This is a genomic window from Devosia sp. LjRoot3 (genome assembly GCF_964252865.1).
Classification (GTDB): Bacteria; Pseudomonadota; Alphaproteobacteria; order Rhizobiales; family Devosiaceae; genus Devosia.
The window spans coordinates 1,239,115-1,294,754 of the sequence record NZ_CAXUPK020000001.1 but is presented as its reverse complement, the minus strand read 5'-3'; the positions used below and the strand labels follow the sequence as shown (position 1 = coordinate 1,294,754).

The window sequence follows — 55,640 nt, the reverse complement described above, 5'->3', positions numbered from 1 at the left end:
ACTGAGCTACTCCCGCATCGGCGAACCGTGTGGCCCGCTGAACGTGACGCTGATGTACCCAGCGCCCCTGACTAAGTCAAGCGCCCCTTTCCGCATCCGGCATAAAAACTTCACAGAGGCGTCTGAGCCTGTGGAAAACTATTATGCTTCAAGCCACAAGGCGCGTTTTCTCAACAGGAACGCGAGCTGATGCGCTCTCGAAGGGCATCGGCCGGGGTGTCTGTAGCTGAGATGAAGAAGGATTGGGGCTTTGCCGACGCGCGTGGCAGGCCACGGCATCTGATTTTCCGTTTCGCACCCTCCGGCTGAGCGGGAGTGGTCGGGAAACGAAAAATGGTGGGCGATGACGGACTCGAACCGCCGACATTCTCGGTGTAAACGAGACGCTCTACCAACTGAGCTAATCGCCCGTCCGACACAATGGTCTGGAACGGCGCTCTGATTAGGGCCCCTGCCCTTGCCCGTCAACAGGCAATTTGCCGATGGGTGGTTCGAGCTGTGGGGATGGCGGGCGGAGACCGGGTCGCGGCGTAGTGTATATCGCGCAAATCGCGTCTCCGTCTCGGTTGCAGTGCCTCCCATTGGCGGAGGGCCTGTTCCCCTTGGACGCACGCGGATGCTTTCACTTTCTATGTTTCATCCCCGCGAAAGCGGGGACCTCCGTTTCAAACAGGGGTTCCCGCTTTCGCGAGAATGACACCGTGGATGGAAATCAGAGGGCAGAGCGGTCCGGAGCAATCACTCCCCTCGACGGAGGGGATTGGGATGGGAGCACGCGCGCGAAGGCCCGGCCCGCTGCCCCCAAAAAACAAAACGGCCCCGGCGAGTGAACGCGGGACCGTTTGTTTGAAGCGCTAAAAGCGGTGCTTTTAGTTGATCGCGTCCTTCAGGCCCTTGCCGGGCTTGAACTTGGCCTGATTGGAGGCCGGAATCTGGATCTCTGCGCCGGTGGCCGGGTTGCGGCCAGTCGATGCCTTGCGCTGCGACACGGCGAAGGTGCCGAAGCCAACGAGACGAACTTCGTCACCCGACTTAAGGGCGGCGGTGATTGCTTCGAACACTGCGTCAACCGCTTCAGCGGCCTGAGCCTTGGTGATCGTAGCCTTGTCGGCAACGACGCCAACCAGATCGTTCTTGTTCATTGCGTATCCTCACAGTGAATGCCCGCCCTCGCTGGCGAAGCTTGGTGGCGGCAACCCTTGGTCGATTCTAGCTGAAGCGCAAGTGTTTCCGCCGTTTTGGCGAGGCCGAACGGTACGGGAATGTTAATGCCGCGGAAATTCGGGACCGACAAGGCCGAACTATCAGGTTTTCCGGCCTTTCCACCATCATTCCGCCGGGTTTTTTGCCGCAGCCGGCGCCCTCCGGATGCCGACCATGAGCGGCAGGGCAAGACAGTAGATGCAGATGGCGACGATCCAGATCATTCCGGGCCAATCGTGGCGCACCGATGCGTAAATGGCGCTGAAGAGCAGCGGCCCAAAGACCGAGGCAAGGCTGACGATGCTGGCAAGCACGCCCTGAAGCTGACCCTGACGATCAGAATCGACCTGCTGTGTCGTCAATGATTGCAACGCAGGCATGCCGATGCCGCCCAGGGCGAAGATCGGGGCCATGGCGAAAAGCAGCCAGCCCTGGCCGGCAAAGGCCAGGGTGAGCATGGCGCCAGTTTCGAAGGCCATGCCGACGACCAGAGCCCAGCGTTCACCGAGCCAGGCAACGGCGGGGCCGGTAAGAAAAGCCTGCGCCAGGGCATGGAACACGCCGAAGGCGCCAAGCGACAGACCGATGGTCAGGCCGGAAAAGGCAAACTGATCTTCGCTGAACTGTGCCCAGGCCGTGCCGTAGACGGTGCCAACGAAATTCATGATCAGGAAGATGGCCATCAGCGGCACCAAAGCCTTGAAATTAAAGGCCCAGGCCAGCGGCTTGAAGGGATTGAGGGTCTCCCAGGTGAAACGCGCATCGGCCTTGCCGGGCCGCGATTCGGGCAGGACGAAGAGTGCCAGGGCGAAGTTCACGCCGTTGAGCACGGCCGCCGCCAGAAACGGGGCATGGAGCCACCACCATTCGCCCAGAATGCCGCCGATGACCGGGCCGATGATGAAGCCGATGCCGAACATGGCGTGGAAGAGACCGAAGCGTTGGGCGCGCTCTTCTTCCGTGGTGATGTCGGTGATGTAAGCGGTCGCCACGGCCATGTTGGCGCTGGTGACGCCGGCAATGGCGCGGCCGATAACCAGCATCCAGAGATGCGGGGCGAAGGCCATGATGAGATAGTCGATGGCGGCGCCCGCCAGCGAGACCAGAAGCACTGGACGCCGCCCGAAGCGATCGCTGAGCACGCCTAGAATCGGCGAGAACAGGAACTGGCACGCCGAATAGAGCGCCAGCATGACGCCGAGCAGGATCGAAATGTCGGATGTGTGCCCGACTTCGCGCAGCAGTGCCGGGAGAATCGGGAAGATAAGGCCGATGCCGATGGCATCGAGCATCACGGCGGCGAGAATAACGACGAGGGCCTTGTTCAAGGGAGTGCTCCTGTTGGCTCACCGGCCGGTAAGGGGACGTAGGATGTTGACGAGATTGTTACAAGCCCGCCCCTATGACGGATGGTGCTGACAGAATTCGACAGGAAGAGTTTTGGCCCCCTAACATCCATGGCGCAGCCTTGAGCCCAAAGAAAAACGGCGGCCCGAGGGGCCGCCGTTTTCATGTCTATCGGGTCGATCAGTGCGTCAGGCTGGCTGCGGAGTCGTCGGCAGCCGGGTCGGTCTTGGCGACGGCCGGAGCTTCATCGAAGTTCCATTCGATGGCTTCGGGCTTGCGCACCAGAGCGCGTTCGATGACCTGGTCCATGCGGGAGACCGGGACGATCTCCATGCCTTCCTTGACGATGTCCGGAATCTCCTGGAGATCGCGAACGTTCTCTTCGGGGATCAGCACCGTCTTGATGCCGCCGCGGAGGGCTGCAAGGAGCTTTTCCTTGAGGCCACCGATGGGAAGCACCCTGCCCCGCAGCGTGATTTCGCCAGTCATGGCGACATCATTGCGGACCGGAATGCCGGTCATCACCGAGACGATGGCGGTCGCAAGACCGATACCGGCAGACGGACCATCCTTGGGCGTTGCGCCTTCCGGCAGGTGGACGTGGATGTCGCGGGTATCGAACATCGGTGGCTTGATGCCGAAGTCGATCGAGCGGGAGCGGACATAGGCCGTGGCCGCAGTCAGCGATTCCTTCATCACTTCCTTGATGTTGCCGGTGACCGTCATGCGGCCCTTGCCCGGCGTCATCACGCCTTCAATGGTCAGCAGCTCGCCGCCAACCGAAGTCCAGGCGAGGCCCGTAACCAGGCCAACCTGCGATTCGGCTTCGATTTCGCCATGCGTGAAGATCGAGGGGCCGAGATATTTGGCCAGACGTTCCTCATCGATGGTGATCGACTTGGTCTTGGTGCGGACGATGTCCGTAACCGCCTTGCGCATCAGCTTGGAGATTTCGCGCTTCAGATTGCGGACGCCGGCTTCGCGGGTATAGCCGCGAATGACCTTCATCAGCATATCGTCGTCGAGCACGAACTCGCCATGGGCGACGCCGTTTTCCTTGGCGGCTTCCGGGATCAGGTGCTGCTTGGCGATCGCGTGCTTCTCCTGCTCGGTGTAACCCGAGAGGCGAATGATCTCCATGCGGTCCATCAGCGGGCCGGGGATGTTCAGCGTGTTCGAAGTCGTCACGAACATCACGTCCGAAAGGTCATAGTCGACCTCGAGGTAGTGATCGGCGAACGTATTGTTCTGTTCGGGATCGAGCACTTCGAGCAGAGCCGAAGACGGATCGCCGCGGAAGTCCTGGCCCATCTTGTCGATTTCGTCGAGCAGGAAGAGCGGGTTGGACTTGCCGACCTTCTTGAGCGACTGGATGATCTTGCCGGGCATGGAGCCGATATAGGTGCGGCGGTGACCGCGGATTTCGGCTTCGTCACGGACGCCACCGAGCGCCATGCGCACGAATTCGCGGCCGGTCGCCTTGGCGATCGACTTGCCGAGCGAGGTCTTGCCGACACCCGGAGGGCCGACGAGGCACAGGATCGGGCCCTTGAGCGTGCCGGTGCGAGCCTGCACGGCCAGGTATTCAAGGATACGTTCCTTGACCTTTTCGAGGCCGTAGTGGTCTTCGTCCAGCACCTTTTCAGCCAGGGCCAGGTCGCGCTTGACCTTGGTCTTCTTGCCCCATGGGAGGCCCAAAAGCGTATCAAGGTAGTTACGCACGACGGTGGCTTCGGCCGACATCGGGCTCATAGCCTTGAGCTTCTTGACTTCGCCATCGGCCTTCGCCCGAGCTTCCTTGGAAAGCTTGGTCTTGGCGATGCGCTCTTCCAGTTCGGTGATCTCGTTGGCGCCGTCTTCGCCGTCGCCGAGTTCCTTCTGGATCGCCTTCATCTGCTCGTTGAGATAATACTCGCGCTGCGTCTTCTCCATCTGGCGCTTGACGCGCGAGCGGATGCGCTTTTCGACCTGCAGCACGCCGATCTCGCCTTCCATGAGGCCGATGACCTTCTGGAAGCGCTCGACGACGGAAATGGTCGACAGCAGGTCTTCCTTTTCCGGGATCTTGATGACGAGGTGGCTGGCAATGGTATCGGCGAGCTTGGACGGGCTCTCGATCTGTCCGACCGCAGCCACGACCTCTGCCGAGATCTTCTTGTTCAGCTTGACGTAGTTTTCGAATTCGCTCTGAGCGGAGCGCGCCAGAGCTTCAAGCTCGGTCGCGTCTTCCTCGGGCTCGGGAAGCGGGCTGGCTTCAGCTTCGAAATACTCTTCCGTCTGCAGATAATTGTCGATGGTCGCGCGGCTGAGGCCTTCCACGAGGACCTTCACGGTACCATCTGGAAGTTTCAGAAGCTGGAGCACAGTTGCGATGGTGCCGGTGCCATAAATCTGGTCCGGAGCTGGATCATCGTCCTGCGCGTTCTTCTGGGTCACGACAAGAATATGCTTGTCGTCGCGCATGACCTCTTCAAGAGCCTTGACCGACTTTTCGCGACCGACAAACAGCGGCACGATCATTCCGGGGAAGACCACGATGTCGCGCAGGGGAAGAACCGGGTAAACCCGGTCCCGGCTCACTTCGCCGGTGGGATTGACGTCCGACATCATATTTCCTTTCCGGGGCGCGCCGGGAGGAATTGGAGTAGCGCGCCCGTATTGCGACTGCCCAATCCTGGAAGGCTGGGCGATTCAGGTTAATAAATAGGGTGGACTACCCTCGCCGCAAGTCAATCATTGCGGTTTTGTGACCTATTGCACCGCTTCGCACAGGAGGCATGCATATCAAGGCAGGAACAGGCGTGTGCCTTGGATGCAAAGGAGAATCTGTCTTTTGCGCATTCGGAAGACTGTGTCGCACCCTATAGATTGGGTGTGACAGGAAGCTGTGCCATGCTTTGCCAACAACCATGCCCCAAAATGAGGACCAAACAATGGTAACCAAACCCAAACGGATTGACATTCTGGGCGTAGCAACGGCCTCGGGCGCTTCGGTTCGCGGCTGCGGCATGGGACCGGAGGCGCTGCGGGTGGCGGGGTTGCTTGAGGCGTTGGTTGAGCTTGGGCATCCGATTGCCGACCACGGCGACTTTCGGCGCATATATCCTGAGATCAGCACCAACCCGTCGAGCTGGCGACTGCCGGATGAGCGCAAGGCCGATGTGCTGGAGCTTGCCGAGCGCACCAGCCAGGCGGGCTATGACATTCTCGCCAATGGCAACTTCCCGATCTTTGTTGGCGGCGACCACTCGATCGCCATGGGGTCGCTGTCAGCTGTGTCGCGGTACAGTGAAACCAAGGGCAAGCCGATACATGTGCTCTGGGTCGATGCGCATGCCGACTACAACACGCCAGATACCTCGCCGTCGGGCAATCTGCATGGGATGCCGTTGGCGCTGCTTTGTGGCGAGCCGGGATTCGACGACAGTTTTAGGGGTGATTGGCTCGGGAAGATCGAGCCGCGCAATGTGACGATCTTTGGGGCGCGTTCGATCGATCGCGAGGAGCGCCGGCTGTTGCAGGCGCGGGGCGTCGAGGTGATCGACATGCGCAAGATTGATCAGACCGGCGTGGTCGGGTTGATGCAGCCGATACTTGACCGCGTGAAGGCGGCGAATGGGCATCTGCATGTGAGTTTTGACGTGGACGTGGTCGACCCGGCTTTGGCGCCGGGCGGTGGTACGCTGGTGCCGGGCGGGCTAACCTATCGCGAGGCGCACCTGATCATGGAGATGCTGCACGATAGCGGCGTGGTGGGGTCGCTGGATATTGTCGAGCTCAATCCGTTCGTCGACCACGGCGGCAAGAGCGCGACGCTGCTGGTGGATTTGGTGGCGAGCCTTTTCGGGCGGTCGATCATGGGCGAGGAGCCTGGGCCGGTGGAGTTTGTGACGGGCGAGGACTAGGCACGGGCCTTCCTTCAATCCCCATTGGCAACCGAAGCGCGACGGGCCAGGAATTGTCCGCGCTCGCGGACCGAGCGGCTCTTGTCCTTGAGGAGCCGAGCGATTGCCTGCTCTTCCCTTACGACTTGGACAGAACTCTCAACCAGTGCCCCTGCCGCGAGCCAGCGTACAGATGCAAAGCGGTCCCGCAGGCCCGCTTCGACTAGTACGTTACGATCGACATGGACGGTCAGCGGGCGATGCTCGAAGGTCAAGCCGCTTTTATAGATGGCATAGCGAAGTTCTTCGGCCCTCTTAACGTGAGGAGACCGCCATCTGGCTTCGCCAGCAAGCAGCGTCTTAAACGCAACCTTTCGAACCTGAGGTTGAACAGCACCTCGAGCCAGCTCGACAAGAAATCCGTCTATCCATTCATGCCGCAGCAGATGTTGGAGCTGGCGACCCACCCCGCCATTGCGGGCACTCATCAAACCCGAAGCCAATTGCTTTGCAACGTCAGGCCGGCTCAACAGTGCGTCAACCTCGGCAATTGCCGGTGGCTCCCAACGCTGCCAGAGCGACCAACGAGATAGCAGATATGGCGCCGCCGCCACGACGATATCCGTACTTGCGGTCGCGAACAGTCTCCTCGCTGCGGCAAGAGCTGCAGTCCTTACTTCCGGCACCCAGTCGTTGAGCCTGTCAGCAAGCTCGCGCAACTCTTCGGCAGAAACAATTGGAACCTCGAGGGCGTTGAGGGCGGCCTCGCGCACATATCCATTTCTGTGCCGCATCAGGGGCCATGCCGACGGCATTCCTGACCGCAAGTGCAAGCTTACCGCCAGACGAGCGGAAGCTGACGGACTTAGGCGCCTCGCCCAGACCGCCGCCAGACGCCAGCGGGTCAACCAGAAAAGCCGCCGTAGCCAGAAAAACCGCCGTGACACGCGCCCTGCCCCCAATACCCCGCGACCTCATCACTCTTCGCAAGTACATGCAGACAGGCAATCGCGGAACAAAAAAAACGCCGGGCACTGCCCGGCGTTTCAATCACTTGCGCAGCTGGCGATCAGGCAGATGCCGGCTCTTCGTCTTTCTTGCGTTCGGAGTAGATGTAGAGCGGACGGACGTCCTTGCCCTTCACCACTTCTTCCGAGATCACCACTTCTTCGACGCCTTCGAGCGAGGGCAGATCGTACATGGTGTCGAGGAGGATCGCTTCCATGATCGAGCGGAGGCCGCGGGCGCCGGTCTTGCGCTCGATGGCCTTCTCGGCGATCGCCTTGAGGGCGTCTTCGTGGAAGGTCAGTTCGACTTCTTCCATCTGGAAGAGGCGCTGGTACTGGCGGACGAGAGCGTTCTTCGGGGCCGTGAGGATTTCGATCAGGGCCGGAATGTCGAGGTCTTCCAGGGTCGCGAGGACCGGGAGACGACCGATGAATTCCGGGATCAGGCCGAAACGGACGAGATCTTCCGGAGCGACGTCCTTGAGCAGTTCGCCGACGCGACGATCCTGCGGATCCTTCACGGTGGCCGCAAAGCCGATGCCCGAACCTTCGCCGCGAGCGGAGATGATCTTTTCAAGACCAGCGAAAGCGCCGCCGCAGATGAAGAGGATGTTCGTCGTATCGACCTGCAGGAATTCCTGCTGCGGATGCTTGCGGCCGCCCTGCGGAGGCACGGAGGCAACGGTGCCTTCCATGATCTTGAGGAGAGCCTGCTGCACGCCTTCGCCCGACACGTCGCGAGTTATCGACGGATTGTCCGACTTGCGGGAAATCTTGTCGACTTCGTCGATATAGACGATGCCGCGCTGGGCTTTTTCGACGTTGTAGTCGGCGGCCTGCAGGAGCTTGAGAATGATGTTTTCGACGTCTTCACCGACATAACCGGCTTCGGTCAGGGTCGTGGCGTCAGCCATGGTGAAGGGCACGTCGAGAATGCGTGCGAGCGTCTGCGCGAGCAGGGTCTTGCCGGAACCGGTGGGACCGATGAGCAGAATGTTGGACTTCGAGAGCTCGACGTCCTGATTCTTGGTCGCGTGGTGGAGGCGCTTGTAGTGGTTGTGGACGGCCACGGAAAGGACGCGCTTGGCGCGACCCTGGCCGATGACGTAGTCGTCGAGCACCTTGCAGATATCGGCAGGGGTCGGCACGCCATCGGAGGACTTGACCATGGAGGTCTTGTTCTCTTCGCGGATGATGTCCATGCACAGTTCGACGCATTCATCACAGATGAATACGGTCGGCCCGGCGATCAGCTTGCGAACCTCATGCTGCGACTTGCCGCAGAACGAGCAGTACAGCGTGTTCTTGGAGGTTTCGCCGTTCGTTGTCTCTTTGGACATCTAGTCACTCCCGGGGACTTTTGGCCCCCAAAATCAGCGTTATCGGAAACCGTAACGCTGAAGACATAAAGAAAGTCTAAGCCGAAACGACCTTAAAGGCCGTTCCGGCTGTGTGCAATTGCCTGGGGATCACAGTCCACGGCGCATCAGCAATGTGCTTAACGCGCGTCAAATCAGGCAGATGCCTCGGGGACGGCGCGCTTTTCGAACACGGAATCGATGAGGCCGAAGGTCTGCGCTTCCTCGGGGCTCAGGAAGCGATCGCGCTCGAGAGCGTTCTCGATTTCCTCGTAAGTACGGCCCGTGTGCTTTTCATAAATCTGATTAAGACGGCGCTTCAAACCCTCGACTTCCTTGGCATGAATCAGGATGTCGGTGACCTGACCCTGGAAGCCGCCGGAAGGCTGGTGAACCATGACGCGCGAGTTCGGCAGCGAGGTGCGCATGCCCTTTTCGCCAGCGGCGAGGAGCAGCGACCCCATGGATGCGGCCTGGCCCATGACCATGGTGGCAACGGCCGGACGGATGAACTGCATGGTGTCGTAAATGGAAAGGCCAGCCGTCACCACGCCACCAGGCGAGTTGATGTACATGGCGATTTCCTTCTTCGGATTCTCTGATTCGAGGAACAGAAGCTGGGCGACGATGAGCGAGGCCATATTGTCCTCGACCACACCGGTCACGAAAATGATGCGCTCGCGCAGCAGGCGCGAGTAGATGTCGAAAGCGCGTTCGCCACGGTTCGACTGCTCGACCACCATGGGAACGAGCGTGTTCATGTAAAGATCGTGCGGATCCCGCATATTTTGCCCCTTGGCCCCCGTCGGCGTCGCAAGCGGACGGCAGGCTTAGTTGGTTGGCCCACGCCCCTGCCCCGAACGCGCACATGGCAAGGCAGAAACGCAGGTGAAATTCGAATCGGCGCGACTGGCCGATTGCAGCTATGCCGCCTTAACGGGCGGTAAAGGGACAAATAGGCGGCAATGGGGCCGGCTTCAATAGACCGTCTCCGTCACAGTGACACTAAGGTGAATGCGGCGTTTGGGATGTTTGCCGAAGTTGGGTCAGCTGCGCGCAAACCGGTTTGAGACCTTGGTTGATTTTGTTCCTCGTTTGTTCTAGTCAATCTGCGATCTGTGAGGGAGGACTATATGGATCATCCGGTTCTGGAACTGGAGCGCGCTGCCATGGCCCGTTGGTGCAGGGGCGAAACGCAAGGCTTCGTCGACCTGCTCGATGAGGATGTCGTTTATTTCGACCCAACGACAGCGAGTCGGCTCAACAAGGCGGCCCTTGTGGCCATGTATGCCGAGATCGAAGGAACGATCTTTGCCGACCGTTACGAATTCATCGAGCCGCTGGTGCAGGAAATCGGCGACGCGGCGGTGCTGACGTTCAGGTTTGTCTCATGGGACAATGACGGCAATGCGCTGCGCTGGAATTGCACCGAGGTGTTCCGCCGCCGTGGCGGCGTGTGGCGGATCATCCAGACCCATTGGTCTATCACCGAGGCCGGCATACCGGACCCGGCACCCTATACGCTCTAGGAAAGATGCGGCGGGAAGTGTTTCCCGCCGCAGAAATTTATTCGGCGCCGCCGGAGAACGAGACGGCAATGCCCTTTTTCTTGAAATAGGCCTGCATGAGCTTGCGGCCCTGGCGATTGGGCTGGGCGAGCTTGGAGGTTTCGAACACGGCTTCCTTGGCGCCTTCGCGTGCCATGGCGGCCTTGAGCGCTGCAATGTGAAGATCGATGTCTTCGTTGTTGTTCTTGATCGAGGCGTAGATGGCATCGATCGCTGCGGAAACGGTGATGTCGCTCACGTGCGTATTTCCTTCGTCGCGTTTTGGCGCTCTCAAGACATCATTGCGGGCCTTTTGCCAAGGGTTTTCACCCTAATCTCGGTGTCATCCCCGCGAAAGCGGGAACCCCCGTTTGAGGAAACAGACATCCCCGCTTTCGCGCGGATGACGCCGAGTGGATGAAGGCGCCAGAGCGAGAAGCTAGCTCCCAAACCCGCAGATGCCCTTCATACCAGCTTGAATTCGGGGCGCCCCTCGCCGGTCTCGCTGTGGCGGTCGTCGTCGCGCAGTGGACGAATCTGGATGCGGCAATGGGCGGCGATGGGGTCATCGGCGAAGAGGGATTTTGCCTCGTCCATGTCCCTGGCTTCGACCAGCACCACGCCGCCGACCACTTCCTTGGTTTCAGCATAGGGGCCGTCGGTCTCGTTCATACGCACGGGGCGGCGGCGGTCGATCACTTGTTCGGTTGAAACGTCAGCCAGGGGCGAGGCGAGGAGCAGGTGGCCGCTGGCGCGCAGTTTTTGGTCATGCTCGATGGTCGCGTCGTCGAGACGGCGCATTTCTTCGGGCGTGACGCCGGCGAAGGCATCGGGGGCGAAATGGAACAGACAGAGGAATTTCATGTTCGGTCTCCGTGGTTGGACAGCGACGCGACGAATGCCCGTTCACGGGCTCGACTAATTTTCTGAGCTTTTTTTCGTTGAGCCACCAGAGGCATTTGCACGGCGATGGGGTCAGCTTAAGGTGAGGGGGTACAAGCCCTACGGACGACCATGGCCGCCATTATTCAAGTCAAGCCGATCACCAATGTTCCGGACACCAGCCGCGCCAGTGCCGCCCCGCGCGACCCAGAATTCTTCCAGAACCCTTATGCTTTCTATGCCGAGCGGCATGCGAGCAATCCGGCCTTCTTCTGGGAAGAGTATGGGCACTGGTGTTTCGCCGACTTCAAATCGGTCAGCGCCTTGTTACGCGATAAGCGGTTTGGCCGCGAAATCCTGCATGTGGCGACGCGGGAGGAGATTGGCCTGCCGGAGCCAAAGCCGCATGTGGCGGATTTTGACCTGACCGAGAAATACTCGCTGCTGAACCTGGAGCCACCGGGGCACACGCGGCTGCGCATGCTGGTCAATCGCGCCTTCGTGTCGCGGCAGGTGGAGCAGTTGCGGCCGCGTATCCGGCAGCTGGCCAATGAGATCATCGATGGGTTCGAGGGCGAGGACAGCGTTGACCTGATCAAGGCTTTTGCTGCGCCCCTGCCCGCGATCATCATTGCAGAAATGATCGGGCTGCCGGCAGAGGCGGCGCCGCGATTGCTCAATTGGTCCAATCGCATGGTCACCATGTACATGTATGGCGTGACCTATGAGACCGAGCTCGATGCCAATAAGGCGTCGGCCGATTTCATGACTTATCTGCGCGATGTGATTGCCGAGCGGCGTCGGGTGCCTCGCGAGGACCTTCTTACTCACATGCTCACCGCCGAGCAGGGCGGCGAAAAGCTGAGCGACGATGAGGTGATGTCGACCGCCATTCTGCTGCTCAATGCCGGGCATGAGGCGACGGTGCACACGACCGGCAATGGGGTGAAATCGATTCTTGAAAGCGGGCTCGATCCCCAGGCGTTGTTTGCGACGCCGGAGCAGACCGAGGCGACGGTGGAAGAGTGCCTGCGCTTCGATGCACCGCTGCATCTCTTCACCCGCTATGCGCTGACGGACATGGACGTAGAAGGGATTCCGTTACGTAAGGGTGACGTGATTGGGCTAATGCTGGGTGCCGCCAATCGCGATCCCTCGCGCTTTGCCGATGCCGGTCGGTTCGATCCGTTCCGGACGGATGGCGCGAATGTCAGTTTTGGCGCGGGTATTCACTTCTGCATCGGCGCGCCGCTGGCTCGGATCGAGTTGCAGGAGGCGATGTCGGTGCTGTTCCAGCGGCTGCCGAAGCTGCGGCCGGCGGAAAAACCGAGTTACAACGACGTGTTCCACTTCCATGGGCTGGAAAAGCTCATGGTGCGCTGGGACTGAGGCGGAAGGACGGGTCGTCACCGCCCGGCTTGTCCGGGCGGTCCATGCTTGCGGCGAGATGGATTGCCCGGACAAGCCGGGCAATGACGACGGTGGGTAGCTGGGCGGTGGACGGGCGGACCTAAAGGGCTGCCAGCACACCAGGCAGCAGTGGCGGAATGTCTTCGCTGATCATGCCGGGGCCGCCGAAGCGATTGGCGGCTTCGGCGTGGAGCCAGGCGCCGGCGCAGGCGGCGTCGAAGCCGCTCATGCCCTGGGCAAGAAGGCCGCCGATAATGCCGGCGAGGACGTCGCCGGAGCCGGCTGTGCCGAGCCAGCTGGGGGCGTTGGCATTGATGGCGGCGCGGCCATCGGGCGCGGCGATGACGGTGTCGCTGCCCTTGAGCAGGATGACCGCGCCGGAGTGCTGCGCGGCGGCGCGGGCGCGCTCGAGCTTGCCGCCGGGCACATTGCCGAAGAGGCGCTGGAATTCGCCTTCGTGGGGCGTGAGCACGACGGAGCGATCGGTATTGGCCTTGATGGCGGCAAAGAGGGTTTCGCTCTCGCTGGCGAAACTGGTGATGGCATCGGCGTCGAGGACGGTTGCGGCGCCAGAGGACAGCGTAGCCAGCACTTTTTCGCGGGTAGCCTGGCCAATGCCGGCGGCGGGCCCGAGAATCACGGCATTCATGCGTTTGTCGCTCAGAAGCTCGGACAGCTCGGCAGCATTTTCGGCCGGCTTGAGCATGATGGCCGTCACGTGGGCGGCGTGAACGCGTAACGCGGAGGTTTCGCCTGCAAGGGAAACGACCCCTGCCCCCACGCGAAAAGCGCCATGGGCGGCAAGGCGCGCGCCGCCGGTTTCGAACTCGCTGCCGGATACGACGATGACGTGACCACGATCGTATTTGTGACCGTCGGCCATGGACTGCGGCATAGCCCAGAGTTCGCGTGTGTTCTGCCAGGCTTTCGGGCTGACACGGTCCAGGACCGCGTCGGGAATGCCGATATCGGCGAGGACGACCTCGCCGCAATGTTGGCGGCCAGGCAGCAGGACATGGCCGGGCTTGAGGCGGAAGAAGGTGACGGTCATGTCGGCGATCATGGCGATGCCGCGGACGGCGCCGGTGGCGCCATCAATGCCGCTTGGCACGTCGACGCTGACGACGGGGAGAGTGGAACCGTTGACCGTGGTGATGATGCTGGCGATCTCGCCTTCGACATCGCGATCGAGCCCGGCGCCGAGGATGGCGTCGACGACGAGGTCGGCGTCCTCGATGTCCTTTTCGCTCGGCGCGTCAATCCGGCCGGTCCACTGTTCTGCAGCAACCAGCGCGTCGCCCCGGAGGGAATCGCGCTCGCCGAGGAGGCGCACCTGCACGGGCCAGCCACGCTGTTGCAGGAGGCGCGCGACAATGAAGCCGTCTCCGCCATTGTTGCCGGTGCCGCAGAGTACGAGGACGGAGCGCTGGTAGTAGCGCTCGATTATGGCTTCGGCCACCGCCTTGCCGGCTGCCTCCATCAGGCGAAAGGACCGGACGCCTCCTTCGATGGCCAGACGATCGGCCTGGGCCATTTCCTGAGGCGTGAGAAGGGCATCGGTGTGGGCCATTTGTGCCTCGCTGCGAGTCGGTGCTCTCTATCTCATAGCGGGTTGGACCGAAAATGAGACAAAGAAACGGCGCGGCGGAGTGATTAGAGGCTGGAAGGCGCTCTCAGCCGACGTGGCGGCGCTGATCGGCGTCGCGCCAGACGGTGCGATCGCGGCCGGAGCGCTTGGCCGCGTAGAGACGCATGTCGGCGGTGATCATGATATCGGTGTGGTGGCTGGTCTCTGCCGTCGAGCAGAGGCCAACGCTGGCGGTGGTCAAAAGGCCGGGCGCGACGTCGCCCCAGTCGATGTCGCGGAGCGCCAGGCGCACATTCTCGACCACCGCGACGGCTGCTTCGGTGTCGTGGTGAGGCAGGAGCAGGACGAATTCCTCGCCGCCGAGGCGAGCGGCAAAACCCAGCTCCGCCATGTGCACTTCCAGAGTTCGCGACACGCGCCGCAGGACGTCGTCACCGACGAGGTGCGAATACTGATCGTTCACGGCCTTGAAGTGGTCGAGATCGACAATGGCCAGCGCATAAGCGCTGCCGGCAAGGTCTTCCACCTTGCGCTCAAAACTGCGCCGATTTGGCATGCCGGTCAGGGCATCCATCAAGGCCTCGGCCGCCAGAGCACTGGCGCGGGCGCGCAGTTCGCGTGTTTCGGCGCGCAACTCTGCAGCCTTGGCGAGGCGGTGGGTCGTTTCGCCGGATTGGCGCACGTAGAGCGCGTGATAGCGCTTCTGCAAAGCCAGCGCTTCTTCGAACCGGCCCTGCGCCTCGAAGACGCGGCCTAGTTGGGAAGCAGCATTGAGCTGGTGGTCGATCTGGCCGGTTTTGTCAGCGAGATCGAGCGATTGCCGGGCTGCTTCCTGGGCGCCCGCGAGATCGCCGCTGCGCAGGCGGGCCGTGGCAAGTGTGTAGAGGTAGTGGATGCGGAGGCTCGTGCCGCCCTCGCCGGGCACGGCGGCCGAGCGATCGAGATGCGCCATGGCCGACGGAACATCGCCGCGAAGGGCGTACATTTCGGCACAATTGCCGAGCGCGACGCGTAGAATCCAGAGGTCGCCAAAGTCTTCCGCCGCTTCTATGGCCTCGGTGGTGGCGGCGATGGCTCGATCGAGCCAGAGGTCCATGGAGGCCGCATCTTCATTGGCCTCGGCCTCCTCCGCCAGCTTCACTTGGCAAAAACCAAGATTGAGCAGGGCGAAAGCGTGGTGCCCCCGGGCCCCTGCCTCGGCAGCGACCGATATGGCGCGCTGGAGCAGCGGAACGGCCATGGAAACCTGCCGGCAAACCGCGAGGGTCACGCCACGGGCATTGAGTGCAAAAGCCAGGACAGAGGGGTCAACGCCGCTTTCGGCGGTAGCAACGGCAAGCGTTGCCATCTCGAAGGCGTCGTCGCTGAGGCCATTATCGAGGAGGAGGAAAGCTTCCACCGCCTCGATACGCGCCAATTCCACTGCGTCGCCAAGCTGGCTCCAGAGCCGTCTCGCCGCAACGGCGCATTCAAGACCCGCCTCCGGATCGCCCAGCCGCATGCAGCACCAGGCCATCTGGCTCATGCTACGGGCAAGCGCCTCGGAGTCGCCTTTTTGCTCCGCCGACACGAAGGCCAACTTGGCGTGGCGCATCGCACCGGCACAATCACCTCTATCCATGAGGCGAAGGCTCTGGGCAAGGTCGTCACCGAAAAAGCGCTGGTCCGTCACAGATACTCGCAACTTGGAGGCAGGGACGACTATAGCCGATGTTCGCCCCTGATTATACTCAACTTTTCGGAGTGCATGGTATTTGGCCGGCGACGTGGACAAGCAAAGGGGCCCGAACAGGCCCCTCTTCGTCTCCGACATGCCGAAGCGCGCGACCGCATCTAGTGGGCCACCGTCCCCTTGATGGCGTGGGCACGAGCTTTGATGGTGATCGGGCCCTGCCCTGTTATCTCCTGCGCCCTGATGCGGATGCCTGCCACATCTTGCGCGCTCAACTGGTTGAGCACCTGGCTTATGCCCGGCGCAGAGGTACCGACGGCCCAATATTCATCGAAGGTTGGGTAGATGCGCGATACGTGGATAGTTTTGGTGGCGACGTCAGCAAGGCCCGCAGCAGTCCAAAGCTTTTCCAGGACAGCGAGATCGCCTGCCTCCGGATGGGGTGGCAGAATGGGCGTTATGCTTGCCGCTGACATGGCCCTGTGGATCGCTTCATAGGGAAAGCCACCGCCCAAAATATCCCACGCATAGGCTGTGACCTTGCCCCCTCGCCGCACGACGCGAACCATTTCGTCCACGGCCGCATTGGCATCGGGCACGAAGAAGATCACGAGGGCCATCAGGGCCATATCGAAGTCATCGTCTGGAAAAGGCAGATCGTCTGCCGTACCGATGCTGAAATTGGCGACGCCCGACTGGTGGCGCTGCCGGGCGAAGTCGAGCTGCTGGGCGGATGGGTCCAGTGCCTCGATATGTGCCGGCGCTACGCGCCTGACCAGCAATTCCGTGGACGCGCCATTGCCGCAGCCAACATCGATCCAGCGTTTGCCGGAAGGTGCGTCGAGCCAGTCAAGAAAGGCGTTTCCGACCTCCGCGCTCCAGAGGCCCATCATCGTTTCGTAGCTTTTGCCGTCGACGAATTGCATCGTTTGGACAGACATCAGGCGTCTCCATCGCAGGAAAGGCCACCCTCGAAACGAACGATACTCCTTAACTTCGGCTCTCGCATCCACGATGTAGGTGCCGACGTAAAAAAGGGCCCCGGAGGGCCCTTTTCTCTTCGCTACTGCAGCTCTTAGGCCGAGTAGTACATTTCGTATTCGACCGGATGCGGGGTCATTTCGACGCGGAGGACTTCCTGCATCTTCAGTTCGATATAGGCATCGATGAAATCGTCGTCCATGACGCCGCCGACCTTGAGGAAGTCGCGGTTCTTGTCGAGGTTTTCCAGAGCTTCACGGAGCGAGCCGGAAACGGTCGGGATTTCCTTAAGTTCGTCCTTGGGCAGTTCGTAGAGATCCTTGTCCATCGGCTCGCCGGGGTGGATCTTGTTCTTGATGCCGTCGAGGCCGGCCATCAGCAGCGCGGTGTAGGCCAGGTACGGATTTGCCAGCGGATCGGGGAAGCGGACTTCAACGCGCTTTGCCTTCGGCGACTGGCCGAAGGGGATACGGCAGGAAGCCGAACGGTTACGGGCCGAGTAGGCCAGCAGAACCGGAGCTTCGAAGCCGGGCACCAGACGCTTGTAGGAGTTGGTGGTCGGGTTGGTGAAGGCGTTGATCGCCTTGGCGTGCTTGATGACGCCGCCGATGTAATAGAGGCATTCCATCGAAAGGCCGGCATACTGGTCGCCAGCGAAGAGCGGCTTGCCGTCCTTCCAGATCGACATGTGGCAGTGCATGCCCGAACCGTTGTCGCCATAAACCGGCTTCGGCAGGAAGGTTGCGGTCTTGCCATAGGCATTGGCAACCTGCTGAACGGCATACTTGTAGATCAGCACGTCGTCAGCCGACGCGATCATCTGCTTGTACTTCAGGCCGAGTTCGTGCTGGGCGGAAGCCACTTCGTGGTGGTGCTTCTCGATGATGATGCCCATCTGGCCCATGGCTTCGAGCATCTCGCCGCGCATGTCCTGCGCGCTATCAAGCGGGGGAACCGGGAAGTAGCCCTTCTTGATGCCGATGTGGTGACCGTTATTGCCGGACTCGTAGTCGGCATCGTTGTTGGTCGGCAGTTCGGAGTGATCGACCGAGAAACCAACCTTGTAGGTGGTGGTCGAGTACTTCACGTCGTCGAAGATGAAGAATTCGGGCTCGGGGCCGAACACGACGGTGTCGCCGATACCGGAGGACTTCACGAGGCCCTCAGCCTTCTTGGCGATCGAGCGCGGATCGCGGTTGTAGGGCTGGTAGGTTGCCGGCTCGAGAATGTCGCAGTTGATCGCGAGGGTCGAGGCCGCGAAGAAGGGGTCGATGTAAGCCGAGTTCGGATCGGGCATCAGCACCATGTCGGACTCGTTGATGGCCTTCCAGCCAGCAATCGAGGAACCGTCGAACATCACGCCATCTTCGAACATGTCGGCGTCAACGACGGACGCATCCATGGTGACGTGCTGCAGCTTGCCGCGCAGGTCGGTGAAACGCACGTCGAGATACTTGATGTTCTCGTCTTTCATGCGCTGGATAATGTCTGCTCCGGTAGTCATCAGGTCTTCCCCTGTAATCGCACTGCTTGTTGCTGGTGTTGTGACGCGACGCTTAGAGTGCGTCGTCGCCGAATTCGCCGGTACGGATGCGGATGGCTTGTTCGATCGAATAAACGAAAATCTTGCCATCGCCGATGCGGCCGGTTTGCGCGGCATTGCGGATCGCCTCGATCGCCTTTTCGGCGAGCTCGTCGGGGCAAACCACCTCGACCTTCACCTTGGGAAGGAAATCGACGACATATTCCGCGCCACGATAGAGCTCCGTGTGCCCCTTCTGGCGGCCAAAGCCTTTGGCCTCGGTCACGGTGATGCCCTGCAGGCCAACTTCCTGCAGTGCCTCTTTGACTTCGTCGAGCTTGAAGGGCTTTACGATAGCCTCGATTTTTTTCAACTGTGCCTCCACTGAGCGTCTTAGGCCGTTACCGCCAACCTGTATGCACGGGCCATGCCAGCGTGCCAAAGCATGGAAAACATTAACCGTTGCATGGACTTGGCCAGGGCGGGCGAGATGCGGCCGGGTGGTCACGATAGCATGATTGATCGTTTTTCGAGCTATCTGCATATTTTTTATGCACGCAATTGCCGCTTTCGGACATTCCTTGCGCCGCGGCTGACCAAAATCTCACCACATGCTGCATTCAGGCGAGATCGGAGACGGCAAAGCGGCCGCGCTCGTCGCGCCAGATGGTGAGACCAGCCTCTCGGAAGGCCAGCAGGACCAGACGCAGGCTGTCGCCCTGCCCGGGGACTTCGGCACTCTCGATGCGGCGAACCGTCGAAACCGAGATGCCGGCATTTTGGGCGAGCGTTTCGGCGGTCCAATCGAGAAGCGCGCGGCAGGCCCGGACCTGAGCCGGCGTCAGGGAGGCAAGATCATCCCTTGTCGAGCGCGGAGCCGTAATGCGGGCGTTACTGCTCGAAATGCCGCCATAGAGCAGGCTGGAGGACATTTCGGAGGAGAAAGGCAGCCCTTCGATGTGGAACTGCTGGTACTCGCCATTGGTGAGACGCAGGCGCGGCGAGAAGCTGTAGGGCTTCCGATTTCCCACCGCTTCGCGCCAGTGGTCGGGCAGGCGTTCGAGATCGTCGGGATGGAGGCTCGCGCGCCAATTGCTGACATCGCCATCCGGCACAGCACCGGTGTCGATGAGATCGCTGCTGAAATGCTCGATCAGGCGCCCCTCCTCGTCGGCGATCCACAGGATCGCACCGATGAGGCGGGAAATGTTTTGCAGGAGGGCGCGCGTGTTAGCGAGGCGTTCGCCGACATCCTGCCGCTCGGTAATGTCGGAGACCACGGCGACGACGCGGGTCGCATTGCCGTCGCGATCAAAGAGGCGCCGGGCTTCGCTCCGCAGATGCCGCAACTGGCCGTCCGGGCGGATGATCCTGAACTGCCGGTCGGTCTGACGAGAATCGGTGACGAAGCCGTGCAGATCGTCGACGGGCAAGCGATCCTTGGGATGCACAAGGGTTTCGAGGAAGGCCAGGTCGAGGTGGAGGCCGGCCGGATTGATGCCGGCCAGAGCGTAGAGCCCGGCCGAACAATGAAGCCGCGCATTGGCGATATCCCAGGACCAGAAGCCAACGCCAAGCCTGGCTTCGACCGCGCGCACCCACTCGTCGGATTGCCGGATACCCGGACTACGTTCTGCCATGTCCCTCTCTCCATCGGATGCTTTTCGCATCCGCTAACCGCACAGCAGGAGCTGGCCAGACGAAGTCAGGGACTCTGCGGCATCATCAAGTGCCGCGTGTTGTCTTTCTTCGAAAACCTGGGCCATGGCAAGTGCCCGTGGCGATCGTTTTTTTGAGACTAGCGACAAGATTCGTGGGGATGACTTGATCTGGATCAATGAAACTATTTCTCTCAGCCCTTGAGCAGAAAAGTAGCGAAGTCGGCGCATTGGGAGAAATACGTACTCCGACAGGGGCCCAAAAGGGTCGAACGCCGAAAGATAGTGCTCATCTGAAGTTGTTAACGTCGGTCCACTTTCAACCCTGGGGGATACTGTGGACGTCCGCCTCTTCAGCAATAAGCGCCGGGTTCTGGCGCAAGAGAACCAAGCTACACTCGACGCAATTTCGCGGGCGCTGGCAGTCATCGAATTCGAACTCGACGGTACGATCCGGACAGCCAACAAGAACTTCCTCGACGTGATGGGATACACGCTCGAAGAAGTTCGCGGGCAGCATCACCGCATTTTCGTCGACCCGGCGGAGAGCGCCCTGCCCGACTACAAGCTGTTCTGGGAGCAATTGGCCAAGGGCGAATTCCAGGCGGCAGAATATCGCCGCATCGGCAAGGGCCGACGGGATGTCTGGATTCAGGCGACCTACAATCCGGTCTTCGGGCGCGATGGGAAGCCCACGAAGATCGTGAAGTTTGCGACCGATGTTACGGCAGCAAAACTGGTTGCCGCGGACAGCGCCGGCCAGCTTGCCGCGATCTCGCGCTCACAGGCCGTCATCGAATTCACACCGAAGGGCGAGGTGATTACCGCCAACGACAATTTCTGTCAGGCGTTGGGCTATTCGCTCGATGAAATCCGCGGGCGGCATCACAAGATTTTTGTGCCGGCGACGGAAGCATCGACCAGTGCCTATCAGGAGTTCTGGAGCCGGTTGGGGCGGGGCGAGTTTCAGGCGGCGGAATATCTGCGCGTCGGCAAAGGTGGGCAGGAAGTCTGGATCCAGGCGACCTACAATCCGATCTTCGACCACCATGGGAAGGTGTTCAAGATCGTCAAATATGCCACCGATGTTACTGATCGGAAGCGCGCAGTGAACCTGCTGGGCAGCGAGCTGGCCAAACTAGCCCAGGGCGACCTGCGGGCCCGCATCCAGACGCCGTTCAAGGGCGAACTCGATGCCGTGCGGCTCGCCTACAACAATACTGTTGACCGCTTTGCCGAGATCGTGGCTCGGCTCCGGCGCTCGTCGAGCACGCTGCGCGCGGCAACGGCCGAGATCCTGACCGGCGCCAATGATCTTGCCGAGCGCACCTCGCGGCAGGCTTCGGCGATCCAGGAAACGAGTGCCGCAATGAGGAACCTGGCGAGCACGGTGGAGGAGAATGCAGCGCTGGCTGAAGAGGCCAGCGGCAAGACGCGGGCCGTCTCGACGACCGCCGAGCAGAGCGGCGAGGTCATGAGCCAGGCTCAGGAGGCCATGGGACGAATCCTGGCGTCTTCGTCGCAGATCTCAAACATTGTCGGCCTGATCGACGATATTGCCTTCCAGACCAACCTGCTCGCCCTCAACGCTTCCGTCGAGGCGGCGCGGGCGGGCGACGCTGGCAAGGGCTTTGCCGTGGTTGCGGTGGAAGTGCGCCGGCTTGCGCAATCGGCGGCGCAGGCGTCCTCGGACGTCAAGGCGCTGATCGAGCGATCATCCTCGGAAATTTCGACGGGGTCCAAGCTGCTTTCCGACGCGGCGGAGCGCATTGCCAGCATGCTGGGTGATGTGCGGGACAATAGCGGCCTCATGGACAGCATTGCCAGCGGCAGCCGCCAGCAATCGGGCGCGATTTCCGAAGTTGCCACGGCGGTGCGGCAGATGGACGAGATGACGCAACACAATGCGGCGCTCGTCGAAGAGACCAATGCAGCGATCGAGCAGACCGAGGGACAGGCGAGCGAACTCGACAGAATCGTCGAGGTCTTCGTGGTCGACGACGGGCCGCGCGGCCGCGAGCCGGCGAAACCGGCGCAGGAGAAGTCGCGCTCAGCGCCGCGGGCGGCCAGGCCGGCATGGGATTGGATGGGGCAAGGTAACGCAGCCCTCGATATCGGCTGGAGCGAGCGCTAAGCGAACCCAGGCAGGTCGCCATCCGGCGTCCTGCCTGTCATTTCCGACCCGGAATTGCTATCGACTTCCTTCGGAGGAGCAAATTGACCAAAATGACACCACTCGAATGCGTGGAACTTCAGCTCGCGGCCTATAACGAGCGAAATCTCGAGCTTTTCCTGACCGCTTTTGCCGAAAACGTCCGCTGCTATCGCCTGCCCGACATGGTTCTTACCATCGATGGAAAAGCGGCCCTCGGCGAGTTCTATGCGGCGAACCGCTTCGTGCATGAGGGATTGCACGCCAAGCTGCTGAATCGAATGGTGGTTGGGAACAAGGTCATCGATCATGAACTGATCCATGGACTCGGCCCGGAGCCTATCGAGACATCCGTGGTCTTCGTCATCGAGGATGGGCTGATCGCTCAAGTGTTCTTCATTCCGGCCAAATCGCCAAGCTAGGCTTTGACTGGCTTCAACACTTCATATAGATGCATCGCCAACCCGGCCGACGGGGACCCTTGCGGGTGTGGCGGAATTGGTAGACGCACTGGATTTAGGTTCCAGCGCCGCAAGGCGTGGAGGTTCGAGTCCTCTCACCCGCACCATAGCGGCCTCGGCCGAACGAGATGAACCAATACGGGATAAACCCCAATGCAGGTAACTGAGACCCTTAACGAAGGCCTGAAGCGCAAGCTCAGCGTCACCATTCCGGCCGCTGACCTCGTGTCGCGCCTCGATGCCAAGCTCGAAGAACTCAAGGGCCAGGCCAGCATCAAGGGCTTCCGTCCGGGCAAGGTTCCGACCGCTCACCTCAAGAAGGTCTATGGCCGCTCGGCCATGTCCGAAGTGATGACCGACGCCATCAACTCGACCGTGTCCGACACGCTCGACGGTCGCAAGGAACGCGCCGCAGCCCAGCCCAAGGTTGACCTGCCGCAGGACCAGACGCTGATCAACGACGTGCTCGACGGCAAGGCCGACCTCGCATTCGAAGTCGAATACGAAGTTCTCCCGCCGGTCTCGCTGATGGACCTCAAGGGCCTGAAGCTCAACAAGCCGGTCGTTGAAGTCACCGAAGAAGAAATCGACGCCGAAGTGAATCGCGTGTTCGCCCAGAACCGTGGCTTCACCGACAAGGGCGATGGCGCCGTTGTCGAACAGGGCGACCGTCTCGGTCTCTCGTTCGTTGGCAAGATCGACGGCGTTGCCTTCCCGGGCGGCACCTCCGACCATGCTCACCTGACCGTCGGCTCCGGCGAATTCATCCCTGGCTTCGAAGAACAGCTCGTTGGCCAGAAGAAGGACGAAACCCGCACCATCAAGGTCACCTTCCCCGCTGACTACGGCAATGCCGAACTCGCCGGCAAGGAAGCTACCTTCGACGTCACCATCCTCCATGTCGATGGCCCGAACCAGGGTGAACTCGACGACGAATTCGCCAAGCGCCTCGGCGTCGAAGACGTTGCCGGCCTGCGCAAGGCCGTGAAGGAGCAGATGGAAGCCGCACTCGTTTCCATGAGCAAGCAGCACGTCAAGCGTCAGATTCTCGACGCCCTCGACGAAGGCCACAAGTTCGACGTTCCGGCCCAGCTGGTCGAAGCCGAATTCGCCACCATCTGGCAGCGCGTTCAGCATGAAGTTGAAGGCCACGGCCGCTCCTTCGAAGACGAAGGCACGACCGAAGCCGAAGCCAAGGAACAGTATCAGCGTATCGCCGAGCGCCGCGTGCGTCTGGGTCTCGTCGTTGCCGAAATCGGCAACCAGAACGAAGTCCAGGTGACCGACGACGAGCACCAGCAAGCCCTGCTTGCTGAAATCCGCCGCTTCCCCGGCCAGGAACAGCAGGTCTACGACTACTACCGCAAGAACGCTCAGGCTCTCGCCAGCCTCCGCGCTCCGGTGTTCGAGAACAAGGTCGTCGACTATGTCGCCAGCCTTGCCGAACAGACCGAGAAGAAGATGTCGCGCGACGAGCTGGCCAAGCTCATCCAGGCCGACGAAAACGAAGTGCCGGAAGAGCATCACCACTAATTGGTGCGACTCATGGTTTAGTAGGGCCGCCTTCGGGCGGCCCTTTCTTTTTGGCCAGCCGGCGGCGACAAACGGTTAACCTGTTATTGCATCGCGACGAATAGACTTCGCGACGGGATGCAGGACACATTTGGAACCTCGACGATGGTGCATGGCCAGCTTTTCTTTGCACTCGTCAATCCGATTATCGCACTGCTGTTTTCGCTCGGCTTCGCGCTCATCTGGCTGCGGTGGCGGGACTACAAGCATCTGCCGGTCCTCTCCGCGGCCTTCCTCTGCCTCGGCCTCGGGTTCATCTTCTACGACTTTCGCATTCTGGTGTGGCCGGGCGACATCAATGTCGGCGCCAACATTCTCTACGTCGCCACCATAACCCTGGCGTGCAGCAGCACGTTTCTGCGCAAGAACCAACCGCCTCCCACCTTGCTCTTCCTGGCGGTCATAGCCTCGGGCGCCCTGCCCTTCGCGTGGTATCTGCTGGTCGAACCTTCCATATTGGCGCGCATCGTGATCACGTCGGCGATTTTTGCCGGCGTGACCAGCATCACCTTTGTCGGGCTCGTTCGCCAGCGGGACAGGACGGTCGCCGACAACCTGTTTGCATCCGCCGTCGGTCTCGCCTTCTTCGTCGCCATTTTCCGGCCCGGCCTAGTTTTGACGGGGGCCCTGGACATAGAGAGCTCCGCCGGCTTCACCGCCTCGGACTACTGGACATCGATCAGGGCCTTTACCCCGATCATGTCGATCATCGTCGCGACGCTCTTTACCGTGGCCATTGGCCTCGATGTGATTGGACACCTCAAGGGTCAGGCAGATCGAGATTATCTGACGGGCCTTCTCAATCGGCGTGGCTTCGAGACGACCGGGGACGAAGCCGTGACCCGGGATTTTGCCAATTCACGCCAACCCGCAATGCTCGTGGCCGATATCGACGACTTCAAGAAGGTCAATGACACGTTTGGGCACAAGGTTGGAGATGCCGTGATCGTTGCCGTGGGCCGCACATTGGCGCGGCATGGCGAGGCTGTTCTGGCGGCGCGCACTGGTGGTGAGGAGTTCGCCCTCTACTACAACGACATCGATCGGGCCGAACTGCAGGAAATTGCCCGCAGGATACGCGCTGCGCTGGCGCAGGTGACGATTGCCGGCCTGCCGAGCAATTACCCCGTTACGCTCAGCATCGGGCTTCACCTCAGCTATAGCCACGAGTCTCTGACCGGCATGATGACCCTCGCCGACCAGGCGCTCTACCGGGCAAAGAGCGAGGGCAAAGATCGGGCGGTGATGACGCCCGTTCGCTTACACCTTGCAACCGGAAGCAGATTGCAGAGCCAGGATCGGCTCTAGGGCGTTTCCGCCATTTCCGCGAAGAAGTCTTCCGGCCCTTCGACCTCACGCAAGCGCCTGCCAATGATCTGAAGGAAGCGCGTCCCCACGCCCCGCAGGAAGGCTCGATCGTGGGAGACGAGGAGACAGGTCGCGCCATGCTCGGCAATGTCCAGCTCAAGCTGTTCCTGGCCGGGAATATCGAGATGGTTGGTGGGTTCGTCGAGCAGATAGAAATTCGGCCGTTGCAGGCGTAGGGCCAGCAGTGCCAGGCGTGCTCGCTGGCCGAGGGACAGCATGCGGATTTGCTTGTCCTGCCGGTCGGGATCAAAGCCCGCGCCAGCCAGCAGCGCGATACTGCGGCGGTCGCCTTCATTGTAGCGCGAGACAATAAAGTCCAGCGGCGTCTGTTTGAGCGGCAACCAATCGAGAGCCTGATCGAGATAGCCCGGCACGATCTGCGGGCTGAGGCGCAATCCGTCCACAGCCTCGCCTCCGAGCGCGGCCGCCACTTTTCGCATGAGCTGGGATTTGCCGGTGCCGTTGCGGCCAAGCAGGACGACGCGATCGCCCTGGAAAACGTGCAGCTTATCGATGGAGAACAGCGGACGCCCATCAGGTGTCGTCACGGCCATGTTCTCGAAGGCGAGCATGACGCGGGCTTCGGCGCCGCTGTTCCCCAACATGACCTTGCCGGTCTTCTCGCGATGCACGGAGACGACCTGGTTCTCGATCTTTTCGGCGCGCTCGCGAAGCTGCTTGGATTTGACCGTCAGCAGGTCGCTGCCGGAGTTGATGCCGATATTGGTCAGCTTGGCCGCCTGCTTGCGCAGCTGGGCAACTTCCTTGAGGTCGCGCTGGCGCTGTTGCTCCGCGGCCTCGTCGGCTTCGTCGAGGGCGTTGCGTGCGGCGCTGTAGGCGAGCGGGAAGAAATGTGAGGTTTCGGGCCGCAGGAAGAGCGTGCGGTTGGTGACGCTATCCAAAAACTGGCGGTCGTGGCTGGCCATGACCACGATCGTCTGGCGCGGCAATGCGGCCATCCAGTTTTCGAGCGCGAGGATGCGGCCGAGGTCGAGATGGTTGGTGGGCTCGTCGAGGAGCAAAAGGTCCGGCTGGGTGACCCAGCCGCGGGCGATCAGCGCCAGACGCTGCCAGCCGCCGCTCAATTGGCCGATTGGCTTTTGCACGAGATCGAGCGGGAAGCCGAGTTCGTCGAGAGCCACGTCGGCGCGCCAGCCCTCGCTTTCGCGGTCGGCTTGCGGCAGGGCCTGCTCGACGAAATCACGCAGCGGAATGGCCAATGCTTCCGGCGGCACGTCCTGCGGGACATAGCCGATGGTCAGGCCGCGCGAGCGGGAGAGTTCGCCTTCGCTGAGTTCTGCCTCGCCCACGAAAGCGCGCAGCAGCGTGGATTTGCCGCGACCATTGGCGGCGACAAGGCCGACGCGATCGCCATCGGAAAGCGACAGGGAGAGATTGGAGAAAAGCACATGGCCCGAACGGAGGCCGGCATTACGGAGGCTGAGATTTGCCATCTTGTAGTCTTTCTGGGCGGCAAGCGCTGCGTTTCGACGCGCGCCTAGTCCATCATTTTGCATCCTGACAGAGGTCAGAATGCCGTGACGGGCAAACCAGAAGGATCAATGACGGAAGATGACGTCCGAACCGGGCTGGTCAGCCCTGCAGCTTGAGCCACAGGGCGTGAACGGGGCCATACTGATGATGATGAGTGAAATAGATCATGCATCCCTCCCCGTTTCGTGTTGGACGATTTGGCCTACGACCAAAAGCAGAGCTAATCGACCTTTTGGCCGAAAGCAAGCGTCAGGCGAGATAGAAAACAAGGCTCGCAAGCAGGGTCGCCCCAAAACGCGGGACGTGGAGTTGGGCCAGCCGGTACGCAATACTCAAAAATCCGGCTCTTGGCCAAACGCCAGCAGATGAACCGAAATGGGGCACTAAATACGCAATACTGGGCCCATTTCGGGTTCGCATACGGCAACTCCATACAAAAACCGTATGCCTGAACGCTAACAGCGCGCGCTTAAGAAAGTGCTTTCAAGAAGCAAACGAGGAGTAAACGCGACGGCCCAAGTTGAAACGGGGTTTTACCGATCGCCCGCCGATCAGCCTGCAGGCCGGAGGGCCTTCTGGCCACGAATGCGATCGGCGCAGAAATCGAAGTCTATGAGATAGACCCAGCCATCCTGCGTGGCGCGCACCTGGATGCGCTTTTCATTGGCGACATTGAGCGAGATATTGGTGTAGCCACGCCGGGCGATCGCTTCGCGAATCTGGTGATCCGAGAGGCACATGGGCAGTTGGGGGTAGAAATCCCGCGGCTCATCGCCGAAGTGGAAGCCAAAGCTGACCTGCGCCGAGGCAGGCATCGGGACAAGTGCCAGCGCCGACAGCATTGCGGCAGCGATAATTTTCTTGACCATGACATTGCTCCTTTTCGACCGATCCTGCCCACCAAACGGGTATGATGCGCTTTGGCTCCTGAACCCCTCGCCAATCGCCCGTTCATTTGCCGTTCATATCGGCCGGTTTCGGGGGAAAACCGCGGCAAACCGGCGTCCGGATGCCGGCCTGCGATATGCTACATAGTCTACCAGCCTGATTCGAATCGACCTGTTGGAAATCCTGTTGCATGCAAGCAGACGATCTCTTTGGCGGCGGGGCCGAACCCAAGCCGCAAGACCCTAAGCCAGCAAAGGAAAAGCCAGTCGCCAAGGCCCCCGCGCCGGCGACCGACAGCTATAGTGCATCCGATATCGAGGTACTTGAGGGGCTCGAGCCGGTACGGCGTCGCCCTGGCATGTATATCGGCGGCACGGATTCGAACGCCTATCACCATCTCTTCGCCGAGGTGATCGACAATTCCATGGACGAGGCCATTGCCGGCCACGCCACGCGCATTGAAGTGCACCTGGGGGCCGACGGCTACCTGACGGTTACCGATAATGGTCGCGGCATTCCGGTTGAAAAGCATCCGAAATTTCCGGGGCGATCGACGCTGGAAATCGTGCATACGATCCTCCATGCCGGCGGCAAGTTCGACTCCAAGGCCTATGAGACCTCGGGCGGTTTGCACGGGGTTGGTGTGTCGGTGGTCAACGCGCTTTCGGACGACATGGTCGTCGAGGTAGCGCGCGACCAGCAATTGCATCGCATCATCTTCTCGCGCGGCAAGGTGGTGCAGGACGTCGAGAATATCGGCCGGGTGCAAAACCGGCGCGGGACGTCGACGCGGTTCCATCCTGATCCAGAGATCTTTGGGCCAACGGCGCATTTCTCGCCGGGCCGCATTTATCGCATGACGCGGGCCAAGGCCTATCTCTTTGGCGGCGTGGAACTGCGCTGGAGCTGTGATGAAAGCCTTGCCAGTGACGAGGTTCCGGCCAAGGCCGTGTTCCATTATCCGGATGGCCTCAAGGACTTCATGACGGCGCGGATCGAGGGCGAGACGCGCATCGTCGACGATATTTTTGCCGGCAAGACCGGGCGGCCGGGTAGCCATGGATCGGTGGAATGGGCTGTGGCCTGGACCATCGAGGATGGCAGCGTTTCGTCCTACTGCAACACGGTGCCTACGCCCGATGGCGGTACGCATGAGGCCGGCTTGCGGCTGGTGTTGCTGCGCGGGCTCAAGAACTATGCCGAGCTGACCAAGAACAAGGCAGCGGCGAACCTGACGGCAGAAGACGTGCTTGGGCATTGCAATGCCATGCTGTCGGTCTTCGTACGCGAGCCGGAGTTCGTGGGCCAGACCAAGGACAAGCTGGCTTCAGGCGAAGCGACGCGCATCGTCGAAAATGCGCTGCGCGATGCTTTTGACCACTGGCTCGGTTCTTCGCCGCAGCAAGCGGGCAAACTGCTCGACTGGGCCGTGGAGCGCGCCGAAGAGCGGCTGCGCCGACGCAAGGAAAAAGAGATCGACCGCGCCAGCGCAACGCGAAAACTGCGTCTGCCGGGCAAGCTGGCTGACTGCACGCAGAATGCGGCGCAGGGCGCGGAACTGTTCATCGTCGAAGGTGACTCGGCTGGTGGCTCGGCCAAGCAAGCGCGCAACCGTTCCAACCAGGCCGTGTTGCCGCTGCGTGGCAAGATTCTCAACGTGGCAGGTGCCAGTCGTGAGAAGATGGCGGCAAGCCAGCTCATCTCGGACCTGATCCAGGCGCTCGGGTGCGGGACGCGCGATCGCTATACCGAGGATGATCTGCGTTACGACAAGATCATCGTCATGACCGACGCCGACGTCGACGGTGCGCATATTGCGTCGCTGCTGATCACGTTCTTCTTCCAGGAAATGCCGCGGCTGATCGAGAACGGACACCTCTACCTGGCCCTGCCCCCGCTCTATCGCATCAGCCAGGGCGGCAAGACGCTCTATGCGCGCGACGACGCGCACAAGAACGAGCTGATGGCGACTGAGTTCACGGGCAAGAGCAAGGCCGATATCACCCGCTTCAAAGGCCTCGGCGAAATGCCCTATGCGCACCTGCGCGAGACGACGATGTCGCCCAAGACGCGGACGCTGCTGCAGGTGAAGGTGCTGGATGATCATCAGGCGACCAAGACAACGGTCGATCGGCTGATGGGGACCAAGCCGGAAGCGCGGTTTGAGTTTATCCAGGAGAATGCAGAGTTTGTGATGGATCTGGACGTCTAGGCGTCCGGCTCCACTCCCGGTCTCGATGTCATCCCCGCGAAAGCGGGGATCTCTGTTTTTGGGCGCCGAAAGGGGGATTCCCGCTTTCGCGGGAATGACGCGGTGGGTGTGGGGAAACCTGGGGGGAACCTAGCGGTTCAGAATTCGGCCGCTCAGCACGTCGATCTGCATGCCATCGAAAGCCGGGGTGACGTTGCCCGGGGTATGGGCGTCCGTCTGCGCATAGTCGAGGTCGATGTGCATGTCCGTCAGGATGGCCTGGCGGGGTTTGTGGCGCTCGATGAGGTCTAGGGTTTCGGGCAGGCTCAGGTGGCTCGGATGCGGCGTCTGGCGGAGGGCGTCGATGATCCAGATGTCGAGATCGGCGAGGTAGGGTTCGGCGCTTTCGGGGAAGCCGGAGAGGTCGCAGCAATAGGCTGTGCGGGCGATCTTGAAGCCGAGGGAGTCGATGTCGCCGTGGTTTTGCAGGAAGGACTGGACCTCCAGCGTACCGCCGGGGCCTTCTACCTTAAGCAACTGGCCTGCTTCGATGATATGCGCGTTCAGGATAGGCGGATAGGCGCTCCCAGCGGGCGTCGTGAAGCAGTAGCCGAAGGCTTCGTTGAGACGGTAGCCGCATTCCTTGGTGAAGTAGACGTCGACGCGGCGCCGATTGTGGAGGGCTAAAACTCTAAGATCATCAATGCCATGGGTGTGGTCGGCGTGCTCGTGGGTGTAGAGCACGGCGTCGACACGATCGACCTTGGCATCGAGGAGCTGTTCGCGAAGGTCGACGCCGGTGTCGATGAGGACGCGGGTGGGTTGGGACTCGCCGTCAAGAAAACCTTCGATGAGAAGGGCGCAGCGGCGGCGGCGGTTTCGGGGATTGTGCGGATCGCAGATTCCCCAATCGTTGCCGATGCGCGGCACGCCGCCGGAAGAACCGCAGCCCAGAATGGTCGCGATGATCCGGTCGGGCGCGGGCATTATTTTACGCCGGATTTGGAGAAGAGGCGGCCGAAATTGGTGGTGGTTTCCTGGGCCAGTTGCTCGAGGGAAATGCCGCGCAGTTCGGCGACTTTTTCGGCGGTGTGGCGGACGAAGCTGGGTTCGTTGGATTGGCCGCGATGGGGGATCGGCGCGAGGTAGGGGGCGTCGGTCTCGACGATGTAGCGATCGGCGGGGACGATCTTGGCAACCTCTTGGATTTCCTGGGCATTCTTGAAGGTGACGATGCCGGAGAAGGAAATGTAGCCGCCTAGCGCCAGGGCGCGATCGGCGAGATTGCGGCCGGCGGTGAAGCAGTGGAGCACGAAGGGGAAGGCCCCTGCCCGGCTTTCTTCTTCGAGGATGTTGGCCATGTCTTCGTCAGCGGCGCGGCTGTGGATAACCAGTGGAAGACCCGTCTGCCTAGAGGCTGCGATATGGCGGCGGAGGCCGGTGGCCTGGGCCTCGCGCGGGGCGTTGTCGTAGAAGTAGTCGAGGCCCGCTTCGCCGATAGCAATGCAACGGGGATGGGCACTTAGCCGGACAAGATCATCCGTTTGTATATGCAATTCCTGATCGGCATTGTGCGGATGCGTGCCGACCGAGCACCAAACGTTCGGGAAACGTTCCGCGATGGCAGTGTACGTGGAAAAGTTATCCACACGTGTGCAAATCGTCACCATTCCGGTGACGCCGACGGCAGCGGCGCGGGCCATCACGCCGTCGATGTCGGCCGAAAGCGCCTCGAAGTCGAGATGGCAGTGGCTGTCGATCAGCATGGCTTACTCGGCCGGCTTTTCGAGACGCGCGAAGACGCCTTGCGGCACTGGTAGGTCAGTATTGGTTAGCAGACTGTTAGCATTGAGCGCAGCCGACAGGGTCCGTTGGTCAGCGGGGACTGCCAACTGGTCCAGAAGACGCGCTGCCGAGGCCGGAACGAAGGCGAGCATCGGGATGGCGATGCGGCGAACGGTGTCGGCGGTGACGTAGAGGACGGTCGCCATGCGGGCGGGATCGGTCTTCTTCAGCGCCCAGGGTTCCTGGCCGGCGAAATAGTTGTTGGCCGACGACAGGGCGGCGATGAGGGCACCGGTCGCTTCGTGCACCAGCTGCTCGTCCATGGCCTTCTGGGCAGCTTCGAGCGCTTCGGTGACTTCGGCGATGATGGCGTTGTCGGCGTCGGTCAGGGCGCCGAGTTCGGGCACCTTGGCGTCGCAGTTCTTGTTGATCATCGACAGCGAACGCTGCGCGAGGTTGCCGAGGTTGTTGGCAAGGTCGGCGTTGACGCGGTTGACCAGCTTCTCGTTGGAATAGTCGCCATCGTTGCCGAAGGACACTTCGCGCAGGAAGAAGTAGCGGACGGCGTCGGGGCCGAAGGTTTTGACCAGTTCAAACGGGTCGATGACGTTGCCGAGCGACTTGCTCATCTTCTGGCCATCGACAGTGAGGAAGCCGTGGGCGAAGACGCGGTGCTGCACTTCGATACCGGCGCTCATCAGGAAAGCGGGCCAGTAGACGGTGTGGAAGCGGATGATGTCCTTGCCGATGACGTGGAGGTCAGCGGGCCAGAATTTCTTGAACAGTTCGCTCTGCTCGTCGGGGTAGCCAACGCCGGTGATGTAGTTGGTCAGGGCGTCGACCCAGACATACATCACATGGCCTTCGGCGCCGGGAACGGGGATGCCCCAATCGAAGGTGGTGCGGGAGACAGAAAGATCCTGCAGGCCGCCCTTCACGAAGGAGATGATCTCGTTGCGGCGCTCCTTGGGAGCGATGAAATCGGGGTTGGCTTCGTAGAGTGCGAGCAGCTTTTCCTGATAGGCGGAGAGGCGGAAGAAATAGGTCGGCTCTTCGACCCATTCGACTTCGGCGCCCGAGGGGGCGAAGCGCTTGCCGTTCTTTTCGGTCAGCTCGCTCTCGTCGAAATAGGCCTCATCGCGCACCGAGTACCAGCCCTTGTAGGTGGACTGGAAAATGTCGCCGTTGTGGCTCGCTTCCATCTTCTTCCAGATGGCCTGCGAAGCGTCGTAATGGCGCTGCTCGGTCGTGCGGATAAAGTCGTCGTTGGAGAGGTTCAGCGCCGCGGCGAGTTTCTTGAACTCGGCCGAGTTGCGGTCTGCCAGTTCGCGGACCGGAATGCCTTCCTTGGCCGCGGTCTGAACCATCTTGATCCCATGTTCGTCCGTACCGGTGAGGAAGTAAACTTCCCGGCCTTCGAGCCGCTTCCAGCGGGCGATGGCATCGGTCGCGATCATCTCATAGGCGTGGCCGATATGCGGGGCGCCATTGGGATAGGAAATCGCGGTCGTGACGTAAAAGGGCTTTGCGGTCATTGTGACTCTGTGGGGATGGCAGTCGTGTTTCGGTGCTTCCTTATGGCGTCGAACAGCACGGACAGCGTCTGCTTCATGTCGAGATTGACGCTATCGGCTTCGCTCAGAAGCGCGTTTGCCTTGTCCCATAGGTCAGTTGCCGAGGCAAGCCGCAACCGCTCGCCGGGCTGCATTGCGGCATTGCGCGCCTCGTCTGAAAGCCAATCGAGAAGGATTTCGCGGGCGAAGGACGTGTCCGGCCCCTGCGGGTCAGAGCCGATGGCGTCGGCGAGCGCGATGGCGGTGCCGGCCGGCAGGTTTTGGGGCGATTGCAGCCAGGCAATGAGGGCGCCGACGGGGGACTCTGGTGAGAGTGCCAGGGTTTCAAAGGCGCGGCGGGGGCGGCCGCCGGCTAGGCCGAGGGCACGTTGCAGGGTTTCCTCGTCAATGCCGGGCATGCTGGCGGTGACGATCTCGGCGACATCGCTATCGGCAAGCGGGCGCAGGGCCAGGTTGTGGCAGCGCGATTTTATCGTCGGGAGCAATTGGCCGGGGCGATGTGAGATCAGCAGGAAGGTCGTGTCGGCGGGCGGCTCTTCGAGGGTTTTGAGGAGCGCGTTGGCGGCCGAGGGATTGCAGTCGTCGATGGAGTCGAGAATGGCGATGCGGTGGCCGGCGCGGCCGCGCGTGTGATGCAGCGCATCGCGGAGTTCGCGGACGTCTTCGACGCGGATGATAGTGTAATAGCCTTTGGCGTCCTTGGGGCGGCGACGCAGCACGAAGAGGTTCGGGTGCGAGAGCGCGGTGATCTGCTCCTGCACGCGCTCGGGGCTTTCGTCGCCGGTGGCGAGGAGAATGGCGGCAGCGAGTTCGAAGGCGAAGGTGGCTTTGCCGATGCCCTGGGGGCCATGGAGCATGATGGCGCCCGGCAGGCGGTGCTCGTGGAGCTGGGCAAGGATGGCCGCGCGGGCGGCGTCATGGCCGATGGCGCCGTGCCGTTCTTCGGGCAGCGGCAGACCGGCAAGCGCAGAGGGATCGGTCACGCCGGGATACCGGTCTGGAGTTCCGGGAAGCGCGACTGGACGGTGTTCCAGATTTCGCGCTCAAGGCCCTCTTCGGCCTGATTGGCGGAGAGCACCACACAGCGGTCAGTATTGTTGCGGGCGATATCGAGGAAACCGTCGCGCAGGCGCTTGTGCCAGTCGAGCTCTTCTTTTTCGAAGCGGTCGCCAGTGAGGGCGAGGCCGTCTTCGATGGCGCGCTCGGCGACGCGCTTGAAGGCGATTTCCGGGTCCATATCGAGGACGATGGTGAGATCGGGCGTGTGGCCATCGAGGGCGAGGTCTTCGAGGGCGTCGATGAGCTTGGTATCGACGCCGCCGGTGAGACCCTGATAGGCGCGGGTAGAATCGCAAAAGCGGTCGGAAATGACCCAGGTGCCTTTGGCGAGATTGGGGGCGATCAGTTGCGTAACGTGATCGTAGCGGGCGGCGGCAAAAAGCACGGCTTCGGCGCCTGAACCCCAGGCTTCGCTGCGGCCCTGCAGGATGAAGGAGCGTATCGCTTCGGCCTTGGGCGTACCGCCGGGCTCGCGGGTGCGCACGGCGTCGATGGAAACGCTGGCCAGATTGGCGAGCAGGCGCTTTACCTGGGTGGATTTGCCCACCCCTTCCCCACCTTCAAAGGTGATGAAGCGGGCCTGTCTGCGATTTGGCGCTTCGAGCATGGGTAGGCTGATTCCTTGGTCCGATTTCTTTTAGGGCAACTCGGGAGGTGGGGAAAGGTTTGGAGGGGACTAGGCCGGAGGTCCATGCCTCCCTGAGATGGATTGCCGGGACAGGGCCCGGCAATGACGATGGGGCTTATGTTTGCCCCTGTCACTCCCACCGTGTCATTCCAGCGCGGAGACAGAGATTCCCGCTTTCGCGGGAATGACGCCGTGGGTGGGGCGGGCTCCAATGGAGCAAATTTGCCCTTCAGATCGGCTCAAAGCCAGCCCAACGCGAGCTGTTTGAGCGCGTCGGTAGCCCTGCGCACGAGATCGCCTTGCGGCACATCTTCGGCGGCGTAGAGCGGCGCACTCTGTACGAGTTCGTCATTGCAGAAGACGCGCAGTTCGGCAACCTGCTGGCCGGCTGAAACCGGGGGCAGAAGCGGGCCGACATAGTGGACGCTGGCCGACAGGCAATCGCGGGAACCACGCGGCAGATAGAGGGCGATTTCGCCATTGCCGACGAGGCCGACGCTGGAGATGGCGCCGCCATAGACATCGGCATAGGTGACCACGGCACCGTCTGGATAGGCTTCAAAACGCTCGAAGGCGCGGGAGCCCCAGGTGAGGAGCTTGCGGCCCTCTTCGGCGCGCTCGCGCATGGAGCCTAGGCCGTGGACGACGGCGACGAGGCGGCGATCGCCCTGCGCGGTGGAGATGACGGCGCCGTAGCCGGCAGCTTCGGTGTGGCCGGTCTTGAGGCCATCGACGCCAATGCCGACTTCGATCAGGGAATTGCGGTTGGCCTGCTTGATGCCGTTCCACTCCATCTCGGGCTCGGAGAAGTAGTGGTAATATTCGGGGAACTCGCGGATCAGGTAGCTGCCGAGATCGGCGAGGTCCCGGGCGGTCGAATACTGGTCGGGGTCCGGCAGGCCGGTAGGGTTCATGAAATGCGAGCCCTCGAGGCCGATATTGCGGGCCAGCTCGTTCATCATGGCGGCGAAGCTGCCTTCGGTGCCGGCGATGCCTTCGGCGAGGATGATAGCGGCGTCGTTACCGGACTGGATGATGACGGAGCGGACGAGGTCTTCGACGCGGATTTTTGAATTCAGGTCCGCGAACATGGTGGAGCCGCCCGAGGAGGCGCCGCCGGTGCGCCAGGCGTGTTCGGAGACGAAGAACTCATCGTTGAGATGGACGCGGCCGGCGCGGATTTCGTTGAAGACGACGGCCAGGGTCATGAGCTTGGCCATGCTGGCCGGCTCGAGCTGCGCGTCCGCATCCTTCTGAAAAATCACCGTGCCCGATTCATAGTCCATCAGCACCGCGAAGCGGGCATTGGTCTCGAAATTTGCCTGCGCCAGAGCGGGAAAGGCGCTGGCGAAAGCGATGAGCAGGGCAAGAAGCAGTCTCACGGGCAATACCTTGCGTTTCGGCCGTCCTGGCCGGATTCGGCTCGGCGATCGACCCCTATTTTAATAGAGAATTATGTCGCCAAGTCCAAGTTCTCGCGCCAGTGCGAGAGCGTCCTCTTTTGTGGCGCCGGGCTTCAAATAGCTGAGAGTTAGGCGGGTCGCCGGGTGGCCATTGACCAGCACCTGCTCTTCGTCGACCGCGCCGAGAATGGCGAAGCGTTCGGCGAGCGCGACAGCATTGGTCGGGTTGGAGAAGGTGCCGAGGCCGAGCTTGAAGGCGCGGCTATCGGCATCGACGCTCTTGGCCCAAGCCTGCAGATCGGGCGTACCGGCGGCCATCGAATTGACGGCGGCGAAAGCCGTGCCGATGCCGGCGTCGACTTCCTGAGGTGTCGAGTCAGCGTAGGAGAACAAGCCATTGAAGAAATTGGTGGTCATGCCCACGAGGCTGCGATTGCTCTCGGCCGATGCGACGCGGATGTTGCCGGTGTCGAAATCGTTCGGGCCGGAATAGCTGGCCATCAGGGTGCGGGTGTCGTCGCCTTCGAGCGGGGCGGCGCCGACATACTGGACCTGGACATTGGCCGAGCCGTTGTTGACGTAGCCCAGCATGGACGCGGCCTGGTGCGACAGATCGATGACGCGGCCGGCGACATAGGGGCCGCGGTCGTTCACACGGACGATCAGCGAGCGGCCATTGTCCTGATTGGTGACGCGAACATAGGACGGCAGAGGCAGGGTTGGGTGAGCGGCCGTGATGGCATTGGCGGAGAAGATTTCGCCATTTGCCGTGCGGCGGCCGTGGAAATCGGAGCCGTACCAGGAGGCCGTACCGGCGGCCTGATAGTTCGGATCGTGCTGCGGCACATAGGTTTTTCCGCGCACGGTATAGGGCTGACCGACCTGATAGCGGCCGCCACCGCGCGGCGGATTGGGATCATTGGTGACGCGCGGGGAGACGGCGACGCCATATTCCTTGGAGGTGAAGGCACCGCGCTTGACGGTGGCGCCGAGGCCTCCGCCGCCCATGCAGGCGGCAAGGGTCGGGGCGATTAGCGCGCACAGGGCGACTGTGCGGACGAGGTTGCGCCAAGTGGTCACGGTACTCTTTACTCAACACGCTTGGGTCAGGGCGCGCGTTTTTACACAGCGCGCGTACAGTTCTTCGCAAAATGTCGTCAGGCTGGTTGAGGGGACGTTAATGCTGACAGACTGTTAGCATTCGGCGCCGCATTGCGTGGAATTGGGTAAACGAGCGGTAAAGAGGGTTTTCCGGGGCGAATTTGACAAGGCGGGCAATATGGCCATGATGGGCGGCATGAGCACGGATTTCATTTTCGTCCCCCAGACACGCGACGGTCATCGCCTGGCAGGCTGATTGCCTGGTGTTGCTACCTGCCTTTTAGGCAAGAGCGGCACCAGGAGGCTCTAACCCAATCCTACATTTTTCATGCCTGACAAGCGCCCGCGGTTCGTGGGCGCGTTTTGGCATGCTTGTCCGAGACAATTGTGATGACCTTCAAGTATTCCGTGACCCTCCCCATCAGCGGCGGCAACAAGCTCAGCCGGTTCAAGGATTGGGCCGAGCAGCATGTGCCTGCCGTGCGCTACCGCCTGCCGCCGCAGACGCCGATCAAGACCGAAACCATGACCATACGCATGGCTTCGCTCGAGGAGCGGCAGTTGCTGCTGCAGGCCTTTGCCCGATCCTCGCAGATGTGAGGATGGGACATGCCAGCACTCAGATTTTGCCGGTCTTGTGCCGGTCCACGACCGCGGACGGCGCAGCGCTGTCCGTGGTGTCACCGGGACTATGATGGTCCCAAGGCCCTGCCTGAGCATCTCTTCGATGCGCCGGAGGGCAGAAGTGGTTTGCGGACGCAGAGGGAGGACGCGCGATGACGACGCTTTCGCTGAAGGATTGGTCGCAATCGCCTGACATCATGATCGGGGCGCGGGAGCATAGACGGCTGACCACCGCAGCGCTGATCGATGTGGAGCAGGATTCCGATCAGGTGGACTTTCTGCTCTATGAGCTGGATCGGGCGGTGATCGTGGAGGACACGATGCTGCCGGCTGATATTGTTCGGCTCGGCAGCGTGGTGCGCTTTCGCGTGGCTTCGGGCGAAGAGCGGACGATCAAGCTGGTGCTGCCCGAACATGTCGCCGGGCGCGAGGCCTATCGCATGTCGGTGACCTCGAAGCATGGGGCGGCGCTGCTGGGGCTGCGGCCCGGGCAGATCATTGCATGGGTCGATGCCGGCGGCGCCGCGCATAGCGTGGAAGTGTTGAAGGTGGCCAACGCGGGATGAGTGGGCTTGGGAAGCTGCGCCGCTTAGTCCGGCGCGGCTTCCGCCCAGTTCACGCTTCTCAGAGGGAGAGGTGCGCTTCGCGTTAGACTGGGAATGGGATGAGGGCGGTGTCGGCGCGTAGGTAGAGCGGGTGTTTGGGGGAGCCGTCGGCATTGGTGCCGAAGCACCAGAGGTTCAGGCCGTCGGCACGGAGAGTTTCCACGATTTCGCGGCCGGCGGGGGCGAGGGCTTTGTTGAGTTTGCCGTGGCAGAGGACGATGCGCCCTGCCCCATTGGCCGCTTTTCGGATGGCGGGGATATTGGCGGATGAGACCGCAACCACGCCCGGCTGGATCAGCATTTTGGGATCGGTGGCGCGGTAGTCGCCGACGTTGCATTTGACCATGGCCGAAAAACCTTCGCGGCGGGCAAAGGTCCATTCGCGGGCGCAGGTGGGGTCGTCCACTGTCGCATCGGCGGTGGAGGGATTCATGCCGATGAAGAGGATGTAGTTTTCCGGGAACGAGTCGCCCAGCCAGCGGCGCATGAGCTGACGGTAGCGGCCGTCTTCGCTCATGACCGCATCGCCGTGGACGCCGGCGCCAAGGCGCAGACGCACCTTGCCGCCGGGATCGTGGGCGGTGTCATCGCCCAGGTCGAGAGAGGTCTGGCTCATGCCGTGAGATCGCTCGGGGGCACGAGGCCGTTGATGAGCGAGGCGGTGGTGATGGTATTGGCGAGGAGGCAGGCGATGGTCATGGGACCGACGCCGCCGGGAACGGGCGTGATGGCGCCAGCGACTTCCACAGCGGAGGCGAAGTCGACGTCGCCGACGAGCTTGGTCTTGCCTTCGCCCTTTTCGGGAGCGGGGACGCGGTTGATGCCGACATCGATGACGACGGCGCCGGGTTTCAGCCAATCGCCCTTGATCATTTCAGGACGGCCGACGGCGGCGACGACGATATCGGCCTGACGGACGACGGCGGCGAGGTTCTGCGTCTTCGAATGGGCGACGGTGACGGTGCAGTTATCGCGGAGGAGGAGCTGCATCATCGGTTTGCCGACGAGGTTGGAGCGGCCGATGATGACGGCGTTCTTGCCTTCGAGTTTGCCGAGGTGATCGCGCAGCAGCATGAGCGACCCGAGCGGGGTGCAGGATACGGGGCCCGGCAGGCCGATCTGCACCTTGCCGACATTGGCGGGGGTAAAGCTGTCGACGTCCTTCATGGGGTCGATGGCTTCGATGACCTTGTTGGGGTCGATGTGCTTGGGAACCGGGAGCTGGACGAGAATGCCGTGGACGGCGGGGTCGGCATTGAGTTTTGCGACGAGGGCGAGCAGGTCGGCTTCCGAGACGTCGGCGGGCAGCTCGTGCTTGAAGGAATTCATGCCGACTTCGGCAGTCTGCTTGGCCTTGTTGGACACATAGACCTGGCTGGCCGGATCGTGGCCGACGATGACGACGGCGAGGCCGGGGGTGATGCCGTGCTCGGTTTTGAGGCGCTGGACGTGGCCCGCGATACGACCGCGCAGATTCTCGGCAAAGAGTTTTCCGTCGATGATTTTTGCGGTCATAGTGGCCTCGTTTTCTTGGGGATAGAGGCGCGGGAAGGTGCTCCCGCGTTTCGGCTTCGACATAAGGGATGCGTCATGATCCGTCCATTGCTTTGCTTGCCTTTGGCGGCGCTTTTGCTTGCAGCGACGCCTGCGACCGCCCAGCCGGACGGGCTGGAGAAGCAGGCCAGGAAACTGCACGCGCTGGCGAGCGGGGGCTACTGCGAGCCGCTCGAAAATGCCCATGATGCGGAGAGCGCCTATCAGAGCTGGACGTTCAGCTACGATCTCTATCCGGGCGCTGCTTCCGACCAGGAGGAAATCACCCTCATCCGCATCTGGTGCATGACGGGCGCCTATAACGAGGTGCATGCCTATTACACCTACCGCAACTATGAGGGGCTTGCGCCACTCAGCTTCGCGGTTCCGGCCTATGAGACGACCTATGAGGACGACGAGCCCATTGAGGGTAAGCTCGAAGACCTGACGGTGCTGGGGTTCAACGCCACGATCATTTTGACCAATTCCCAATATGACCCGAAGACGCGGACGATTTCGGACTATTCGCTCTGGCGCGGCATTGGCGATGCCAGCTCCTCGGGCACCTGGAATTTCAATGACGGCGAATGGACGCTGCAGCGCTACGAAATCGACGCCAGCTATGATGGCGAGAGCAATCCGGAGACTGTGGTCGACTATACGGAGTAACGGGACGGAGGTCGGGAATGGCGGAACAGAAGACGAAGCCCGGCAGCGGTGATGTGGCAGCGTTCATCGAGGGGATCGAGGACGCGGGCAAGCGGGCCGACGCGCAGGCGCTGATCGCACTGATGAGCGAGGTTTCGGGGGAACCGCCAGTGCTGTGGGGCACGATGGTGGGTTTTGGGCAGTACCACTATCGCTACGAGACGGGGCACGAGGGCGACAGCTTTCTTGTCGGCTTTGCGCCGCGCAAGGCGGAATTCAGCATTTATCTTATGGGGACGTATTTTCCGGAGGTGGCGGAAAAGCGGGAGGCGCTGTTGGCGCGGCTCGGGAAGCACCGGATGGGCAAGGCTTGTCTTTATGTGAAGCGGCTGAGCGACGTGGACGTGGGGGTATTGAGGGAGCTGGCGGAGATTTCGGTGGGGGAACTGCGGAAGGCTTATGGGTGAGCTTGGGCTCCTTCGCCGCAGTATTTCCTACCTCGATCGTCACCCCGGCGGAGGCCGGGGCCCATCTTGAGATGCACGGAGCTAACTGAGCTATTTGGGCTCACATTCGGTGGGGGATGGGCCCCGGCCTGCGCCGGGGTGACAGCTGGTGGGGGTGGGGGCAATGTGCCCGAGCGCGACTCCCCCCTCAGCCGATCCTAATGATTTCCAGTTCCTGCGCGCCGAGGGTGGCGACGTCGTCGACGCTCTTGCCGAGGAGGGCCTGCGCTATGGGAGAGGCGTGGGAAATGGTGCCGGCCTTGGGGTCGGCTTCGTCTTCGCCGACGATGCGATAGGTCTGCACGCGGCCGTCGTCGCGGCTGAAGGTGACGGTGCTGCCGAAGGCGACAGTTTTTGTGTCGGCGGGGGCCGGGACGAGTTGGGCGGTGCGCAGGCGCTCGGAGAAGTAGCGGAGATCGCGGAGCGGGACGGCGGACTGGCGGCGGCGCTCGTTGATGTCATCGGTGGCCTGGGCGGCTTCGAAGGCGGTGCGGGCGGATTCCACCTGGGCTTCGAGCGCCTTGAGGCCAGCTTCGGTGACAAGGTTGAGACCGGGCGGAATGGGGCGATCGGGCAGGACGGATTCCGAGGCAGTTTCAGCACTGTCTTCTTTGGTGAAGGCTACGCTCACTGGATGCTCCGTTTGTCACACTGAAGGGACAGGGTGCTGCGCTTCGCATGAACACACAACCCTTGTCGATCGTCATTGCCCGGCTTGTCCGGGCAATCCAGTCTTTGGCAGCATGGACCACCGGGACAAGCCCGGTGGTGACGACGAGAGGGAAAGGTTGCGCGCTCTCCAAGCGAAACAAACCAGGCAAAACAAAAAAGACCGTCCGACATCTCTGCCGGACGGCCTTGGGGGATATGGTCCGCCGCGCTGTTGAGGGCTTGGGGGACAAGCGGCCAACCATATCCTGCTCACCGGTGCATGGGTCGTTTGCAGTTGCCGATGAACTGAGTGAAAAGATGGGAGGCAATTGCGGCAATAAAAGTACGGCTCACCGAAGTGTGAAGACTGTTTTGGCCCCCACGGCCTCCGTTGAGAAGGTGTCATGCGGTCCCTATAGTGAACGGTCAAACCGGCGCGATTCCAATGAGCGCCCGCCGGCCTGATGTGGCCGGCAGATGAGGATGGTTCATGACGACGATTTGCCCGCCGCGCCTTGAGACCCAGAGCTTTACCGATCCAGAGGCCGCCTGGGAGCATATCGCTCACATCTACCATCGGAACTGCGATTTCATCCGCGATCAACTGGCGAGCCTGACGCGGGGAGAGATTCCGAAGGGTCGGGTGCGGGCCTGTTATCCGCAGGTGGAAGTGCGTTCCACCAGCTATTCCAAGCATGAGAGCACCCTGCCCTATGGGTATCTGCATACGCCGGGCATTTATCGCACCACGGTGACGGCGCCGGAACTGTTCAAGACCTATTTTGAAGAACAGTTCACCGTGCTGCTGCGCAATCATGGTGGCACCATCGATGTGGGTGAGAGCGACACGCCGATACCGCTGCATTTTGCACTGCCGCCGCATGAGCATGTGGATGGGGCTGCGCTGAATGCGCTCAATATTCCGCTGCGCGATGTTTTTGACGCGCCGGACCTGGCCAATACGGACGACGAGATTGCCAATGGCACTTATGTGCCGCCGCGGGGTGGACCCTACCCGCTTTCGGCCTTTACGGCGCCTCGGGTGGACTATTCGCTGTTCCGGCTGGCGCACTATACGGGCACGGCGGCCGAGCATTTTCAGAACTTTGTGATCTTTACGAACTACCAGTTCTATATCGACGAATTCTGCCGGGTGGCGAAGACGTGGATGGCCGATGGTCATTCGCACTATCAGCGGTTTATCGAGCCGGGGAATGTGTCGACCGACAATATGCTGACCGGGGGCGCGGTGACCGGGTCGCCGCCGCCGCGGACGCCGCAGATGCCGGCCTATCACCTGGTGGGTGATCGCGGGCGTGGCATTACCATGGTCAATATCGGCGTCGGGCCGGCCAATGCGAAGACGATTACCGACCATATTGCGGTTTTGCGGCCACATGCGTGGATCATGCTGGGGCATTGTGCGGGGCTGCGGAATAGCCAGGAACTGGGCGACTATGTGCTGGCGCATGCCTATGTGCGCGAGGACCATGTGCTCGATGCGGACCTGCCGCTGACCGTGCCGGTGCCGGCGCTGGCCGAAGTGCAGGTGGCGCTGGAGCAGGCGGTGGAGGAGATCACCCAGACCGAGGGGATCGAGACCAAAAAGATCATGCGCACCGGGACGGTGGCGACGTTTGACAATCGCAACTGGGAATTGCGGGACCAGACGGAGATCGTGCGGCAGTTGAGCCAGTCGCGGGCGGTGGCGCTCGATATGGAGAGCGCGACGATTGCGGCGAACGGGTTCAGGTTCCGCGTGCCCTATGGGACGCTGCTGTGTGTTTCGGACAAGCCGTTGCATGGGGAGCTGAAACTGCCGGGCATGGCTTCGGATTTTTATCGCACACAGGTCAATCGGCATTTGCAGATTGGGCTGAGGGCGATGGAGATTTTGCGGGATCAGCCGGCGGAGCGGCTGCATTCACGAAAACTGCGGAGTTTTGCGGAGACGGCGTTCCAGTAACGGAGCGGTTACGGATAGCGTCGGGACTAGTGTTACAGGAGCAAGAGATGGCGAACGATAAACGTCACGATGAACAGGTGCGGCTGGCCGGATGGACGGCCGGGGCCACGGAAAAAGACAAGAACACCAATCCACACCGCGGCAAGAAGAATGACGACGAAGCCAACTGGGACGAGGGCTGGGAAAAGGGCCATGCAGGCGAGGACTATACTGTCTGGTCCTGATAGGCGCTCGCGTGCGGGCACCATACAAATCCCATAGGAGAATGCTTTGGCGCTTTTTGCCGTAAGCTTCATGCTCGAAGACGGAAGCGACTATGACGATCGCCATGCTGCGCTGGCCAAGGCCATCGAGCAGGCGGCAGATGGCGAGGTCTGGTCGGAAACCGCGTCGTTTTATCTGCTGAATTCGACCCGGAACTCGGTGGGGCTCAAAGACGAGATCACCTCGGCGGTCGCGTTGCAGGATGGCGACGTGCTGCTGGTGATCAATCTGAGCAAGACCAAGGGCCATGCGACCAGCGGCATCGCCAAGAAAGCTCTGTTCAAGAAGCTCATCGATCACCGCTGACTGCTGCCGGGCACTGGATCACGACTTTAGCGGCGAGTGAACCGCAACTCCTGTCTCTGCGTTGGCTCCCATCGGCTTATTGGACTGCCGGTGTGTTGCCACGCAAATGGCAGGAGACCTCAATGCACAAAATCACCGCCCTAGCTGCAATCGCTGGACTGAGCGCGATGCTCGCGGCGCCAGCGATGTCGCAGGACGCCGCGCTCGATCCCTCGGGCTCCTTTGCCGATGAGTGGGGCACGACGTTCACGTTCTCCCTCTGCGGATCCGGGACCGACCTGTGCGGGACGCTGGATGTTCTGCAGGGTGACTCTGCGACCGAAGAGAACCTTGCTTATGTCGGAAAGCAGGTGATGCAGGCGCAGCAGACGGCGCCGAACACATGGAAAGGGGCGCTGGATGCCGGGGGGCTGAGCGCTGAAGCGACGGTTACGCAGACAGGCCCCGATACTATCGACATTGAAGGCTGCCAGGCGGAACTGCTTTGCCAGACGCTGACCTATCAGCGGAAGTAAGGGCGTCCCTCTTCTGACCCGACAAGCAAAAGGCCCGGTTTGTTCCACCGGGCCTTTTTCGTTGCGTCAGTCGCGATCGAGCAGGGCTTTCCAGAGGATGGCGCCGATGGCGGCGCCGGCGAGGGGCGCGACGATGAAGAGCCAGACCTGACCGAGCGCGCCGTTTTGCGCGAAGATGGCGGCGGCGATGGAGCGGGCCGGGTTCACCGAGGTATTGCTGACCGGGATCGAGATCAGGTGGATCAGGGTCAGGCCGAGGCCGATGGCGATGGGCGCGAAGCCGACGGGGGCGTTGCCGTGGGTCGAGCCGAGGATGATGATCAGGAAGAAGGCGGTGAGCACGACTTCGGCGATCAGCACGGAGACGAGGCCATAGCCATGGGGCGAAAGGGCATCGTAGCCGTTGGAGGCGAAGCCGCCTGCCGTGAAGCCGGCTGTGCCCGAGGCGATGGCGAAGAGGACGGCGGCGCCTAGGATGCCGCCGACGAGCTGGGCGACCCAATAGGGAATGAGGTCCTTGTATTGGAAGCGGCCGGCGATGGCGAGGCCGAGGGAAACGGCGGGATTGAAGTGGCCGCCGGAAATGTGGCCCACGGCATAGGCCATGGTCAGCACTGTGAGGCCGAAGGCCAAAGCAACGCCGGCATAGCCGATACCAAGTTCAGGAATACCGGCAGCAAGAACGGCAGAGCCACAGCCGCCGAATACTAGCCAGAATGTACCAAATGCTTCGGCAGATAGACGCTTTATCATACCAGAGACTCCCCAAGCGCAGATGATTCTACACTTGTCATCTTATGCCCAGTTTTTGGGCAGTACATAGGGACGTATTCCCGCTTTCGCGGGAATGACGACGTCGAGGGACTAGAGGGAGATGACGACCTTGCCCACGGCGAGACCGCTGCCGATGCGACGGAGGGCTTGGGCGCCGTCTTCGAGGGAGAAGGGGCCGTCGATGATGGGGCGAAGCGTGCCGGCGCGGCAGAGTTCGGCCAGGGCGAGATTGTCTGCGGGGGAGGCTTTGTAGACGAGGACGCCGAGGGATTTGTCGCGGCGGAAAAGGCCAGCCAGGGCGACGCGGATCAGGCTGCCATAGGTGCCGCCGATGAGCATGAGGCGACCGCCGGGTTTCAGACACCGGGCATAGTGGGCGGCGGGGCGGTTGGCGACGACGTCGATGATGAGGTCGTAGCTTTCGGGCACGGCCGTAAAGTCCTGGGACCGGTAGTCGATAAAACTGTCTGCGCCGAGGGCGAGGACGGCTTCGCGCTTTTCGGCGCGGTCGACGGCGATGATTTTTGCGCCCTTGGCCTTGGCGAGCTGGATGCCCAATGTGCCGACGCCGCCGCCGGCGCCGTTGAAGAGGACCGTGTGGCTGGGGCCAAGACCTTCGAATCTGTGCAGGGCTTGCAGGGCGAGCGCGCCGGCTTGGGGAAGTGCGGCTGCGTCGGTGAACGAGACGCCTGCGGGGATTTTGGCGAGGGTTTTCGCGGGGGCGCAGACATAATCGGCGAAGCCGCCCCATTTGCCTTCGCTGAGATCGCCGAAGACGGGATCGCCGGGTTGGAAGGCGGTAACGCCCTGCCCTATGGCTTCAACCGTGCCCGCGATATCGGCGCCGAGGATTTTGTGGGGTGGTTTGAAGGGGCCCGAGATGCGGCCCATGGGGGTGCCGGCGACGAGGTCCCAGTCCCAGGAATTGACCGAAGCGGCCTTTACGCGGACGAGGACTTCGCCCGGTTTGGGCTGCGGCCGGGGCACTTGCTCCAGCCGCAGAACCTGTTCTGGCGGGCCGTATCGCTCAAGAACGAGGGCCCGCATCATGCTTAGCGGCCCTTGACGACCGAGTAGCCGGCGTATTTGGCCGAAGAGCCGAGCTGTTCTTCGATGCGGATCAGCTGGTTGTACTTGGCCAGACGATCGGAGCGCGAGAGCGAGCCGGTCTTGATCTGACCGCAGTTGAGCGCGACGGCGAGGTCGGCAATAGTCGAGTCTTCGGTTTCGCCCGAGCGGTGCGACATGACCGAGGTGTAGCCGGCGCGGTGCGCGGTATCGACGGCGTTGAGGGTTTCAGAGAGCGAGCCGATCTGGTTGACCTTGACGAGGATCGAGTTGGCGGTGCCCATCTTGATGCCCGAGACGAGGCGCTGGGTGTTGGTGACGAAGAGATCGTCGCCGACGAGCTGCACCTTCTTGCCGATGGCGTCGGTGAGGGCCTTCCAGCCGTCCCAATCGTCTTCAGCCATGCCGTCTTCGATGGTGATGATCGGGTAGCGGGCGGCGAGATCGGCCAGGAACTTTACGTTTTCTTCGGAAGAGAGCGACTTGCCCTCGCCGACCATCTCGTACTTGCCGTTCTTGAAATATTCGGTGGCGGCACAATCGAGGCCGAGGAAGATATCCTCGCCCGGCTTGTAGCCGGCCTTTTCGATGGAGCGCATGATGAAGCCGAGGGCTTCATCGGCCGAGCCGAGGTTCGGGGCGAAGCCGCCTTCGTCGCCAACATTGGTGTTGTGGCCTTCGGCGGAGAGACCCTTCTTCAGAGTGTGGAAGATTTCCGAACCGATGCGGACGGCATCGGCAAGATTTTCGGCGCCGGCGGGCAGGATCATGAATTCCTGCATGTCGATCGGGTTATCGGCATGCTCGCCGCCGTTGATGATGTTCATCATCGGGACGGGCAGGACGTGCGCGTTGGGGCCACCGACATAGCGATAGAGCGGCAGTTCGCTCGACTCGGCAGCGGCCTTGGCGACGGCGAGCGAGACGCCGAGAATGGCGTTGGCGCCGAGGCGCGACTTGTTCGGGGTGCCATCGAGATCGATCATGGCCTGATCGACGCCGAGCTGATCGAGGGCATCCATGCCCTGGATTTCTTCGAAAATGGCGGTGTTGACGTTTTCGACGGCCTGGGTGACGCCCTTGCCGTTGTACTTCTTGCCGCCATCGCGCAGTTCGACAGCTTCATGGGCGCCGGTGGAAGCGCCCGAGGGAACGGCGGCGCGGCCAAAACTGCCGTCATCCAGGACCACATCGACTTCGACGGTGGGGTTGCCGCGGCTATCGTAAACCTGGCGACCCTGGACGTGGATAATTGAAGACATTTTCGGCCTTTCCCTGCGGTGTTTCGAGGCTATTCGGCTTCTCCTAGACTGCGCTTGTGACAAGGGAAAGAGGCGAAGCGAAATTTTCTCGCCCCTGCCCCGTTTCGCGGCACGATCGAGAACTGTAACGTTACAAAAAACGGAGGAATCAACATGCCGCTCGTCAAACAGGTCGCCCATACCTGTGTCTTCGCCAGGGATCTCGACGCCGTGGAGGCGTTTTATCGCGATGTGATCGGCATCAAGCCGAAATTCGACTTCAAGCGGGGCGACAAGCGGATCGGGTTTTATCTCGATTTCGGCAATCGGACGTTTGTTGAGGTGTTTCTCAAGGGCGAGTCGCGCTTTGAGGAGACGAACCAGATCAACCACATCTGTTTTGAGACGGATGATCTTGATGGGTTCATTGCGCATGTGAAATCGCATGGTGTGGCGATTACGGAGAAGAAGCTGGGGGTGGATCATACCTGGCAGGCCTGGCTGGCGGATCCGAGTGGGGTGAAGCTGGAGATTTTTGAATACACGCCGGACAGCATGCAGTTTGGGCCGGATGGGGTGGTTTGTCAGGTGGATTGGTAAGGTCGGAGTTACGTTTTATCTCCATGCTCGATGTCATTCCCGCGAAAGCGGGAACCCCTGTTTCGAAACGGAGGTCCCCGCTTTCGCGGGGATGACACCGAGAAAACGGAGAGAAAAGCGCGTTGTGATTTCTCAATTATCGCCACCACCGGGCTCGTCCCGGTGGTCCATGCTGAGGCGAGATGGATTGCCGGGACGAGCCCGGCAATGACGATGGAGGGGAGAGATTTGTGCGCGCGGCGGTTGTTTAAGCGCTGGTGGTGACTAGGCCGCCACCTCCTCGCTCATTTCCAATTCAAAACCCTCGTCGATCCAGCCGGTGATGCCGCCGGCCATGATCTTTACCGGGCGTCCCAGTTCCGCGAGGCGCAGGGCGCCGCGGGCGGCGCCGTTGCAGTGGGGGCCGGCGCAGTAGGTCACGAAGAGCGTGTCGGCGGGGTACTGCTCCATCTTCGAGCGGATGATCTTGCCGTGCGGCAGGTTGATGGCGCCGGGGACGTGGCCACGGGCGAACATGGCGGGGCTGCGGACGTCGAGGAGGACGAAGTCCGGGCCTTTCGAAAGGGCGTCGTGGACGTCCCAGCAATCGGTTTCGAAAGCGAACTGGGCGGCAAAGTGTTCGCGGGCGAGGACGCTGGGGGCGGCGGGGGTGGCGGCGACGGAAGTGGGCATGTGGTTCTCCTTCGCCCTCTTGGATAGGTGCGCCCTGCCCCGTTGAGAATTGGCGTGAATGACAATATGCATAGATATCATGCCAAACTTGACCGGTCCCCTTGTTGTCGCCCTGCTCTACGATGGGCTTTGCACGTTTGAATTCGGCATCGTGGCCGAGATTTTTGGGCTGTCGCGGCCGGAAATGGGAACCGGGTGGTATCGGTTTGCCAGTTGTGCCGTGGATGAAGGGCCGATGCGGGCGCATGGCGGGCTGACTGTGGTGGCCGATCATGGGCCGGAGATTTTGGCCGAGGCGGATATCATTGTCGTGCCGGGGTGGAAGGGTGCGGATGCACCCGTGCCCGAGGCGCTGGCGAAGCATCTGAGGGCGGCGCATGCGCGGGGGGCGCGGCTGGCTTCGATATGTTCGGGGGCGTTTGTGCTGGCGGCGACGGGCTTGCTGGCTGGCGGGACGGCGACGACGCATTGGCGCTACGCTGAAAAGCTGCGGGAGCGGTATCCGGATATTTTGGTGGATGATGCTTCGCTCTATCGCATCCATGACCGGATCCATACTTCGGCGGGGAGTGCGGCGGGGATCGATCTGCTCATTGAGGTCGTGCGGCAGGATTTTGGGGCGGCGGCGGCCAATTCGGTGGCGCGGCGGCTGGTGATGCCGGCGCATAGGGCGGGAGGACAGGCGCAGTTTCTGGAGCGGCCGGTGGGCGTGCGCGAGGGCACGGAGATCGGGCCGTTGCTGGAGGAGGTTCGTGGGAGTCTTGAGGCCGATTGGACCGTGGCGCGGATGGCCGATGAGATGGGGATGAGCCTGCGTACTTTTCTGCGGCGGTTTGCCGAGGCGACGGGGCAATCGCCGGGGGATTGGCTGGCTGATGAGCGGGTTGGCGAGGCCAAGAGGCTTCTTACCCAGGGCGATCCGGGGATGGAGGATGTGGCGGCTGCAGTGGGCTTTGGAAGTGCGCACACGCTTCGGCATCATTTTCGGCGGAAGGTGGGGATCAGTCCGAGTGAGTTTCGGGCGCGGTTTTTGGAGGAGGTGGCGGGGTAGCCTGTCCACGCCCTGCATCCCAGCTGATCGTCACCACCGGGCTTATCCCGGTGGTCCCCAGCGGAGGAGAGATGGATTGCCGGGACAAGCCCGGCAATGACGATGGAGGGGGAATTGTGATCTTCTCGAACGTCACCCTCGGGCTTGACCCGAGGGCCTTATGCTTGCTGCACGTTCGCTAAGTGAAGTGTCCTCGGGTCGAGCCCGAGGATGACGCGCGATGGGTGGCCCTATTCCGAAGTCTGGCGGATGAAGCCGAAGGCGACGAGCGTGATCACAGCAGCGATGATCATGTAGTAGCCGACGGTGTGTAGGCCGTAGGTGCTGGCGAGCCAGGTGGCGATATAGGGCGCGAAAGATGCGCCGAAGATGCCACCCAGATTAAAAGTCAGCGAGGCGCCGGTGTAGCGGACGGCCGTGGGGAATGGCGCGGCGAGCGCGGTGCCCAGTGGGCCGTAGGTCATGCCCATGAGGGCGAAGCCGATGCAGAGGAAGCCGAGGACGCCGACGACATTGCCCGAGCCGAGGAGCGGGGCGAGGATGAGGCCGAAGAGGGCGATGCCGATGGAGACGCCGATCATCACCTTGCGCATGCCAAAGCGGTCGGCAAGGACGGCGGCGACGGGAATGAAGAGGCCGAAGGCGAGGACGCCGACCATCTGCAGGATGAGGAATTCTTCGCGGCTATAGCCGAGGGTGCCCGTGCCGTAGCTGAGCGAGAAGACTGTCATGATGTAGAACAGCACGAAGGTGGCCAGAGCGGCCATGGTGCCCAAAAGCAGGCTCAGCTTGTGGCTCTTGAAGACGTCGAAGAATGGGACTTCGACGCGCTCGGACTTTTCCACGGCCTTGGCGAATTCCGGGGTTTCAGTGATTTTCAGGCGGATGAAGAGGCCGAAAATGACCAGCACTGCGCTGGCAAGGAACGGCACGCGCCAGCCCCAGGACATGAAGGCCTCATCGCCGAGGAAATGGGCGAGGACCAGGAAGATGGTGGTGGCGAAGAAGAAGCCGACGGGAGCACCGAGCTGGGGGAACATGCCGTACCAGGCGCGCTTGCCTTCGGGGGCGTTTTCAGTGGCGAGGAGGACAGCGCCGCCCCATTCACCGCCCAGACCAAGGCCCTGCCCCAGGCGGCACAGCGCCAGCAGCAGCGGGGCGAAAATGCCGATCTGCTCATAGGTCGGGAGCGCGCCGATGAGGACGGTGGAAATGCCCATGGTGAGGAGCGCGGCGACGAGCGTTGCCTTGCGGCCGACCTTGTCACCGAAATGGCCGAAGAAGGCGGCACCGATGGGGCGCGCCAGGAAGGCGATGGCGAAGGTGGCGAGCGAGGAGAGCAGCGCCGAGTTTTCGTCGGTCGAGGGGAAGAAGAGATGCGGGAAGACGATCACCGCGGCGGTGGCGTAGATGTAAAAATCGAAGAATTCGATCGTGGTGCCGATCATGCTCGCAGCGAGAACGCGGCGGGCGGAATTCCTCGGCGCGGCCGCCGGGGACGATGCTGATGCGATGGTCATGGTAGTCCGGGATGGTTTGACAATTGGGCGCGGAGATAGCGCGCCTCCATCCCGATAGTCCGCGCCATAGCCAACGATTGGGTTGGGGAGTACCGCAGAGTACGGTTGAGGGCAAGGGGTTTTGGCGGAGGGCTTACGATCATTAGGGATCGTCACCCTCGGGCTCGACCCGAGGGCTTTGCACTTGCCTTGCCATCGCTAAGTGAAGTGTCCTCGGGTCAAGCCCGAGGATGACGGCCGGTGGGTCCGATAGCGCTGGGGCTACTCGTCGAGCTTGTGGCCGTCCAGGTGCTTTTCGGCGCTGATCTTTTCGACCGCGTCTTTCAGCTTTTCGCCTTTGGTGCGGCCGAATTTTTGGCGGTTGGCTTCGGCCGCCGCTTCCTTTTCGGTGCGGGCCTTGGCTTTTCGGGCTTTCGACAGGGAGATGACTTCACCCATTTTGGCGCTCCTAGGCGTTCTCGCCGACTCCGGCATCATAGTTTGCCTGGGCCGTGAGGACGCTATCGATATTGTCCTGCGCCCAGAGGGAAACAGCAGCCATTTTTTCGGCGAGGCTGTGGCCCAGGGGCGTGACGGAATATTCCACAGTAACCGGCACTGTGGCGAAGGCGCGGCGGGAGACGAGGCCATCGCGCTCGAGCTGTTTCAGGGTTTGGGACAGCATCTTTTGCGAGATGCCTTCGACGATGCGACGGATCTGGTTGAAGCGCAGCGGGCCATCGACAAGTTTCCAGAGGATCAGCGCGGTCCACTTGTCGGCGATGTGGTCGAGGACCAGCCGCGTGGGACAATCCTTTTCGTAGACGTTTGGGATTTTCATGGCGGCACCAAGTTTCCGTGCGGTGACCTTATCACCCGGTAGTGCCTTCTTACCAGCTTTCCAGAAATGGTTTAAGTGCAATTTCACTAGCTAGTTTCTCTTGGGTACTAGCTGCAATGTGGAGAGTGCAAATGAGCAAAGAGATTTTGGTGATCGGCGGGACCGGCAATGTCGGCGCGGCGCTGGTACAGGAACTGCTGGCAAAGGGCGAGACGGTGCGCGTGGGGACGCGGCGGCCGGAGAAGGTTTCGGTTTCCGGGGCCAAGGCGGTGCTGGTCGATCTCGACAAGCCGGAAACGCTGGGGCCGGCGCTGGAGGGTGTGGATCGGCTGTTCGTGCTGGCGCCCGCTGGCGAGGCGGATCATGTGCGGCTGCTGGCGCCGGTGGTGGATGCGGCGGCGGAGCGCGGGGTGAAAGTGGTGTTGCAGACAGCCATCGGGGTCGAGGCGGACGACAATATCCCGTTCCGGCAGGTGGAACTGCGGCTCGAAAAGTCGGGCGTGCCCTATGTGATCCTGCGGCCGAACTGGTTCTCGGACAATTTTGAGAGCTATTGGGGCCACGATGTGCTGGCCGGTGAAATCCGCGTGCCGGCGGGCGAAGGCAAGTCGAGTTTTATCGATAGCCGGGATATTGCCGCGGCGGCTGCGGTGGCACTGACGACGGACAAGTTCGATGGGCAGGCTTTTGCGCTGACGGGGCCGGAGGCGCTGAGCTATGGCGAGGCGGCAGCGCTGATTTCCAAGGCAGCGGGGCGGAATGTTGCCTATCGGTCGGTCGATGACGCGGAGTTCGTCCCTGCCCTCGTTTCGGCGGGCCTGACGCAGGACTATGCGCAGATGCTGGCGGCGATCTTCTATCCGGTGCGCGAGGGCTGGACGGCGGCGACCACGGATGCGGTGGAGAAGCTGACGGGGAAGAAGCCGCGGACGCTGGCGGCTTATGTGGCGGAGAATGCTGCGAAGTTCATTCCGGCGTAGGACTTACCTCTGCCGTCACCACCGGGCTTGTCCCGGTGGTCCATGCGGAGGCGAGATGGATTGCCGGGACGAGCCCGGCAATGACGATGGATGGGAGGGGGCGCGAGTTGTGCCCCCTTTCTTTTTGCATCAGACCAAGCGGCTCTGGTCCATTGCTGCTGCGATGAAGCTCGTGAACAGCGGATGGGGTTCGAACGGCTTGGATTTCAGTTCCGGGTGGAACTGGACGCCGATGAACCACGGGTGGTCGGTGCGTTCGACGATTTCGGGCAGCTTGCCATCGGGCGAGACGCCGGAGAACAGGAGGCCGTTCTTTTCGAGGAGCTTCCGGTAGTCCATGTTCACTTCGTAGCGGTGACGATGGCGTTCCGAAATGCGGGTCGAGCCGTAGATGTCGGCAACGCGGGAACCGCGGGTGAGCTGGGCGGGATAGGCGCCGAGGCGCAGGGTGCCGCCGAGATTGCCGGAGGAGTCGCGGGTTTCGGTTTCGTTGCCCTTGACCCATTCGGTCATCATGCCAACGATCGGCTCCTTGGTGGGACCGAATTCGGTGGAGGATGCGGCCTTGATGCCGGCGGTGTTCCGCGCGGCCTCGATGCAGGCCATTTGCATGCCGAAGCAAATGCCGAAATAGGGCACGTCTTTGACGCGGGCGAAGCGAGCAGCTTCGATCTTGCCGGCAGAGCCACGCTCGCCGAAGCCGCCGGGCACAAGGATGCCGTGGACGTGTTCGAGATACGGGGCCGGATCGTCGCGTTCAAAGACTTCCGAGTCGATCCACTGCAGGTTGACCTTGACCTTGTTGGCGATACCGCCATGGGTCAGGGCTTCCGAGAGCGACTTATAAGCGTCCTTGAGGCCGGTATATTTGCCGACGATGGCGATGTTCACTTCGCCTTCGGGGTTGTGATAGCGGCGGGAGACTTCGTCCCAGGCGGACATATCCGGCTCGGGCGCATCGGTGATGCCGAGAGCCGCGAGGATTTCGCGGTCGAGGCCTTCATTGTGATAGGCGACGGGCACATCGTAGATCGAGGCGACGTCGAGACCCTGGATGACGGCGGATTCGCGGACGTTGCAGAAGAGCGAGAGCTTCTTCTTTTCGCCTTCCGGAATCGGACGATCGCAGCGGACCAGAAGCACGTCGGGGGCGATGCCGATGGAGCGAAGCTCCTTGACCGAGTGCTGGGTCGGCTTGGTCTTCAACTCACCGGCCGAGGGAATGTACGGCATGAGGGTGAGATGGAGATAAGCGGCGTGATTGCGCGGCAGTTCGTTGCCGAGCTGGCGGATGGCTTCGAAGAACGGGAGGCCTTCGATGTCGCCGACCGTGCCGCCGATTTCGACGAGGACGAAATCGTAGTCCTCATTGCCTTCGAGGACGAAATTCTTGATCGAGTCGGTGACGTGCGGAATGACCTGCACGGTCGCGCCGAGGAATTCGCCCTTGCGCTCTTTGCTGAGCAGGTCGGAATAGATGCGGCCCGAAGTGATGTTGTCGCGCTTGTTGGCCGCGCGGCCAGTGAAGCGCTCGTAGTGGCCGAGGTCGAGGTCGGTCTCA

The 55,640-nt window shown here is 61.7% G+C and carries 53 protein-coding genes and 3 tRNA genes (2 of these 56 only partly in view); 20 read left to right on the top strand and 36 right to left on the bottom strand.

Features of this window, described 5'->3' with window-relative positions; translation table 11 throughout:
• From ACSQ2A_RS06320 to lon, 5 genes are all read right to left on the bottom strand, one after another.
• A tRNA-Asp gene (locus tag ACSQ2A_RS06320) sits at window positions 1-16 on the bottom strand (it extends 61 nt beyond the left edge of the window).
• 318 nt (window positions 17-334) lie between these two features.
• A tRNA-Val gene (locus tag ACSQ2A_RS06315) sits at window positions 335-410 on the bottom strand.
• Window positions 411-869: 459 nt separating this feature from the next.
• On the bottom strand, window positions 870-1,142 hold the full coding sequence (locus ACSQ2A_RS06310) for an HU family DNA-binding protein (protein ID WP_035079006.1): 273 nt from the start codon (window positions 1,140-1,142) through the stop codon (window positions 870-872).
• Window positions 1,143-1,328: 186 nt separating this feature from the next.
• Complete coding sequence (gene tet / locus ACSQ2A_RS06305) at window positions 1,329-2,531, bottom strand: Tet(A)/Tet(B)/Tet(C) family tetracycline efflux MFS transporter (RefSeq protein WP_436071503.1); 1,203 nt, start codon at window positions 2,529-2,531, stop codon at window positions 1,329-1,331.
• Between the two features lie 199 nt (window positions 2,532-2,730).
• Window positions 2,731-5,160: an endopeptidase La gene (gene lon, locus ACSQ2A_RS06300; protein ID WP_436071502.1), complete on the bottom strand. Its 2,430-nt coding sequence runs from the start codon at window positions 5,158-5,160 to the stop codon at window positions 2,731-2,733.
• A gap of 323 nt (window positions 5,161-5,483) precedes the next feature.
• On the opposite strand from lon, the gene rocF reads away from it, so the two are divergent.
• Window positions 5,484-6,455, top strand: coding sequence for an arginase (gene rocF / locus ACSQ2A_RS06295; protein WP_436071501.1), 972 nt, complete (start codon window positions 5,484-5,486; stop codon window positions 6,453-6,455).
• 14 nt (window positions 6,456-6,469) lie between these two features.
• Here the strand turns inward: rocF and ACSQ2A_RS06290 are convergent, their stop codons facing one another.
• The 3 genes from ACSQ2A_RS06290 to ACSQ2A_RS06280 all read right to left on the bottom strand — a co-directional run bounded on the left by ACSQ2A_RS06290 (window position 6,470) and on the right by ACSQ2A_RS06280 (window position 9,584).
• On the bottom strand, window positions 6,470-7,207 hold the full coding sequence (locus ACSQ2A_RS06290) for a hypothetical protein (protein ID WP_436071500.1): 738 nt from the start codon (window positions 7,205-7,207) through the stop codon (window positions 6,470-6,472).
• Between the two features lie 296 nt (window positions 7,208-7,503).
• Window positions 7,504-8,781, bottom strand: coding sequence for an ATP-dependent Clp protease ATP-binding subunit ClpX (clpX, locus tag ACSQ2A_RS06285; protein WP_295412140.1), 1,278 nt, complete (start codon window positions 8,779-8,781; stop codon window positions 7,504-7,506).
• A 173-nt stretch (window positions 8,782-8,954) separates the two neighbouring features.
• A complete protein-coding gene (locus ACSQ2A_RS06280) occupies window positions 8,955-9,584 on the bottom strand; it encodes an ATP-dependent Clp protease proteolytic subunit (RefSeq protein ID WP_295412142.1) in 630 nt (209 codons plus the stop codon).
• A 348-nt stretch (window positions 9,585-9,932) separates the two neighbouring features.
• Between ACSQ2A_RS06280 and ACSQ2A_RS06275 the strand changes: the two genes are divergently transcribed.
• A complete protein-coding gene (locus ACSQ2A_RS06275) occupies window positions 9,933-10,328 on the top strand; it encodes a YybH family protein (protein ID WP_436071499.1) in 396 nt (131 codons plus the stop codon).
• A 37-nt stretch (window positions 10,329-10,365) separates the two neighbouring features.
• On the opposite strand, the gene ACSQ2A_RS06270 is transcribed toward ACSQ2A_RS06275, so the two are convergent.
• Both ACSQ2A_RS06270 and ACSQ2A_RS06265 read right to left on the bottom strand, forming a co-directional pair.
• Complete coding sequence (locus ACSQ2A_RS06270) at window positions 10,366-10,605, bottom strand: hypothetical protein (RefSeq protein ID WP_436071498.1); 240 nt, start codon at window positions 10,603-10,605, stop codon at window positions 10,366-10,368.
• 206 nt (window positions 10,606-10,811) lie between these two features.
• Window positions 10,812-11,210 (bottom strand): YciI family protein, encoded by a 399-nt coding sequence (locus tag ACSQ2A_RS06265; protein WP_436071497.1) that lies wholly within the window; start codon window positions 11,208-11,210, stop codon window positions 10,812-10,814.
• Window positions 11,211-11,360: 150 nt separating this feature from the next.
• Between ACSQ2A_RS06265 and ACSQ2A_RS06260 the strand changes: the two genes are divergently transcribed.
• On the top strand, window positions 11,361-12,617 hold the full coding sequence (locus ACSQ2A_RS06260; protein ID WP_436071496.1) for a cytochrome P450: 1,257 nt from the start codon (window positions 11,361-11,363) through the stop codon (window positions 12,615-12,617).
• 121 nt (window positions 12,618-12,738) lie between these two features.
• On the opposite strand, the gene ACSQ2A_RS06255 is transcribed toward ACSQ2A_RS06260, so the two are convergent.
• From ACSQ2A_RS06255 to ACSQ2A_RS06230, 6 genes are all read right to left on the bottom strand, one after another.
• A complete protein-coding gene (locus ACSQ2A_RS06255) occupies window positions 12,739-14,208 on the bottom strand; it encodes an NAD(P)H-hydrate dehydratase (protein WP_436071495.1) in 1,470 nt (489 codons plus the stop codon).
• A 103-nt stretch (window positions 14,209-14,311) separates the two neighbouring features.
• Window positions 14,312-15,847: a diguanylate cyclase gene (locus tag ACSQ2A_RS06250; RefSeq protein WP_436071494.1), complete on the bottom strand. Its 1,536-nt coding sequence runs from the start codon at window positions 15,845-15,847 to the stop codon at window positions 14,312-14,314.
• A 212-nt stretch (window positions 15,848-16,059) separates the two neighbouring features.
• Complete coding sequence (locus ACSQ2A_RS06245) at window positions 16,060-16,839, bottom strand: class I SAM-dependent methyltransferase (RefSeq protein WP_436071493.1); 780 nt, start codon at window positions 16,837-16,839, stop codon at window positions 16,060-16,062.
• Between the two features lie 134 nt (window positions 16,840-16,973).
• Window positions 16,974-18,383 (bottom strand): type I glutamate--ammonia ligase, encoded by a 1,410-nt coding sequence (gene glnA, locus ACSQ2A_RS06240; RefSeq protein ID WP_436071492.1) that lies wholly within the window; start codon window positions 18,381-18,383, stop codon window positions 16,974-16,976.
• 52 nt (window positions 18,384-18,435) lie between these two features.
• Complete coding sequence (locus tag ACSQ2A_RS06235) at window positions 18,436-18,774, bottom strand: P-II family nitrogen regulator (RefSeq protein ID WP_035079039.1); 339 nt, start codon at window positions 18,772-18,774, stop codon at window positions 18,436-18,438.
• A gap of 247 nt (window positions 18,775-19,021) precedes the next feature.
• On the bottom strand, window positions 19,022-20,041 hold the full coding sequence (locus ACSQ2A_RS06230) for a PAS domain-containing protein (RefSeq protein ID WP_436071491.1): 1,020 nt from the start codon (window positions 20,039-20,041) through the stop codon (window positions 19,022-19,024).
• Between the two features lie 355 nt (window positions 20,042-20,396).
• Between ACSQ2A_RS06230 and ACSQ2A_RS06225 the strand changes: the two genes are divergently transcribed.
• The 5 genes from ACSQ2A_RS06225 to ACSQ2A_RS06205 all read left to right on the top strand — a co-directional run bounded on the left by ACSQ2A_RS06225 (window position 20,397) and on the right by ACSQ2A_RS06205 (window position 25,552).
• A complete protein-coding gene (locus ACSQ2A_RS06225; protein ID WP_436071490.1) occupies window positions 20,397-22,193 on the top strand; it encodes a methyl-accepting chemotaxis protein in 1,797 nt (598 codons plus the stop codon).
• Window positions 22,194-22,285: 92 nt separating this feature from the next.
• Window positions 22,286-22,633, top strand: coding sequence for a nuclear transport factor 2 family protein (locus tag ACSQ2A_RS06220; protein ID WP_436071637.1), 348 nt, complete (start codon window positions 22,286-22,288; stop codon window positions 22,631-22,633).
• A gap of 61 nt (window positions 22,634-22,694) precedes the next feature.
• Window positions 22,695-22,779 (top strand) — tRNA-Leu (locus ACSQ2A_RS06215).
• A gap of 46 nt (window positions 22,780-22,825) precedes the next feature.
• Window positions 22,826-24,205, top strand: a complete 1,380-nt coding sequence (gene tig, locus ACSQ2A_RS06210) for a trigger factor (protein WP_436071489.1) — start codon at window positions 22,826-22,828, stop codon at window positions 24,203-24,205.
• A gap of 117 nt (window positions 24,206-24,322) precedes the next feature.
• Window positions 24,323-25,552 carry a GGDEF domain-containing protein gene (locus ACSQ2A_RS06205; protein ID WP_436071488.1) on the top strand — a complete coding sequence of 410 codons (1,230 nt, stop codon included), beginning with the start codon at window positions 24,323-24,325 and terminating at the stop codon, window positions 25,550-25,552.
• Here the strand turns inward: ACSQ2A_RS06205 and ACSQ2A_RS06200 are convergent.
• Together ACSQ2A_RS06200 and ACSQ2A_RS06195 are read right to left on the bottom strand one after the other, a co-directional pair.
• Complete coding sequence (locus tag ACSQ2A_RS06200; protein WP_436071487.1) at window positions 25,549-27,066, bottom strand: ATP-binding cassette domain-containing protein; 1,518 nt, start codon at window positions 27,064-27,066, stop codon at window positions 25,549-25,551. The genes ACSQ2A_RS06205 and ACSQ2A_RS06200 overlap by 4 nt on opposite strands.
• 591 nt (window positions 27,067-27,657) lie before the next feature.
• Entirely contained in the window at window positions 27,658-27,975 is a 318-nt protein-coding gene (locus ACSQ2A_RS06195) for a hypothetical protein (RefSeq protein ID WP_295412172.1), read from the bottom strand.
• Between the two features lie 209 nt (window positions 27,976-28,184).
• Between ACSQ2A_RS06195 and parE the strand changes: the two genes are divergently transcribed.
• Window positions 28,185-30,206 (top strand): DNA topoisomerase IV subunit B, encoded by a 2,022-nt coding sequence (parE, locus tag ACSQ2A_RS06190; RefSeq protein ID WP_295412173.1) that lies wholly within the window; start codon window positions 28,185-28,187, stop codon window positions 30,204-30,206.
• A 129-nt stretch (window positions 30,207-30,335) separates the two neighbouring features.
• On the opposite strand, the gene ACSQ2A_RS06185 is transcribed toward parE, so the two are convergent.
• From ACSQ2A_RS06185 to ACSQ2A_RS06155, 7 genes are all read right to left on the bottom strand, one after another.
• A complete protein-coding gene (locus ACSQ2A_RS06185) occupies window positions 30,336-31,172 on the bottom strand; it encodes an MBL fold metallo-hydrolase (protein ID WP_436071486.1) in 837 nt (278 codons plus the stop codon).
• The gene (locus ACSQ2A_RS06180) at window positions 31,172-31,951 is read right to left on the bottom strand and encodes a TatD family hydrolase (RefSeq protein WP_436071485.1); all 780 of its coding nucleotides are present in this window, start codon (window positions 31,949-31,951) and stop codon (window positions 31,172-31,174) included. The genes ACSQ2A_RS06185 and ACSQ2A_RS06180 overlap by 1 nt, the downstream gene beginning before the upstream one ends.
• Before the next feature lie 3 nt (window positions 31,952-31,954).
• Window positions 31,955-33,505: a methionine--tRNA ligase gene (gene metG / locus ACSQ2A_RS06175; RefSeq protein ID WP_436071484.1), complete on the bottom strand. Its 1,551-nt coding sequence runs from the start codon at window positions 33,503-33,505 to the stop codon at window positions 31,955-31,957.
• Window positions 33,502-34,527: an AAA family ATPase gene (locus ACSQ2A_RS06170; RefSeq protein ID WP_436071483.1), complete on the bottom strand. Its 1,026-nt coding sequence runs from the start codon at window positions 34,525-34,527 to the stop codon at window positions 33,502-33,504. Before ACSQ2A_RS06170 ends, metG begins: the two co-directional genes overlap by 4 nt.
• Entirely contained in the window at window positions 34,524-35,210 is a 687-nt protein-coding gene (gene tmk, locus ACSQ2A_RS06165) for a dTMP kinase (RefSeq protein WP_436071482.1), read from the bottom strand. Before tmk ends, ACSQ2A_RS06170 begins: the two co-directional genes overlap by 4 nt.
• Before the next feature lie 260 nt (window positions 35,211-35,470).
• Entirely contained in the window at window positions 35,471-36,613 is a 1,143-nt protein-coding gene (locus ACSQ2A_RS06160; RefSeq protein ID WP_436071481.1) for a D-alanyl-D-alanine carboxypeptidase family protein, read from the bottom strand.
• Between the two features lie 60 nt (window positions 36,614-36,673).
• Window positions 36,674-37,714: a septal ring lytic transglycosylase RlpA family protein gene (locus ACSQ2A_RS06155; protein ID WP_436071480.1), complete on the bottom strand. Its 1,041-nt coding sequence runs from the start codon at window positions 37,712-37,714 to the stop codon at window positions 36,674-36,676.
• 411 nt (window positions 37,715-38,125) lie between these two features.
• Between ACSQ2A_RS06155 and ACSQ2A_RS06150 the strand changes: the two genes are divergently transcribed.
• Both ACSQ2A_RS06150 and ACSQ2A_RS06145 read left to right on the top strand, forming a co-directional pair.
• On the top strand, window positions 38,126-38,335 hold the full coding sequence (locus ACSQ2A_RS06150) for a hypothetical protein (RefSeq protein ID WP_295412183.1): 210 nt from the start codon (window positions 38,126-38,128) through the stop codon (window positions 38,333-38,335).
• A gap of 176 nt (window positions 38,336-38,511) precedes the next feature.
• Complete coding sequence (locus ACSQ2A_RS06145; RefSeq protein WP_295412185.1) at window positions 38,512-38,925, top strand: GreA/GreB family elongation factor; 414 nt, start codon at window positions 38,512-38,514, stop codon at window positions 38,923-38,925.
• A gap of 82 nt (window positions 38,926-39,007) precedes the next feature.
• Here the strand turns inward: ACSQ2A_RS06145 and ACSQ2A_RS06140 are convergent, their stop codons facing one another.
• Together ACSQ2A_RS06140 and folD are read right to left on the bottom strand one after the other, a co-directional pair.
• Window positions 39,008-39,580, bottom strand: coding sequence for a DUF1643 domain-containing protein (locus tag ACSQ2A_RS06140; protein ID WP_436071479.1), 573 nt, complete (start codon window positions 39,578-39,580; stop codon window positions 39,008-39,010).
• Window positions 39,577-40,479 carry a bifunctional methylenetetrahydrofolate dehydrogenase/methenyltetrahydrofolate cyclohydrolase FolD gene (gene folD / locus ACSQ2A_RS06135; RefSeq protein WP_436071478.1) on the bottom strand — a complete coding sequence of 301 codons (903 nt, stop codon included), beginning with the start codon at window positions 40,477-40,479 and terminating at the stop codon, window positions 39,577-39,579. Before folD ends, ACSQ2A_RS06140 begins: the two co-directional genes overlap by 4 nt.
• 75 nt (window positions 40,480-40,554) lie before the next feature.
• Between folD and ACSQ2A_RS06130 the strand changes: the two genes are divergently transcribed.
• Window positions 40,555-41,166, top strand: coding sequence for a DUF1176 domain-containing protein (locus tag ACSQ2A_RS06130; protein WP_436071477.1), 612 nt, complete (start codon window positions 40,555-40,557; stop codon window positions 41,164-41,166).
• Window positions 41,167-41,183: 17 nt separating this feature from the next.
• A complete protein-coding gene (locus tag ACSQ2A_RS06125; RefSeq protein ID WP_436071476.1) occupies window positions 41,184-41,612 on the top strand; it encodes a DUF1801 domain-containing protein in 429 nt (142 codons plus the stop codon).
• A gap of 187 nt (window positions 41,613-41,799) precedes the next feature.
• Here ACSQ2A_RS06125 and greA read toward each other — a convergent pair whose 3' ends face one another.
• Window positions 41,800-42,282 carry a transcription elongation factor GreA gene (greA, locus tag ACSQ2A_RS06120; protein WP_436071475.1) on the bottom strand — a complete coding sequence of 161 codons (483 nt, stop codon included), beginning with the start codon at window positions 42,280-42,282 and terminating at the stop codon, window positions 41,800-41,802.
• Window positions 42,283-42,792: 510 nt separating this feature from the next.
• On the opposite strand from greA, the gene ACSQ2A_RS06115 reads away from it, so the two are divergent.
• The 4 genes from ACSQ2A_RS06115 to ACSQ2A_RS06100 all read left to right on the top strand — a co-directional run bounded on the left by ACSQ2A_RS06115 (window position 42,793) and on the right by ACSQ2A_RS06100 (window position 45,353).
• Window positions 42,793-44,268, top strand: coding sequence for an AMP nucleosidase (locus ACSQ2A_RS06115; protein ID WP_436071474.1), 1,476 nt, complete (start codon window positions 42,793-42,795; stop codon window positions 44,266-44,268).
• A 47-nt stretch (window positions 44,269-44,315) separates the two neighbouring features.
• A complete protein-coding gene (locus tag ACSQ2A_RS06110; protein ID WP_436071473.1) occupies window positions 44,316-44,492 on the top strand; it encodes a hypothetical protein in 177 nt (58 codons plus the stop codon).
• Window positions 44,493-44,538: 46 nt separating this feature from the next.
• Entirely contained in the window at window positions 44,539-44,838 is a 300-nt protein-coding gene (locus ACSQ2A_RS06105; RefSeq protein ID WP_436071472.1) for a hypothetical protein, read from the top strand.
• Between the two features lie 122 nt (window positions 44,839-44,960).
• Complete coding sequence (locus ACSQ2A_RS06100) at window positions 44,961-45,353, top strand: hypothetical protein (protein ID WP_436071471.1); 393 nt, start codon at window positions 44,961-44,963, stop codon at window positions 45,351-45,353.
• 66 nt (window positions 45,354-45,419) lie between these two features.
• On the opposite strand, the gene aqpZ is transcribed toward ACSQ2A_RS06100, so the two are convergent.
• The 3 genes from aqpZ to eno form a co-directional block, all read right to left on the bottom strand.
• Entirely contained in the window at window positions 45,420-46,106 is a 687-nt protein-coding gene (gene aqpZ, locus ACSQ2A_RS06095) for an aquaporin Z (protein WP_436071470.1), read from the bottom strand.
• A 111-nt stretch (window positions 46,107-46,217) separates the two neighbouring features.
• On the bottom strand, window positions 46,218-47,177 hold the full coding sequence (locus tag ACSQ2A_RS06090) for an NAD(P)-dependent alcohol dehydrogenase (protein WP_436071469.1): 960 nt from the start codon (window positions 47,175-47,177) through the stop codon (window positions 46,218-46,220).
• Between the two features lie 2 nt (window positions 47,178-47,179).
• A complete protein-coding gene (gene eno / locus ACSQ2A_RS06085; RefSeq protein WP_295412208.1) occupies window positions 47,180-48,457 on the bottom strand; it encodes a phosphopyruvate hydratase in 1,278 nt (425 codons plus the stop codon).
• A 153-nt stretch (window positions 48,458-48,610) separates the two neighbouring features.
• Between eno and ACSQ2A_RS06080 the strand changes: the two genes are divergently transcribed.
• Window positions 48,611-49,036 (top strand): VOC family protein, encoded by a 426-nt coding sequence (locus tag ACSQ2A_RS06080; RefSeq protein ID WP_436071468.1) that lies wholly within the window; start codon window positions 48,611-48,613, stop codon window positions 49,034-49,036.
• 264 nt (window positions 49,037-49,300) lie between these two features.
• Here ACSQ2A_RS06080 and ACSQ2A_RS06075 read toward each other — a convergent pair whose 3' ends face one another.
• A complete protein-coding gene (locus ACSQ2A_RS06075) occupies window positions 49,301-49,708 on the bottom strand; it encodes a rhodanese-like domain-containing protein (protein ID WP_436071467.1) in 408 nt (135 codons plus the stop codon).
• Window positions 49,709-49,787: 79 nt separating this feature from the next.
• Here ACSQ2A_RS06075 and ftrA point away from each other — a divergent pair, with 79 nt between their 5' ends.
• On the top strand, window positions 49,788-50,759 hold the full coding sequence (ftrA, locus tag ACSQ2A_RS06070) for a transcriptional regulator FtrA (protein WP_436071466.1): 972 nt from the start codon (window positions 49,788-49,790) through the stop codon (window positions 50,757-50,759).
• A 230-nt stretch (window positions 50,760-50,989) separates the two neighbouring features.
• Here the strand turns inward: ftrA and ACSQ2A_RS06065 are convergent, their stop codons facing one another.
• The 3 genes from ACSQ2A_RS06065 to ACSQ2A_RS06055 form a co-directional block, all read right to left on the bottom strand.
• The gene (locus tag ACSQ2A_RS06065) at window positions 50,990-52,279 is read right to left on the bottom strand and encodes an MFS transporter (RefSeq protein ID WP_436071465.1); all 1,290 of its coding nucleotides are present in this window, start codon (window positions 52,277-52,279) and stop codon (window positions 50,990-50,992) included.
• A gap of 261 nt (window positions 52,280-52,540) precedes the next feature.
• On the bottom strand, window positions 52,541-52,717 hold the full coding sequence (locus ACSQ2A_RS06060) for a DUF4169 family protein (RefSeq protein WP_436071464.1): 177 nt from the start codon (window positions 52,715-52,717) through the stop codon (window positions 52,541-52,543).
• Between the two features lie 10 nt (window positions 52,718-52,727).
• A complete protein-coding gene (locus ACSQ2A_RS06055) occupies window positions 52,728-53,099 on the bottom strand; it encodes a winged helix-turn-helix transcriptional regulator (protein ID WP_436071463.1) in 372 nt (123 codons plus the stop codon).
• Window positions 53,100-53,230: 131 nt separating this feature from the next.
• Between ACSQ2A_RS06055 and ACSQ2A_RS06050 the strand changes: the two genes are divergently transcribed.
• The gene (locus ACSQ2A_RS06050) at window positions 53,231-54,079 is read left to right on the top strand and encodes an SDR family oxidoreductase (protein WP_436071462.1); all 849 of its coding nucleotides are present in this window, start codon (window positions 53,231-53,233) and stop codon (window positions 54,077-54,079) included.
• A gap of 129 nt (window positions 54,080-54,208) precedes the next feature.
• Here ACSQ2A_RS06050 and ACSQ2A_RS06045 read toward each other — a convergent pair whose 3' ends face one another.
• Window positions 54,209-55,640, bottom strand: the 3' portion of a protein-coding gene (locus ACSQ2A_RS06045) for a CTP synthase (RefSeq protein WP_295412222.1). The gene runs 197 nt beyond the window's last position; only the last 1,432 of its 1,629 coding nucleotides appear in the window; its start codon lies beyond the right edge, outside the window; the stop codon is at window positions 54,209-54,211.

What these genes read in the sequence shown, in the direction of transcription:
- folD (WP_436071478.1), bottom strand. Translation starts at nt 40,479, where the DNA reads ATGACCGCAAAAATCATCGACGGAAAACTCTTTGCCGAGAATCTGCGC.
- ACSQ2A_RS06310 (WP_035079006.1), bottom strand. Translation starts at nt 1,142, where the DNA reads ATGAACAAGAACGATCTGGTTGGCGTCGTTGCCGACAAGGCTACGATC.
- glnA (WP_436071492.1), bottom strand. Translation starts at nt 18,383, where the DNA reads ATGACTACCGGAGCAGACATTATCCAGCGCATGAAAGACGAGAACATC.
- ACSQ2A_RS06230 (WP_436071491.1), bottom strand. Translation starts at nt 20,041, where the DNA reads ATGGCAGAACGTAGTCCGGGTATCCGGCAATCCGACGAGTGGGTGCGC.
- ACSQ2A_RS06205 (WP_436071488.1), top strand. Translation starts at nt 24,323, where the DNA reads ATGCAGGACACATTTGGAACCTCGACGATGGTGCATGGCCAGCTTTTC.
- ACSQ2A_RS06110 (WP_436071473.1), top strand. Translation starts at nt 44,316, where the DNA reads ATGGCGAACGATAAACGTCACGATGAACAGGTGCGGCTGGCCGGATGG.
- ACSQ2A_RS06090 (WP_436071469.1), bottom strand. Translation starts at nt 47,177, where the DNA reads ATGATGCGGGCCCTCGTTCTTGAGCGATACGGCCCGCCAGAACAGGTT.
- metG (WP_436071484.1), bottom strand. Translation starts at nt 33,505, where the DNA reads ATGACCGCAAAGCCCTTTTACGTCACGACCGCGATTTCCTATCCCAAT.
- lon (WP_436071502.1), bottom strand. Translation starts at nt 5,160, where the DNA reads ATGATGTCGGACGTCAATCCCACCGGCGAAGTGAGCCGGGACCGGGTT.
- eno (WP_295412208.1), bottom strand. Translation starts at nt 48,457, where the DNA reads ATGTCTTCAATTATCCACGTCCAGGGTCGCCAGGTTTACGATAGCCGC.
- ACSQ2A_RS06185 (WP_436071486.1), bottom strand. Translation starts at nt 31,172, where the DNA reads ATGCCCGCGCCCGACCGGATCATCGCGACCATTCTGGGCTGCGGTTCT.
- ACSQ2A_RS06245 (WP_436071493.1), bottom strand. Translation starts at nt 16,839, where the DNA reads ATGTCTGTCCAAACGATGCAATTCGTCGACGGCAAAAGCTACGAAACG.
- ACSQ2A_RS06250 (WP_436071494.1), bottom strand. Translation starts at nt 15,847, where the DNA reads ATGGATAGAGGTGATTGTGCCGGTGCGATGCGCCACGCCAAGTTGGCC.
- ACSQ2A_RS06195 (WP_295412172.1), bottom strand. Translation starts at nt 27,975, where the DNA reads ATGGTCAAGAAAATTATCGCTGCCGCAATGCTGTCGGCGCTGGCACTT.
- tig (WP_436071489.1), top strand. Translation starts at nt 22,826, where the DNA reads ATGCAGGTAACTGAGACCCTTAACGAAGGCCTGAAGCGCAAGCTCAGC.
- ACSQ2A_RS06275 (WP_436071499.1), top strand. Translation starts at nt 9,933, where the DNA reads ATGGATCATCCGGTTCTGGAACTGGAGCGCGCTGCCATGGCCCGTTGG.
- ACSQ2A_RS06145 (WP_295412185.1), top strand. Translation starts at nt 38,512, where the DNA reads ATGACGACGCTTTCGCTGAAGGATTGGTCGCAATCGCCTGACATCATG.
- ftrA (WP_436071466.1), top strand. Translation starts at nt 49,788, where the DNA reads ATGCCAAACTTGACCGGTCCCCTTGTTGTCGCCCTGCTCTACGATGGG.
- ACSQ2A_RS06200 (WP_436071487.1), bottom strand. Translation starts at nt 27,066, where the DNA reads ATGGCAAATCTCAGCCTCCGTAATGCCGGCCTCCGTTCGGGCCATGTG.
- ACSQ2A_RS06125 (WP_436071476.1), top strand. Translation starts at nt 41,184, where the DNA reads ATGGCGGAACAGAAGACGAAGCCCGGCAGCGGTGATGTGGCAGCGTTC.
- ACSQ2A_RS06220 (WP_436071637.1), top strand. Translation starts at nt 22,286, where the DNA reads ATGACACCACTCGAATGCGTGGAACTTCAGCTCGCGGCCTATAACGAG.
- ACSQ2A_RS06075 (WP_436071467.1), bottom strand. Translation starts at nt 49,708, where the DNA reads ATGCCCACTTCCGTCGCCGCCACCCCCGCCGCCCCCAGCGTCCTCGCC.
- clpX (WP_295412140.1), bottom strand. Translation starts at nt 8,781, where the DNA reads ATGTCCAAAGAGACAACGAACGGCGAAACCTCCAAGAACACGCTGTAC.
- ACSQ2A_RS06050 (WP_436071462.1), top strand. Translation starts at nt 53,231, where the DNA reads ATGAGCAAAGAGATTTTGGTGATCGGCGGGACCGGCAATGTCGGCGCG.
- ACSQ2A_RS06255 (WP_436071495.1), bottom strand. Translation starts at nt 14,208, where the DNA reads ATGGCCCACACCGATGCCCTTCTCACGCCTCAGGAAATGGCCCAGGCC.
- ACSQ2A_RS06055 (WP_436071463.1), bottom strand. Translation starts at nt 53,099, where the DNA reads ATGAAAATCCCAAACGTCTACGAAAAGGATTGTCCCACGCGGCTGGTC.
- aqpZ (WP_436071470.1), bottom strand. Translation starts at nt 46,106, where the DNA reads ATGATAAAGCGTCTATCTGCCGAAGCATTTGGTACATTCTGGCTAGTA.
- ACSQ2A_RS06140 (WP_436071479.1), bottom strand. Translation starts at nt 39,580, where the DNA reads ATGAGCCAGACCTCTCTCGACCTGGGCGATGACACCGCCCACGATCCC.
- ACSQ2A_RS06115 (WP_436071474.1), top strand. Translation starts at nt 42,793, where the DNA reads ATGACGACGATTTGCCCGCCGCGCCTTGAGACCCAGAGCTTTACCGAT.
- ACSQ2A_RS06080 (WP_436071468.1), top strand. Translation starts at nt 48,611, where the DNA reads ATGCCGCTCGTCAAACAGGTCGCCCATACCTGTGTCTTCGCCAGGGAT.
- ACSQ2A_RS06260 (WP_436071496.1), top strand. Translation starts at nt 11,361, where the DNA reads ATGGCCGCCATTATTCAAGTCAAGCCGATCACCAATGTTCCGGACACC.
- ACSQ2A_RS06100 (WP_436071471.1), top strand. Translation starts at nt 44,961, where the DNA reads ATGCACAAAATCACCGCCCTAGCTGCAATCGCTGGACTGAGCGCGATG.
- ACSQ2A_RS06180 (WP_436071485.1), bottom strand. Translation starts at nt 31,951, where the DNA reads ATGCTGATCGACAGCCACTGCCATCTCGACTTCGAGGCGCTTTCGGCC.
- rocF (WP_436071501.1), top strand. Translation starts at nt 5,484, where the DNA reads ATGGTAACCAAACCCAAACGGATTGACATTCTGGGCGTAGCAACGGCC.
- ACSQ2A_RS06150 (WP_295412183.1), top strand. Translation starts at nt 38,126, where the DNA reads ATGACCTTCAAGTATTCCGTGACCCTCCCCATCAGCGGCGGCAACAAG.
- ACSQ2A_RS06060 (WP_436071464.1), bottom strand. Translation starts at nt 52,717, where the DNA reads ATGGGTGAAGTCATCTCCCTGTCGAAAGCCCGAAAAGCCAAGGCCCGC.
- tmk (WP_436071482.1), bottom strand. Translation starts at nt 35,210, where the DNA reads ATGCTCGAAGCGCCAAATCGCAGACAGGCCCGCTTCATCACCTTTGAA.
- ACSQ2A_RS06130 (WP_436071477.1), top strand. Translation starts at nt 40,555, where the DNA reads ATGATCCGTCCATTGCTTTGCTTGCCTTTGGCGGCGCTTTTGCTTGCA.
- ACSQ2A_RS06065 (WP_436071465.1), bottom strand. Translation starts at nt 52,279, where the DNA reads ATGACCATCGCATCAGCATCGTCCCCGGCGGCCGCGCCGAGGAATTCC.
- ACSQ2A_RS06265 (WP_436071497.1), bottom strand. Translation starts at nt 11,210, where the DNA reads ATGAAATTCCTCTGTCTGTTCCATTTCGCCCCCGATGCCTTCGCCGGC.
- parE (WP_295412173.1), top strand. Translation starts at nt 28,185, where the DNA reads ATGCAAGCAGACGATCTCTTTGGCGGCGGGGCCGAACCCAAGCCGCAA.
- ACSQ2A_RS06280 (WP_295412142.1), bottom strand. Translation starts at nt 9,584, where the DNA reads ATGCGGGATCCGCACGATCTTTACATGAACACGCTCGTTCCCATGGTG.